At 55.2% G+C, this 57,671-nt stretch carries 57 protein-coding genes (1 of these 57 running past the window's edge); 22 read left to right on the top strand and 35 right to left on the bottom strand.

The genetic code is table 11. The features are described from left to right. The 3 genes in view from kaiC to LAO76_15765 are tightly spaced (at most 10 nt apart) and all read left to right on the top strand, a layout consistent with a single transcriptional unit that may run on beyond the window. Positions 1-739, top strand: partial view of a circadian clock protein KaiC gene (gene kaiC / locus LAO76_15775; protein ID MBZ5492387.1) — the 3' portion only. 722 nt of this gene lie to the left of the window's left edge; only the last 739 of its 1,461 coding nucleotides appear in the window; the start codon falls outside the window, past its left edge; its stop codon occupies positions 737-739. Beyond that, positions 726-1,097 (top strand): circadian clock protein KaiB, encoded by a 372-nt coding sequence (locus LAO76_15770; protein MBZ5492386.1) that lies wholly within the window; start codon positions 726-728, stop codon positions 1,095-1,097. Before kaiC ends, LAO76_15770 begins: the two co-directional genes overlap by 14 nt. A gap of 10 nt (positions 1,098-1,107) precedes the next feature. Then, complete coding sequence (locus LAO76_15765; GenBank protein ID MBZ5492385.1) at positions 1,108-1,467, top strand: hypothetical protein; 360 nt, start codon at positions 1,108-1,110, stop codon at positions 1,465-1,467. 16 nt (positions 1,468-1,483) lie between these two features. On the opposite strand, the gene LAO76_15760 is transcribed toward LAO76_15765, so the two are convergent. Beyond that, a complete protein-coding gene (locus LAO76_15760; GenBank protein ID MBZ5492384.1) occupies positions 1,484-2,107 on the bottom strand; it encodes a hypothetical protein in 624 nt (207 codons plus the stop codon). Next, on the bottom strand, positions 2,104-2,826 hold the full coding sequence (locus tag LAO76_15755) for a hypothetical protein (protein MBZ5492383.1): 723 nt from the start codon (positions 2,824-2,826) through the stop codon (positions 2,104-2,106). Before LAO76_15755 ends, LAO76_15760 begins: the two co-directional genes overlap by 4 nt. Before the next feature lie 520 nt (positions 2,827-3,346). Between LAO76_15755 and LAO76_15750 the strand changes: the two genes are divergently transcribed. The 5 genes from LAO76_15750 to LAO76_15730 are packed head-to-tail and all read left to right on the top strand — an operon-like array spanning position 3,347 to position 7,306. Next, a complete protein-coding gene (locus LAO76_15750; protein MBZ5492382.1) occupies positions 3,347-4,024 on the top strand; it encodes a hypothetical protein in 678 nt (225 codons plus the stop codon). A gap of 2 nt (positions 4,025-4,026) precedes the next feature. Beyond that, on the top strand, positions 4,027-4,647 hold the full coding sequence (gene pyrR, locus LAO76_15745) for a bifunctional pyr operon transcriptional regulator/uracil phosphoribosyltransferase PyrR (protein ID MBZ5492381.1): 621 nt from the start codon (positions 4,027-4,029) through the stop codon (positions 4,645-4,647). Between the two features lie 2 nt (positions 4,648-4,649). Next, the gene (locus LAO76_15740; GenBank protein MBZ5492380.1) at positions 4,650-5,555 is read left to right on the top strand and encodes an aspartate carbamoyltransferase catalytic subunit; all 906 of its coding nucleotides are present in this window, start codon (positions 4,650-4,652) and stop codon (positions 5,553-5,555) included. Between the two features lie 17 nt (positions 5,556-5,572). Then, on the top strand, positions 5,573-6,004 hold the full coding sequence (locus LAO76_15735) for a GxxExxY protein (protein ID MBZ5492379.1): 432 nt from the start codon (positions 5,573-5,575) through the stop codon (positions 6,002-6,004). Between the two features lie 9 nt (positions 6,005-6,013). Then, on the top strand, positions 6,014-7,306 hold the full coding sequence (locus tag LAO76_15730) for a dihydroorotase (protein ID MBZ5492378.1): 1,293 nt from the start codon (positions 6,014-6,016) through the stop codon (positions 7,304-7,306). A 213-nt stretch (positions 7,307-7,519) separates the two neighbouring features. Here LAO76_15730 and LAO76_15725 read toward each other — a convergent pair whose 3' ends face one another. Continuing rightward, positions 7,520-8,641 carry a fructose-1,6-bisphosphatase gene (locus LAO76_15725; protein MBZ5492377.1) on the bottom strand — a complete coding sequence of 374 codons (1,122 nt, stop codon included), beginning with the start codon at positions 8,639-8,641 and terminating at the stop codon, positions 7,520-7,522. A 51-nt stretch (positions 8,642-8,692) separates the two neighbouring features. Here LAO76_15725 and LAO76_15720 point away from each other — a divergent pair, with 51 nt between their 5' ends. Further along, positions 8,693-9,844 carry an energy transducer TonB gene (locus tag LAO76_15720; GenBank protein MBZ5492376.1) on the top strand — a complete coding sequence of 384 codons (1,152 nt, stop codon included), beginning with the start codon at positions 8,693-8,695 and terminating at the stop codon, positions 9,842-9,844. Positions 9,845-9,857: 13 nt separating this feature from the next. On the opposite strand, the gene LAO76_15715 is transcribed toward LAO76_15720, so the two are convergent. Both LAO76_15715 and tdh read right to left on the bottom strand, forming a co-directional pair. Next, positions 9,858-11,072 carry a glycine C-acetyltransferase gene (locus LAO76_15715; protein MBZ5492375.1) on the bottom strand — a complete coding sequence of 405 codons (1,215 nt, stop codon included), beginning with the start codon at positions 11,070-11,072 and terminating at the stop codon, positions 9,858-9,860. A 254-nt stretch (positions 11,073-11,326) separates the two neighbouring features. Next, entirely contained in the window at positions 11,327-12,385 is a 1,059-nt protein-coding gene (gene tdh, locus LAO76_15710; GenBank protein ID MBZ5492374.1) for an L-threonine 3-dehydrogenase, read from the bottom strand. A gap of 227 nt (positions 12,386-12,612) precedes the next feature. Between tdh and LAO76_15705 the strand changes: the two genes are divergently transcribed. From LAO76_15705 to LAO76_15685, 5 genes are read left to right on the top strand one after another with little or no spacing between them, the layout of a single operon-like run. Further along, the gene (locus LAO76_15705) at positions 12,613-13,299 is read left to right on the top strand and encodes a TetR/AcrR family transcriptional regulator (protein MBZ5492373.1); all 687 of its coding nucleotides are present in this window, start codon (positions 12,613-12,615) and stop codon (positions 13,297-13,299) included. Next, positions 13,296-14,360: an efflux RND transporter periplasmic adaptor subunit gene (locus LAO76_15700; protein MBZ5492372.1), complete on the top strand. Its 1,065-nt coding sequence runs from the start codon at positions 13,296-13,298 to the stop codon at positions 14,358-14,360. The genes LAO76_15705 and LAO76_15700 overlap by 4 nt, the downstream gene beginning before the upstream one ends. Beyond that, positions 14,361-15,356, top strand: coding sequence for an ATP-binding cassette domain-containing protein (locus LAO76_15695; protein ID MBZ5492371.1), 996 nt, complete (start codon positions 14,361-14,363; stop codon positions 15,354-15,356). A 2-nt stretch (positions 15,357-15,358) separates the two neighbouring features. Next, on the top strand, positions 15,359-16,489 hold the full coding sequence (locus LAO76_15690; GenBank protein MBZ5492370.1) for an ABC transporter permease: 1,131 nt from the start codon (positions 15,359-15,361) through the stop codon (positions 16,487-16,489). Positions 16,490-16,501: 12 nt separating this feature from the next. Further along, positions 16,502-16,981 (top strand): hypothetical protein, encoded by a 480-nt coding sequence (locus LAO76_15685; GenBank protein MBZ5492369.1) that lies wholly within the window; start codon positions 16,502-16,504, stop codon positions 16,979-16,981. Positions 16,982-17,005: 24 nt separating this feature from the next. Here the strand turns inward: LAO76_15685 and fabD are convergent, their stop codons facing one another. The 6 genes from fabD to LAO76_15655 all read right to left on the bottom strand — a co-directional run bounded on the left by fabD (position 17,006) and on the right by LAO76_15655 (position 21,140). Continuing rightward, positions 17,006-17,959 carry an ACP S-malonyltransferase gene (fabD, locus tag LAO76_15680; GenBank protein ID MBZ5492368.1) on the bottom strand — a complete coding sequence of 318 codons (954 nt, stop codon included), beginning with the start codon at positions 17,957-17,959 and terminating at the stop codon, positions 17,006-17,008. After that, entirely contained in the window at positions 17,956-19,029 is a 1,074-nt protein-coding gene (gene plsX, locus LAO76_15675; protein ID MBZ5492367.1) for a phosphate acyltransferase PlsX, read from the bottom strand. The genes fabD and plsX overlap by 4 nt, the downstream gene beginning before the upstream one ends. 12 nt (positions 19,030-19,041) lie before the next feature. After that, positions 19,042-19,227 (bottom strand): 50S ribosomal protein L32, encoded by a 186-nt coding sequence (rpmF, locus tag LAO76_15670; protein ID MBZ5492366.1) that lies wholly within the window; start codon positions 19,225-19,227, stop codon positions 19,042-19,044. Positions 19,228-19,278: 51 nt separating this feature from the next. Beyond that, complete coding sequence (locus LAO76_15665; protein MBZ5492365.1) at positions 19,279-19,830, bottom strand: DUF177 domain-containing protein; 552 nt, start codon at positions 19,828-19,830, stop codon at positions 19,279-19,281. A gap of 187 nt (positions 19,831-20,017) precedes the next feature. Beyond that, a complete protein-coding gene (locus LAO76_15660) occupies positions 20,018-20,263 on the bottom strand; it encodes a YtxH domain-containing protein (GenBank protein MBZ5492364.1) in 246 nt (81 codons plus the stop codon). Positions 20,264-20,423: 160 nt separating this feature from the next. Beyond that, the gene (locus LAO76_15655; protein MBZ5492363.1) at positions 20,424-21,140 is read right to left on the bottom strand and encodes a tetratricopeptide repeat protein; all 717 of its coding nucleotides are present in this window, start codon (positions 21,138-21,140) and stop codon (positions 20,424-20,426) included. A 541-nt stretch (positions 21,141-21,681) separates the two neighbouring features. On the opposite strand from LAO76_15655, the gene LAO76_15650 reads away from it, so the two are divergent. Next, positions 21,682-24,696, top strand: coding sequence for an AsmA family protein (locus tag LAO76_15650; GenBank protein MBZ5492362.1), 3,015 nt, complete (start codon positions 21,682-21,684; stop codon positions 24,694-24,696). A 118-nt stretch (positions 24,697-24,814) separates the two neighbouring features. Here the strand turns inward: LAO76_15650 and LAO76_15645 are convergent, their stop codons facing one another. The 6 genes from LAO76_15645 to LAO76_15620 all read right to left on the bottom strand — a co-directional run bounded on the left by LAO76_15645 (position 24,815) and on the right by LAO76_15620 (position 36,058). Further along, complete coding sequence (locus tag LAO76_15645; protein MBZ5492361.1) at positions 24,815-26,413, bottom strand: hydantoinase B/oxoprolinase family protein; 1,599 nt, start codon at positions 26,411-26,413, stop codon at positions 24,815-24,817. A 99-nt stretch (positions 26,414-26,512) separates the two neighbouring features. Then, a complete protein-coding gene (gene ubiA / locus LAO76_15640) occupies positions 26,513-27,367 on the bottom strand; it encodes a putative 4-hydroxybenzoate polyprenyltransferase (GenBank protein ID MBZ5492360.1) in 855 nt (284 codons plus the stop codon). A 194-nt stretch (positions 27,368-27,561) separates the two neighbouring features. Beyond that, positions 27,562-28,179, bottom strand: a complete 618-nt coding sequence (locus tag LAO76_15635; protein ID MBZ5492359.1) for a protein-L-isoaspartate(D-aspartate) O-methyltransferase — start codon at positions 28,177-28,179, stop codon at positions 27,562-27,564. Positions 28,180-28,227: 48 nt separating this feature from the next. Beyond that, positions 28,228-32,307 carry a translocation/assembly module TamB domain-containing protein gene (locus LAO76_15630; GenBank protein MBZ5492358.1) on the bottom strand — a complete coding sequence of 1,360 codons (4,080 nt, stop codon included), beginning with the start codon at positions 32,305-32,307 and terminating at the stop codon, positions 28,228-28,230. Then, positions 32,304-32,978, bottom strand: coding sequence for a SurA N-terminal domain-containing protein (locus LAO76_15625; protein ID MBZ5492357.1), 675 nt, complete (start codon positions 32,976-32,978; stop codon positions 32,304-32,306). The genes LAO76_15630 and LAO76_15625 overlap by 4 nt, the downstream gene beginning before the upstream one ends. Beyond that, positions 32,978-36,058: a BamA/TamA family outer membrane protein gene (locus tag LAO76_15620; GenBank protein ID MBZ5492356.1), complete on the bottom strand. Its 3,081-nt coding sequence runs from the start codon at positions 36,056-36,058 to the stop codon at positions 32,978-32,980. The genes LAO76_15625 and LAO76_15620 overlap by 1 nt, the downstream gene beginning before the upstream one ends. Positions 36,059-36,207: 149 nt before the next feature. Between LAO76_15620 and LAO76_15615 the strand changes: the two genes are divergently transcribed. Both LAO76_15615 and LAO76_15610 read left to right on the top strand, forming a co-directional pair. Beyond that, a complete protein-coding gene (locus LAO76_15615) occupies positions 36,208-37,224 on the top strand; it encodes a ThiF family adenylyltransferase (GenBank protein ID MBZ5492355.1) in 1,017 nt (338 codons plus the stop codon). Positions 37,225-37,322: 98 nt separating this feature from the next. Beyond that, positions 37,323-38,162, top strand: a complete 840-nt coding sequence (locus LAO76_15610; protein MBZ5492354.1) for a hypothetical protein — start codon at positions 37,323-37,325, stop codon at positions 38,160-38,162. A 34-nt stretch (positions 38,163-38,196) separates the two neighbouring features. Here the strand turns inward: LAO76_15610 and LAO76_15605 are convergent, their stop codons facing one another. The 15 genes from LAO76_15605 to LAO76_15535 all read right to left on the bottom strand — a co-directional run bounded on the left by LAO76_15605 (position 38,197) and on the right by LAO76_15535 (position 49,392). Continuing rightward, a complete protein-coding gene (locus tag LAO76_15605; protein MBZ5492353.1) occupies positions 38,197-38,532 on the bottom strand; it encodes an integration host factor subunit beta in 336 nt (111 codons plus the stop codon). 137 nt (positions 38,533-38,669) lie between these two features. After that, positions 38,670-39,512 (bottom strand): diacylglycerol kinase family lipid kinase, encoded by an 843-nt coding sequence (locus LAO76_15600; GenBank protein ID MBZ5492352.1) that lies wholly within the window; start codon positions 39,510-39,512, stop codon positions 38,670-38,672. After that, a complete protein-coding gene (locus tag LAO76_15595; protein ID MBZ5492351.1) occupies positions 39,509-40,018 on the bottom strand; it encodes a transposase in 510 nt (169 codons plus the stop codon). Before LAO76_15595 ends, LAO76_15600 begins: the two co-directional genes overlap by 4 nt. A 142-nt stretch (positions 40,019-40,160) precedes the next feature. Next, positions 40,161-41,426: a tyrosine--tRNA ligase gene (gene tyrS / locus LAO76_15590; protein MBZ5492350.1), complete on the bottom strand. Its 1,266-nt coding sequence runs from the start codon at positions 41,424-41,426 to the stop codon at positions 40,161-40,163. Between the two features lie 208 nt (positions 41,427-41,634). Further along, a complete protein-coding gene (dut, locus tag LAO76_15585; GenBank protein ID MBZ5492349.1) occupies positions 41,635-42,066 on the bottom strand; it encodes a dUTP diphosphatase in 432 nt (143 codons plus the stop codon). Further along, positions 42,067-42,696: a phosphoribosylglycinamide formyltransferase gene (purN, locus tag LAO76_15580; protein ID MBZ5492348.1), complete on the bottom strand. Its 630-nt coding sequence runs from the start codon at positions 42,694-42,696 to the stop codon at positions 42,067-42,069. It lies immediately after the preceding gene. A gap of 1 nt (position 42,697) precedes the next feature. Then, positions 42,698-43,735, bottom strand: coding sequence for a phosphoribosylformylglycinamidine cyclo-ligase (purM, locus tag LAO76_15575; protein ID MBZ5492347.1), 1,038 nt, complete (start codon positions 43,733-43,735; stop codon positions 42,698-42,700). Positions 43,736-43,929: 194 nt separating this feature from the next. Further along, a complete protein-coding gene (gene nusB, locus LAO76_15570; GenBank protein MBZ5492346.1) occupies positions 43,930-44,361 on the bottom strand; it encodes a transcription antitermination factor NusB in 432 nt (143 codons plus the stop codon). After that, positions 44,362-45,237 (bottom strand): 6,7-dimethyl-8-ribityllumazine synthase, encoded by an 876-nt coding sequence (gene ribH / locus LAO76_15565; protein ID MBZ5492345.1) that lies wholly within the window; start codon positions 45,235-45,237, stop codon positions 44,362-44,364. A 7-nt stretch (positions 45,238-45,244) separates the two neighbouring features. Continuing rightward, the gene (locus LAO76_15560; GenBank protein MBZ5492344.1) at positions 45,245-45,514 is read right to left on the bottom strand and encodes a DUF2007 domain-containing protein; all 270 of its coding nucleotides are present in this window, start codon (positions 45,512-45,514) and stop codon (positions 45,245-45,247) included. 2 nt (positions 45,515-45,516) lie between these two features. Next, positions 45,517-46,293 carry an enoyl-CoA hydratase/isomerase family protein gene (locus tag LAO76_15555; protein MBZ5492343.1) on the bottom strand — a complete coding sequence of 259 codons (777 nt, stop codon included), beginning with the start codon at positions 46,291-46,293 and terminating at the stop codon, positions 45,517-45,519. 2 nt (positions 46,294-46,295) lie between these two features. Beyond that, a complete protein-coding gene (locus LAO76_15550; protein ID MBZ5492342.1) occupies positions 46,296-46,679 on the bottom strand; it encodes a hypothetical protein in 384 nt (127 codons plus the stop codon). A gap of 18 nt (positions 46,680-46,697) precedes the next feature. After that, a complete protein-coding gene (locus tag LAO76_15545; GenBank protein ID MBZ5492341.1) occupies positions 46,698-47,588 on the bottom strand; it encodes a 3-hydroxybutyryl-CoA dehydrogenase in 891 nt (296 codons plus the stop codon). 148 nt (positions 47,589-47,736) lie between these two features. Next, positions 47,737-48,939, bottom strand: a complete 1,203-nt coding sequence (locus tag LAO76_15540) for an acetyl-CoA C-acetyltransferase (protein ID MBZ5492340.1) — start codon at positions 48,937-48,939, stop codon at positions 47,737-47,739. 90 nt (positions 48,940-49,029) lie between these two features. Continuing rightward, a complete protein-coding gene (locus tag LAO76_15535; GenBank protein ID MBZ5492339.1) occupies positions 49,030-49,392 on the bottom strand; it encodes a hypothetical protein in 363 nt (120 codons plus the stop codon). 77 nt (positions 49,393-49,469) lie between these two features. On the opposite strand from LAO76_15535, the gene LAO76_15530 reads away from it, so the two are divergent. Beyond that, the gene (locus LAO76_15530) at positions 49,470-49,685 is read left to right on the top strand and encodes a helix-turn-helix domain-containing protein (GenBank protein MBZ5492338.1); all 216 of its coding nucleotides are present in this window, start codon (positions 49,470-49,472) and stop codon (positions 49,683-49,685) included. A gap of 111 nt (positions 49,686-49,796) precedes the next feature. After that, complete coding sequence (locus LAO76_15525; GenBank protein MBZ5492337.1) at positions 49,797-50,219, top strand: hypothetical protein; 423 nt, start codon at positions 49,797-49,799, stop codon at positions 50,217-50,219. A 56-nt stretch (positions 50,220-50,275) separates the two neighbouring features. Here LAO76_15525 and LAO76_15520 read toward each other — a convergent pair whose 3' ends face one another. The 3 genes from LAO76_15520 to LAO76_15510 all read right to left on the bottom strand — a co-directional run bounded on the left by LAO76_15520 (position 50,276) and on the right by LAO76_15510 (position 54,430). Next, positions 50,276-51,043: an outer membrane beta-barrel protein gene (locus LAO76_15520; GenBank protein MBZ5492336.1), complete on the bottom strand. Its 768-nt coding sequence runs from the start codon at positions 51,041-51,043 to the stop codon at positions 50,276-50,278. Between the two features lie 176 nt (positions 51,044-51,219). Then, entirely contained in the window at positions 51,220-51,861 is a 642-nt protein-coding gene (locus LAO76_15515; GenBank protein ID MBZ5492335.1) for a superoxide dismutase, read from the bottom strand. Between the two features lie 82 nt (positions 51,862-51,943). Continuing rightward, entirely contained in the window at positions 51,944-54,430 is a 2,487-nt protein-coding gene (locus tag LAO76_15510; protein ID MBZ5492334.1) for a 2-oxoglutarate dehydrogenase E1 component, read from the bottom strand. Between the two features lie 296 nt (positions 54,431-54,726). Here LAO76_15510 and LAO76_15505 point away from each other — a divergent pair, with 296 nt between their 5' ends. The 3 genes from LAO76_15505 (at position 54,727) to LAO76_15495 (ending at position 57,275) form a co-directional block, all read left to right on the top strand. Further along, entirely contained in the window at positions 54,727-55,209 is a 483-nt protein-coding gene (locus tag LAO76_15505) for a hypothetical protein (protein ID MBZ5492333.1), read from the top strand. 348 nt (positions 55,210-55,557) lie between these two features. After that, a complete protein-coding gene (trxA, locus tag LAO76_15500; protein MBZ5492332.1) occupies positions 55,558-55,890 on the top strand; it encodes a thioredoxin in 333 nt (110 codons plus the stop codon). Positions 55,891-56,084: 194 nt separating this feature from the next. Next, positions 56,085-57,275, top strand: a complete 1,191-nt coding sequence (locus LAO76_15495) for a DUF2207 domain-containing protein (GenBank protein MBZ5492331.1) — start codon at positions 56,085-56,087, stop codon at positions 57,273-57,275. Positions 57,276-57,671: the final 396 nt, after the last annotated feature.

Genomic DNA, 57,671 nt, shown 5'->3' with positions numbered 1-57,671 from the left:
CGATAATCAGGGAATTTCCGTGGTCCCCATCACCTCCCTCGGACTTAACCACACCGCTTCCACAGAGCGAATTTCTTCCGGCGTACCGACTCTCGACGCCATGTTGGGCAAGAAAGGTTTCTTCCGCGGAAGCAGCGTGTTGATCACCGGCACGGCCGGAACGGGTAAGTCCTCCTTCGCCGCCGCTTTCGCGGGCGCAGCCTGTGCGCGCGGCGAACGCGCTCTTTACTTTGCTTATGAAGAATCTCCCAGCCAGATCCTTCGCAACATGAGTTCCGTTGGGCAGGACCTGGAAAAATGGATCAACCGCGGCCTTTTGCGTATTCATGCCACCCGGCCCACGGCTGCGGGATTGGAAAGCCATCTCGCCACCATCTATAACGAAATTCAGGAATTTAAGCCGACCTCGGTCATCATCGATCCCATCACCAATTTGGTCGCCGTCGGCGATCTGCATTCCGTCAAGGCCATGCTCACTCGTCTGATTGATTTCCTCAAGCTCAAACACGTTACAGCAATGTTCACGAATCTTGTGTTTGGCTCAGGCGTCATGGAAGAAACCGCCGTTGGCATCTCATCCTTGATGGACACATGGGTGGTCCTGGGTGATGTCGATCAGGGCGAGTCGGAGCGCATGCGCACACTGAATCTTTTGAAATCCCGCGGCATGTCCCATGACACGCGCATGCATCGTTTTACTTTGAGTGATAAAGGAATTGAGATTCATGGCAATAAGTAAAAAACTAGCCGGCAGGCTGGAGAAAAATGGTTCGGCGCATCGGAAGAAATCGAAGGCCAGTCCGTTCAAGCGCCCGGTATGGGAGCTGCGGCTTTACGTCGCCGGGATGACTCCTACTTCCATCCGCGCTTTTGAAAACCTCAAGCGCCTCTGTGAGGAGCACATGCACGGCGCCTATAAAATCCAGGTTGTCGATTTGCTGGAGCGTCCCATGCTGGCGCGTGGTGATCAGATCATTGCCGTTCCAACTCTGGTCCGGCGTCTGCCCACTCCGGTAAAGAAAATTATCGGGGACCTCTCAAACACTGAGCGCGTACTGGTAGGCCTTGATCTACGCCCAGCGGGGGGATGGCGCTAACTCTCCGTCTATGAAGGGCTCCCAAGTCACAATTGTGCTGCTTGCCGACCGCAGGCACAGCCAGACAGCAAAGGCCTTGAAGGGCCTGGGCTATCGGCTGGTGACAACGTTCACGCCGGACCACGCTGTTGCCATCTGCGTGAACAACCCCGTGGACGCGGTCATTCTGGACCAGGAACACTTTATCCAGACAGAAGGTTGGTCGGTGGCGCAGTCTCTCAAGATGATCCGGCGCAGCTTGTGCGTAGTACTGGTAGTGCGGGGAAAAATTGTTGGTTCTGAGCTGCCGGCCGGCGTGGACGCAGTAGTTCCAGACCACGACGCACTGGCGTTGACGGCAACGCTGAAGCATTTGCTCAAGGGATACTAGGCGGAGGACCTTCGGCTCAGGCTGCTACTGCCCACGCTCTCAGCAGTTCATCGCGAAACTCCGTGCCGTAGTGCCGGCCCAGTTCGGATACCGCGCGCGTGAGGTTTGAATACAGCTCAAAAAAGCGGAAGCTGCCCAGATGGTTGAGTTCAGCCAGGCTGGGTGGCGAAAGAGGCAGCCATGTCTGCGTGCGAAACACCAGCCACAAATTGATTTTGATAAGCGACAAAATCGCAAACAGCCTGAATTCAATGGCCGCTACGTGCAACTGGCGCGCGCAATCGCGGTAGCATTCGCCGTCTTCTTCACTCTGTCCCACAATCTGCCGTTTAAGTTCAGCGTTTGACCACTCCAAAAGAATGTGGGCATTGTGCGACATCCGCAACAGATGCTCGCGCATGAAATGGAGGCTCTTGCGCTGCTCCAGTCGCCACGCCACCCCGGTCATCGCCGAATGCAGATATTCTTCAGTTTGCGGGTTCAACAGCTCCATCATGCCGGCGGAATCTACCGGTTGCAGAAAAGCGGGAACGTCACGGATGGTGCGGCAGGGAAAGCTGGACAAGCGTCCCAGGAAGAAGTAAAGCGCGCTTGCGCTGATCAACGCCAATATAACGAGCAATAAAGCGTATACAGTCATGGCTTAAAAATGCCTCTTACGTCTTGCTTGTACCTCTGGAGCCGCCCCAAAAACAAATCTGGGGTAAACAGGTGCCGGAAGTCACGGAAAAGATCCTCTGGCTCAGGGCGAACAAAAGACACCAGCCAAACCGTTACCGCAATACAGTATGCCACAATTGGGACGTACTGAAAAAACATTAGAGATTTTAATCCAAGGCCTGTCCTTACCAAGGTACCCAATAAAATGCCGGCAGCGGCAATGCCGAAGCCGGCCGCAATCCCAAAGGCATATTGCCGGTAATCCAACTCGAATGTTCTGGCCAGAAAAAAAATGAGAAAAAACACTCCAATCTGCAGACAGCGGACCGCAATCTGCAAAGAATAAATCCCCTCCAGAAACGGCCCTGTTTCCACGGCCCTGTGCACAATTGAGATCAGAGCAGAAATGGCGAGCATGCCCAATCCCACCATGGGTAAGAGAAATTTGAACCAGGGGAGGCTTTTAAAATTCTCAAATACCCGGCGAAAAACCTCGTGGATGGCAAGAAAACCCAGCGTGGCATAAATGACCTCCGCTCCCCAGTAAAGATAGAAGTACCTCATGGGGTGCTGGGTATACCGGGCGACCGCGAATTTGCACACTTCTGCGGCTACTGCAAAGACAGTATAGGTAAAAAAAAAGGGAAAGCTCTTGTGCGCCCGGCGGCGCACAAGCAATAAGGCCAGCCATGTCTGCAAGACTGGCGGGAACAGTGCGAACGCAATATCTACGTACTTCACCTGTCCGACAGGTTAACCCAGGAATATGGACACGACAACCTCAGCGCTTTCCCATTGTCAGGGGCGTTCTGTTACTACCTGGCGATCGAACAGATAGTTCCGGGAAGGCAAGGCTTATTGCCGCCATCGGCCAGAACAGTGGTAGAACCAAGCGCCATTAAGGCAACAACTACCAATACACGAACGAGGGTCTTTTTCACGGTCTTTTCCTTCTCCCGGAAGACACGTTTTCTTCTGCGGTGCAGAATGGTTAAATTTTTTGGGTGCTTGTTGAAGTAGAGTCCGGTGTTTCCCGTTTTGATATAGCGAATGGAATGTTTTTGTGCTTTTTAGCGACCAAAAGCTCTCTTTTCCCCGCAGAGATGCAGGATGACACGCACTTCCTTGTACTACTGATTAGGAAAGAATTTGCAGCTTCTCTCAGTCGCGTCGGGATTCACATGCGTCCGGTTTGCCAAGCCAGAAAAGCTCTTGTAACGTGAAATATATGCAAAGCGATTGCCACCGCTGCGGACATTCCATTGAAGGGCAGCTCGCTTTTTGTCCGGCATGCGGTGCGCCGCAGATCAGAGTGTCACGACCTGAGCAGCCCCTTGACGTCCCTGAAAAGCAGTCGCAGGACTTACCACATGTATTCCCAGAACGGCCGTTTCCGCCATCTGGTGGCCTTGCTCTTTCAACTGGGATTGCCTGGAGGGATTTCATCCGCGCGGCCGCTCCCCTGGCCGCTGTCACCGGCATTCTCACGGTTCCCCTCGCCCCGCTGGGCCTCTTCGTTCTACTTCCCGCCAACTTGATCTGGGCCATTGCCCGTTATCGCCGGGACCACCCACCCCCTATTCGCGCCGGCCAAGGCGCCCGCATGGGAGCTGTAATGGGAGTGCTGAGCTTTGGATTCTTTCTGGCTTGCTTCCTTGCCACCATTAACCTTTGGCGGACTCAGTATCGCGAAATGATGATCGCCAGGATTCATGAGATTGCCGCCCAGAATCCTGATCCTCAAGCCCAGCAGATGACGCAATGGTTTGCGACCCCGCATGGACTGATTTTCTTGACCGCCATCGGCATGGGCACCATTCTTTTGGCTTTTCTGGTTATTGGCATGGGTAGCGGCACCCTGGCGGTAGCGCTGGGAAAGGCCAGAAATCGGCCTTAAGAATGCCGTTTGGCGCAGCGCGCTCCCTTCGGATATCATGCGGTGACATGAATCCTGCCTCCACTCGACTTCCCAACCTGCACGTGAAAGGGCGACTGATGTCCGGCTCTGAAATTGAGCGGACACTCGTCCGTTTGGCCCACCAGATCGTAGAAAAAAATAATGGCGTGGAAAACCTTGTGCTTGTTGGCATCAAGCGCCGTGGCGTTCCGCTGGCCACCCGCCTGGCCGCCCTGATTCAGCAGATTGAAAAGACGCCTGTGCCCGTAGGCACTCTGGATATCACCCTCTACCGCGACGATCTTTCCACCGTCGGCACCAGCCCGGTGATCAAAAAAGCCACGCCTCTGGGAACTGACATTGTGGATAAAAACGTGATCCTGCTGGATGACGTGCTTTATACCGGCCGCACAGTCCGAGCCGCCATGGACGCGCTTTTTGACCACGGGCGCCCTCGTCGCGTGCAACTCTGCGTTCTTATCGATCGCGGACACCGCGAATTGCCGATTGAAGCTGCTTTCGTCGGCCGCGCCGTCCAAACCAGTGATTCTGAAATTATTGAAGTCAAGCTGAATGAAATTGATAAGGAAGAGCAGGTCCTGCTGGTGGAACGCATTTCTTGAGCATGCCCCGCACACGCTCGTTACTCGAACTCGAGCACCTCTCGGCGGATGAAATCGCTTCTTTTCTCAAGCTGGCGCGGCGCATGCAGTCTGGCAAGCCTCAGCCCTTGCTCCGTGGCAAGCGCATTGCGCTTCTTTTCTACGAACCATCCACGCGGACCCGGGTCTCATTCGAGTTTGCCGCCAAACTGCTTGGCACCCACACTTCAATCATCAATGCAGTTTCCTCCAGCATCGAAAAAGGCGAGTCCCTGGTTGATACCGGAAAAACTCTTCAGGCTCTCGGCTCGGATTGCATTGTCGTTCGCCATCCCGCTTCCGGTGCGCCGCACGTGCTCGCGCGCAACCTCAAAGTTCCCATCATCAATGCCGGCGACGGCATGCATGAGCATCCTTCCCAGGCCCTGCTGGACGCCTACACAATTCTGCGCCACAAGCGCTCGTTGAAAGGCCTGCGCATCACCATGGTGGGCGATATCCAGCACAGCCGCGTGGTGCGCTCCAATGTTCACCTGCTCTCAAAATTCGGCACACAGATCATTCTCTGCGGCCCGCCGGAATTGCTGCCCGACTATGCAGCTTCGCTCGCTCCTGGCGTGAAAGTCAGCCGCCACATCGACGAAGCTGCACGAAAAGCCGACGTGATCATGATGCTGCGCGTGCAGAAAGAGCGCCTCGCCGGACTTAAACTTGACGTGCATAGTTATATCGCCCAATACCAACTGACCCCGGAACGCTTGAAGCTGGCCAAAAGTGACGCTATCGTGATGCATCCCGGCCCCATGGTGCGCGGCATGGAAATTCAAAGTGAAGTCGCCGACGGCGCCCAGTCCCTTATTGAAGAACAAGTCCACAACGGCGTGTATGTAAGGATGGCGATTCTGGCTAGCTGTCTGGGGGTCGCGTGAACCAGGATCAGCCGCGAATGAACGCGAATGAACACGAAAGAAAACATTGGGATTTGTGTCATCAAATCGTCGGTGTTTTTTATTCGGTGTATAACGAGTTGGGGTATGGATTTCTCGAAGCAGTGTACGAAGAAGCGCTGTACATAGGACTGACCGAGGCAGGATTGAGTGTCGCGCGGCAAATTGCCACGCCGATTTGGTTTCACGGCAGAGTAATCGGTGAATACAAGGCTGATCTCATGGTAAATAATGCAGTCCTACTGGAACTGAAAGCGGCCCGTGTACTTGATCCATCACACGAGGCCCAAATCCTGAATTATTTGCGCGCCACGGAAATTGAAGTAGGACTTCTGCTCAACTTCGGTCCCAAACCCCACTTTAAGCGCTTCATTTTCGAGAATAGCAAGAAAGGAATTCGTGTTCATTCGCGTGCATTCGCGGCTAAATAGGTTTTGCACTTGAACAATAAAAGATCTCTCGCAATTCGCAACGGTCTTCTCATCGACCCCGCTGAGCATCTTGAGGGCAAGTACGATCTTCTGCTCAAAGGAGGTCGCGTGGTTGAAGTCGCGCCTGCCGGGAAACTACGCGGCAAGGCCGATGACACTTTCAACGCGCGTGGACTCGTCGTCGCTCCCGGCTTTATCGATATTCATGTCCATCTGCGCGAGCCCGGCCAATCGCACAAAGAGACCATTGCCAGCGGCACCATGGCCGCCGCTGCCGGCGGATTCACCTCTGTCTGCACCATGCCGAATACAAGCCCTGTGAACGACTCGCCGGAGATCACTCGCTGGATGCTCGATCCTGCACGCGGCGCGCACGTCAATGTTTTTGCAGTCGCCGCTGCGACGGTCGGCAGCCGCGGCGAACAACTTACCGATTTCGCCGCGCTCAAGCGCGCTGGCGCCGTGGCTCTGAGCGACGACGGCAAGCCCATCCTCGACGACAAGATCATGCGCCAGACGCTGATCGCTGCATCCGCGCTCAACATGCCTGTGGTCCAGCACGCCGAAGATTGCCGCATGACGGAAGGCTCCGCAATGAATGCAGGCCCAACGGCTTTCCGCTTGGGCCTGCGCGGCTGGCCAGGCGAAGCCGAGAGCTCGATCGTCGAACGCGACATCCGGCTCACGGCAGAAACCAAAGGCCGCTACCACGTTGCCCATCTTTCCACCGCCGCTGCTCTGCGCGCCGTCCGCAAGGCCAAGCGTGACCACCTGCGCGTGACCTGCGAGATCACCCCGCACCACTTCACGCTGCTCGATGAGGAAGTAGGCCAGTACGACACCAATTACAAAATGAATCCGCCTCTGCGCTCGCGTGAAGACCGCGATGCCCTTCTCGCCGGCCTTGCCGATGGCGCTGTTGACTGCGTCGCCACAGACCATGCTCCGCACTCCGCGCATGAAAAAAACCAGGAATTTGATCGCGCGCCTTTCGGCATTACTGGCCTCGAGACTGCGCTCGGACTGTGCATCTCAGTCTTGCACTACCGTCACAATGTCCCGCTGCGGCGGATTGTTGAACTGCTCTCCGCTAATCCTGCACGCGTGATGAACCTGCAGGGCCGCGGCACACTGGCCGTGGGCGCCCGCGCAGACGTCACCATCTTCGATCCCGCAAAGAAATGGACGTACCACGTCGCGCAGTCGCATTCAAAATCAAGAAACTCGCCGTTCGATGGCCGTCAGATGCAGGGTAAAGTGATGGCGACGGTTGTGGGTGGGGCTTTAGTATTCCGGGCGTAGCTTTTCTGAAATCCCGACCCTGAGTTCTCGCTGAAGGGGAGGGATCCCTACCGCCACATCGTCTCGATTATGCGCAAAACAAATTTAGCCGCGAATCGACACGAATCGCTTCAAGCAAATTTCTCCGTACTCTGGTGTGATTCGTGTTAATTTGCGTTCATTCGCGGCCAAAGATTTTGATCTTATCTGCGAAATCTGCGGCCAGCTTGTCCCCTAAGCCGCCACAGTCGTCTTTTTCATCCGGACAGTAAACCGTTTGTCCATCTTGTCCAGCATCTCCATCACGCCGGTATATTCCAGCTCGGCCATCGGCAGCATGGCCGCTCCGCTGAATCCCTGGCGACGCATCTCAATCGCTTTTCGGCTCGCGTTGGCCCGCACCTCATCCCAGAAAGGATGGGCAAACGTGTCCGCCGGCTCGGTCAGCTTGGCGTTGTGCACGCAGAAAGCGGCGCACGATACCAGCGGCGGCCCGTCAAAATAGGACGTCCCTGTATTCATCGCCACCGGCATCAGCGGCATCTGGTGCGATCCGCGCATTCCGCCACCCACAAAATGTCCAATGGCATAGGGCGCCAGCACCTCACCGGTTGCAGGGAAGTTCATCTGCGTTCTCACTAGCATCACCGGATCGTCCTTGCCAGTGTATTTGCCGGCGATGTTGTGAAGACGAGATGTCGCAACTGCCACGCATTGCTCTCCCGTCGCGCGCGACCACACTGACTCCACCACGTAGCGCTGGTTGTCACGTAGCAAAGCCGCTAGGTCATAGATTTCTTCCGGTGTGTTCAGTTCGATGACCCGGTCGCCTTCGGTGTAATTTACATCCATCACCACCCAGCGAAATCCCTGGCTCAACTTGGGAGAGAGGATGAGGCCCGGCGTTGTCATCACGTCGGCAAAAGTCAGAAACAGCGGCAGGTTATAAGCTCCGGGATCTGTCTTGTCGGCGGCAAAAAACAGGAATGGATCGTTCGGACGCTCCTCCACTTCCATCTCTGCTACTGCCGGTCCCATACCGCGCACGTTGCCGGAGAACGAATCTTTCAAAAGGTCCTGGCCGGCTCCATAGAGACCTTCCTCTTTCGCCACCGCCGTGCCGGCGACAAATGCGTCCCACGCCATCTTGTGGACTTTTTCGTCGTTCACGCCGCGCCGGTGCGTCATCAGGATGGCCACATCATCACCGGTGTGACTGATAAAGTGGTCAGTGATGATCGATTTGCCGGATGTTTCCACCACTTCTTTCACCCGTTCCAGCAACCGTTTCGATGGCGCAATATGCCCACCAATAGAACCGATATCCGCCTTGATTACGCTCAACGTCGTTTTCATAGAGAGCCTCCACACCTACTAGAATTGTCAGGCCAAGAGCACGCACAAGCTGTGACAGAGGTCACGGGCGGGTGTGAGACCTTCAAGTCGCGGCCCCTCCGTGACCTGCCCAAGCCTTGGCGGCCGGGACATGCGCACGGTACACTCACGGGCATGCAAAAGGCCGTCACCTTACTTGTCTTCGCCTTGGCGATCAGCGCGGTTGCCACTTCCCTGGAGAATGATGCCGCCAACTCTAAGGCCCAAGCCGACCCGCTCTCGGTAAAGGTTCCTCGCGCCGCGGGTGACATGCTCAAACTGGCGTCCGCGATGAACGGTCTGGACGACACATCGAATAAGCGCTGGCATATTAAGTTGTCGTATGAACAATTCGACCAGGATGGCGACAACGTTCACAGCGGTATGGTGGAAGAATTTTTTGCCGGGCCCAAAAAGTACAAACGCATCATCCTAAGTGACAACCTGAAGCAAACGGACGTAGCCAATGACTCCGGGCTTTATCGCTCTGGCGATCAACGCTGGCCCGATGCCGCCATCATGGATGTGATGGATGCAACTTGGCGCCCTTTGCGTCAGGCAAGGTGGGGCGATCACTCGACCAGGCCTGAAAAGGTGGAGACCAAACTGGGCAGCACCAGGCTTCCTTGCGTTACTCTTCGCAAGACGGAGTCGCGCATCGTTTTCCTCGGCTTGCCGATGTTTTGCTTCAATCCCAATTCCGCGATGCTTCGCTTCGTCCAGGAGAACTTAGCCAAGACGACAACGTACGACAACATCGTCCCATTTCTCGGGCGCTATGTGGCAAAAGATATTTCTATCGCTCATGACAACAAGACTTTTCTCAAAATTCACGTCGAAGAACTTGGAGAGATCAGCGGAGTAAGCGAAGCATTCTTTGCGCCGCCGGCAGACAGCGCCGGGCCACTCGGAGGACGCATAGCCATCCCTCCCAATATTGTGATGGAATATTTGGTTTCCACCGCCGAGCCAAACTATCCGCGAGGGGCCGACGGCAAAGTAATGGTTCATTTTGTTGTTGGGAAAGATGGAAGCGTAGTTGAAGCCACTGCGTCCGACGGTCCTGAACCCCTGCGGAAAGCCATTCTGGAGGCCGTAAAAAAATATAAATTTCGCCCCTACCTGCTGCTTGACCAGCCGGTTGAGGTCGAATCCAACATTGCCTTCCAATACAACTCGAGATGATTCGCGCAGACTGCTAGCGGATAATCCCCATCCGCGTTCCCACTTTCTTCAGAATCTCCAGCGCCTTCGTCAGCTGATTCTGCGTGTGGGTGGCGGTCATAATGGTCCGCAGTCGCGCCTTGCCTTCCGCCACAGTCGGGAACGCGATGCCTGGCGTGAACACGCCCTCATTGAACAGCTCGCGGCTGAAATCCATCGTCAGGCGTCCATCGCCGATGATGATCGGCGTGATCGGCGTCTCGCTGGCCGGAGTAATGCTGCCACCGATGTTGAAACCGAGCAGTCCCAGCTCTTTCTTGAAGAAACGCGTATTCGCCCAGAGCTTGTCCATCAACTCGGGCTCCTGCTCCAGCACGTCAAAGGCGGCAATGCAGGTCGCCGCCACTGACGGCGGATGCGACGTGGAAAATAAAAATGGCCGCGCGCGGTGATAGAGAAAATCAATCAGGTCTTTTGATCCGCATACATAACCGCCCAGCGCCCCAATAGCTTTTGATAAAGTTCCCACCTGTATATCAACTCTGCCGTGGACTTTATAGTGGTCCACCGTCCCCCGGCCATTGCGCCCCAGCACTCCGGAAGAATGCGCGTCATCAATCATCATGATGGCGCCATATTTTTCCGCCAGGTCACACAGCGCGGGCAGCGGGCCAATGTCGCCATCCATGGAAAACACGCCGTCGGTAATGATCAGCTTATGCCCGGGCTCGCCGGCAACTTCTTTCAATAGCTCTTCCGCGTGCGCCGTGTCTTTGTGGCGAAAAACCTTGATCTTGGCCCGCGAGAGCCGCGCGCCATCGATAATGCTGGCATGGTTCAGTTCGTCGGAGATAATGAAATCGTCTTTGCCCAGAATGGCCGAAACCGTCCCCGCATTCGCCGCAAAGCCTGACTGAAAGACCACGCACGCCTCAGTGTTCTTGAATCGCGCAATCTTTTCTTCCAGCTCCATGTGGATTGACATGGTCCCGCTCACAGTGCGCACCGCGCCTGAGCCTACGCCATACTTCTTAATCGCTGCGATAGCGGCTTCGCGCAACTTGGGATGCGTCGTCAGCCCCAGATAATTGTTCGACGCCAGATTGATGACGTGTTTGCCATCTACCGTGCACTCCGGCGCTTGCTCATCCTGAAGCACACGCAGCTTAAAGTGCGTGCCCTTCTGCTTGAGTTCGTTCATCTGGTCGGCGAGGTATGAAAGCTGGGGGCGGGTCGTGGTGGTTGGCATGTCGCACTCCTGAAAAAAATTTCTTTGCCACTGATCTTCGCAGATGGGCGCAGATCAAAAAATCATTGGGCCGCGAATCAACGCGAATAGACGCGAATCAAATTTAAAGACGACTCACAATTTCTTTCTCCGCATTCGCGGTTTGCGAATCTCAAATTACTCAATTACCCAATTACAAAATTTCCTAATTCGCGTTTATTCGCGAAATTCGCGGCTAAGCTTTTTGATCTACGCCCATCTGCACAAATCTGCGGCTAACTCTTCTGTATTCCATTCGGATACAACAAAATTTTACTCGACTCGCCCGTACGCAGCCGGTCCATGCCTTTGCTGAAATCCGCCATTGGCATGCGGTCTGTAATCACCGGATCAAGATCGAGCTTGTTCGCCTTGAGCAGAGCGTTCATCTGGAACCAGGTCTTGTACATTTGCCGTCCATTAATGCCCTGCACCAGCGCGCCTTTAAAAATAATGTCGTTGGCCAGGTTCAACTCCATCGGCTTGGACGGAATTCCCAGCAGAGAAGCACGGCCACCGAGCCGCAGTATCTTGAATCCCAGGCGGATCGCGTCAGGATGTCCGGACATTTCCAGGATCACGTCCACGCCGGTGCCGCCCGTGGCCTCCATTACCTGCTCATAGACGTTATCTTTCGCCGGATTCAGCACGTGGTCGGCCTTCATCTTTTCCGCCAGCTTGCGCCGATGGTCGTTGATTTCCAGCGCATACACTTCACTGGCGCCACACGCACGCGCCACGGCAATACAGAACAGGCCAATGGGCCCGCAGCCGATGATCGCCACCGTCTTGGCGGCAATCTCGCCGGCCAGAACCGTGTGCACGGCGTTGCCCAGCGGATCAAGCACGCTGGCATAATCCGCCGGAATGCCCGGGTCAATCTTCCAGATATTCGATTCTGGGATCTTCACGAACTCGGCGAAAGCACCGTTGGCGTCCACGCCAATGATCTTCACATGCTGGCAAATGTGGGCTTCGCCGGTGCGGCACTGGTAGCACTTGCCGCAGGCCACATGCATCTCGGCGGAAACAAAGTCGCCTTCCTTCACTGCCGTTACGTTCTTGCCTGTAGCTACCACGTGCCCGCAGAACTCATGGCCGGGAATCAATGGCGGCTTGATCCGGTTTTGCGCCCACTGGTCCCAGTTGTATATGTGCAGATCGGTGCCGCAGACTGATGCTACTTTCACTTTCACCAGGACATCATCCGGGCCAAATTGTGGAACGGGCATCTGCCGGACGTCCGCTCCCGGCGCGGCCTCCGGTTTCACTACGGCAAGCATGGTTTCAGGCATTCAATTCCTAAGTATGGCAAGATCAAGAAGGCAAACTATTCATTTTAACAAATCCGGCAAAGAGCACCTGTCCCCAAAATTCATGGGCCGTGATCGCGCGATTCGATTATCGTATTAACCGTCCCCGCGAATTCGGCCCAACAGCTGATGTACCACTCCTTCCGCGTAGAACAAGGATTTGCGCATCGCCGTAGATTATCTGATAATCTAACTAACCAGTTAATTAAATGTCTTCAGCCATCAAATCCGGCAAATCTGGCTCGCGCGGCGAACCTGAAAAGACCCGCGCCGCCATCCTTAAAGCCGCTTTGGAAGAGTTTGCCCATGAAGGCGTGACCGGAGCGCGCACAGATGAGATTGCGCGCCGCGCCGGCGTCAACAAAGCCTTACTCTATTACTACTTCAAGGATAAAGAAGGCCTCTACGCCGCCGCGCTGGACCAGGTTTTTTCCGGTCTGCATGAGCGAGTCGCGAGCGTTCTTGAGCGTCCTGATCTTCCTCCGCGTGAAAGATTGCTGCTCTATGCGCAAACCCACTTTGACTACATTGCCAGCGCGCCAGTTTATCCGCGACTGGTGCAGCGCGAATTTATGCGCAGCGCGGGACGCGCGCTCTCACCCGCTGCCAGCCGCATTATGGAGCGCCACGGCAAGCCCTTGTATAGCCGCCTGGAAAAGCTTATTGAAGAAGGCATTAGCGCCGGCGATTTCCGCAAGGTTGATGCCATCCAGACAGTGACATCCATCATCGGCACTATCGTTTTTTATTTCATCAGCATGCCCGCACAACACTTTATGCACGCCGGCGATCCTGCTTCTCCGGAGCGAATCGCCGCTCGACGAGCCGCCGTGCTTGATTTCATTTGCGCCGCCGTCTTCACTCCAGCCGCGGCGCAGAAGGTCTGCAAATCATGAGCACGCGCAACAGCTTTTTCGCCTTTCTCGGACTGCTGCTGGTCATTGCCACCATCTATTATTTTTTTTCCGTCGACCACTCGTCTGACCTTGTGCTGATCGGCACCGTTGATGCCAATCAGGTGGTCGTCAGTCCAAAAATCAGCGGACGAATTGAGCGCCTGGCCATTGACGAAGGCACTGAAGTAAAAGCCGGGGACACCATCGCAGTGCTCGACTCGCAGGAACTCAACGCAGATCGCCAGGCTGCAGAAGCTATGCTGGCCAGCCTTCGCCACCAGGTTTCACAGACACGCGCCACGGAAGAGCAGACCGCCGGCGAAACATCCAGCGGCGTGATCAACGCCGAGGCTCGTTTGCGCGCTGCCCAGGCAACATTGCTTCAGGCACAGGCTGATTTGCAGCGCATCCAGGGAGATACGCGACGCTCTGTCGAGTTGGCAAAGCAGGGTGTTGCTTCACAACAGCAGGCAGACCAGGCAGAAGCGCAACTCAAGGCGCAGCAGGCTTTGGTCCGTGCCGCGGAGGACCAGTCTCGCGCCGCGCAAGCAGACCTGGTAACGGCGCAGGCCCACACACGCCAGACCCAGGCTGCGCAGAGCAACGTCGCCTCCACGCGCGCACAGCAGTTGAATGCCAAGGCCCAATTGGAAGCCGCTGAAGCCCGCCTTGGCTATACCAAAGTCACCGCGCCCGTAAGTGGAATTGTCACCGTTCGCGCGGCCCGCGAAGGCGAGGTCGTGAATCTCGGCCAGGCCATCGCCATCATCACAGACCTGAGCGACACCTGGGTTCGCGCCGCCATTCCTGAAACTGAAGCAGTGCACATTGCAATTGGTGACAAGTTGAATGTCCGCCTGCCCTCAGGCGATATCGTCTCCGGCAAAGTTATTTTCAAGGCGCCGGAAGCTGATTTCGCCACACAACGTGACGTGAACCGCCGCAAGCGCGATATCAAAGCCATCTCGCTCAAGTTGCAATTGGATAACAGCAAGAAGAACCTTGTTCCCGGAATGACGGCGGAAGTCCTTGTTCCCAAAGCCAAAATAGAAGGCCGCTAAATGCCTGCCCCCGCGATCCAAGTCGTCGACATCGTGAAGCGCTTCGGGAACTTCACAGCGGTTGACGGTGTCTCTTTCGCGGTGGAAGAAGGCGAAATTTTTGGCCTGCTCGGCCCCAATGGCGCGGGAAAGTCAACGCTGATCCGGATGATGACCACCTTGCTCGACATCACTTCCGGCACCGCCATTATTGAAGGTGCTGACGTGCGCAAAAATCCAAACACCGCGCGGCGATCCATGGGCGTGATTCCCCAGGCCATGACCAGTGACGGCGACCTCACCGTATGGGAGAACCTGAGCATTTATTCCAAGCTCTACGGTATTCCAGCTGCCGACCGCGACAAGTCCATAGACGAGTTGCTTACTCTGGTCGATCTCAATCAGTGGCGAGACGCTCCAGCACGAAATCTTTCCGGCGGCATGCGCCGGCGCCTGGAGATAGCGCGCGGCCTGGTACATCGCCCGCGAATCTTTTTTCTCGATGAGCCTACCACCGGCCTTGATCCTGTGTCCCGCGTCGCTGTTTGGGAAATGATTACCAACATCAAGCAGCAGCGGAACCTCACGGTCCTGATCACCACGCATTACATGGATGAAGCCGACCGTCTCTGTGATCGCATTGCTATTGTCGACCACGGCAAGCTGGTGGCGCTGGACACGCCGCGCAATCTCAAAAACAGCATTCCCGGGTCCAGCGTGATTGAAGCGCAATTTCTTCAGCCTCCTGCCAACTGGCATAGGACTCTGGAAGGCCTTGCGGGCGTGAAATCCGTGCAGCCGGAAGGCGCGGACATGTATCGCATCCTCACTGAAGATGGTTCGCGCACCACCACAGCTCTTGTGGAAACAGCAGTTCACTCCAATGTTGTAGTGAAAACCTTAACGGTGCAGAGCACCACGCTGGACGACGTTTTTGTTCACTTCACCGGAAGACAGTTGCGCGATCAGATTGTGGATTCGCCGCTTTACCAATCTCCCGTAGCGTGGGGCAAGTAAGCATGCGCACCTTCTTCAAGAGCGGGCGCATGATGGCAATCGTGGAACGCGATCTGCGCAAGTTCTTCCGCTCACCTGCCCTCATGGTTGCCGCCATGGTCTTTCCGCTTGTCCAACTTATCGTGCTGGGCAACGCCTTTGGCGGCAAGATCAAAGACGCTAAGATTGGAATCGTTTCACACGATACCGGCCCACAAGCCATTCGCGTAATGGAAGCGCTACGCGCAGTCCAGAGCAACGCGCGCACCTTTCAGCCGATCATGTATCCAGACGAGCAAGTCATGATTGCCGCCGTCCGTCGCGGCGATCTGAATGCCGGGCTGGTGATTCCGCCGCAGTTCTCACGCAATGTGTACGAGCAGACCAGGCCCCACATCGGCCTGGTACTCGATAACACTGACAACTTCATGACTGCCACCTTTGAAGATGAAATGACCCAACTGGTGGCGGCGCTCAATCAGCCGGAGGTCCAGCCCCGCGTGGTCCAGCAGATTGAGCTTCAGGTTGTGGAGCTCTATCCCTATATCGAATATATGAAATACCTGCTGCCCGGTTCCATTACGCTGGCGATGTTCGTCAGCGTCATGATTGGCGGCGGCATTGTTTATATTGACGACAAAGCCCGCGGAGTGCACGAAGGCTATCTGGTTACGCCCATTACAAAGCTGGAACTCGTTGCCGGATTGAATGTGGCCGGCGCGCTCAAGGCCATGGGCGCAGGCATTGTGCTTACGCTTCTTGGATCGTTAATTGCCGGCGTGGGCTCCACGTTTCAACCCGCAAACTTTATCTGGCTGCTATTGCTGATCGGCGCCACTTCATTCGCATTTATCTCCATGATGTTTGTCATGATGGTGCGGGTCAACGATCCCCTGATTCCGCGCGCCGTGTTCGGCATTCTAAACACCCTGTTGTATTTTCCCAGCGGCGCAATTTATCCGGTGCAGGCTTTTCCCCGCTGGCTGCAATGGATCGCCTGGGTCGATCCGTTTACTTATTCGGTTCGCGGCTTCAAGGCCATCCTGCTCAAAGGGGTAGGGCTGGCTGCAATCTGGCCTGACCTGCTGTATCTTGGTGGGTTCGCCTTAGCCGCATTCGCGTTTTCTACATTGCTCTTTAAACGCACTCTGTAAAGGAAACATCGCATGGCATTGATGGATGCAAAAGAATACGATCCGCGACCGGCAGAGCGCCGCCGGAAAATCATTGCGACCATTGTTGTGGCGGTAATCGCCATCTCGGCTTATCTTTACATCACGCGCTACGATTCCGAGAAGAAGGTCATCAACAATTTTTTTCAGGCAATCGAGCAGAAAAATTTTGACAAGGCCTACGGAATCTATGAAGGCGATCCAGACTGGAAGCAGCATCCTGAAAAGTTCGCCAACTACTCAGTGAACCAGTTCAGGATGGATTGGGGACCGCAGGGCGAGTACGGCGCGATCACCAGTCATCGGATTGATTGTGCGCTGGAACCGCCGAAGAAAGAATTTGTCTCTCCCAGCGGCGTTGTCGTGGTAGTGATCATCAACAACCGCGCAGAACCCAGGTCCATGTGGGTGGAAAAGAAGAGCAAGACCATCAGTGACTCGCCGGTTTCTGTGGCGTGCCACGGCCCACAGTAGAAGTTCGATCTTCTCTGTGGCAGGTTATTCTTTCGCCGATGCCGCGAATAGATTGCTCACCTTCTGGACCGACGCTTCATCCTCGGCATTCAGGCAAGTCTGTGACCGATCAATCTGGCGCATCAAGCCTGTGAGCACCTTACCGGGTCCGACCTCAATAAATATTTGCACGCCGAGGCCAATCAGCGTCTGCATGCATTTGGACCACTGCACAGCGCCTGTTACCTGACGCACCAGCGCTTGGCGTGAGCCTTCAGCGGTAGCCTTTGGCGTTGCATCAATGTTCGCGATCACCGGCAATTCGGGATTGTTGAAATGAAGCTTTTGTAAATCTGCTTCCAGCCGGTCTTGCGCCGGCCTCATCAACTCGCAATGAAAAGGTGCGCTCACCACCAGCATCACGGCCTTCTTAGCTCCGCGTTGTTTAGCCAGATCGGCGGCGCGTTCTACCGCTTTTTGATGTCCTGAAATTACGATTTGATCCGGTGAATTGATGTTTGCCGGAGAAACAATTTCACCCTGCGCAGCGTCGGCGCAAACTTGTTGCAACTCGTCCAGCGTCATTCCCAGGATTGCCGCCATTCCGCCTTCACCCGCCGGCACAGCTTCCTGCATGTAGCGTCCCCGATTGTGCACGGTACGGACGGCCTCAGCAAAAGAAAGTGTTCCGGCAGCCACGTGAGCGGAGTATTCGCCTAAGCTGTGACCAGCGGCAAACTGGGGAACAATTCCTTTTTCTTGCAGCACACGCGCGACTGCGGTGCTCATCGTCAGGATGGCAGGCTGAGTATTTTCAGTGAGCTTAAGCTGATCGTTCGGCCCTTCAAAACAGACTTGAGAGATAGAAAATCCCAGAGCGTCGTCAGCTTCCTGAAACGTGTGCCTCGCGACGGGGTAGAGCGATGCCAGCTCTTTTCCCATTCCTGCTGCTTGTGATCCCTGTCCGGGGAAGAGGAAAGCAATCGGGCCGTGGCTCATGCGGATTCTTCCGCCTTGTCAGGGCCAAGGTATGAGTCCGGCCGCATGGATTGTGATTCTGACCGCGCCGCGCCGAGTTCTTTTTCGATATTGGTATTTATGCCTGACTCGTAAAATTCTTTGGCCACACGGATGGCATTCTTCATGGCATTAGCATTTGAGCGTCCATGGCCTACGATAGCGACGCCTTTCAGCCCGAGCAGCGGCGCTCCGCCGTATTCGGCATAGTCAAGCTTGCGGCCGAAGTTGGCGAATGCCTTGCGCGCCAGCAGCGCGCCTACCTGGGAAGTAATTGTTGAGGTGAGGGATTCTTTCAGCAGATAGCGTACCGCTTCCACCAGCCCTTCAGAAATCTTGAGCGCCACGTTGCCGACGAAGCCGTCACAGACAATAACATCCACTTTGCCGTTGTATAAATCGCGGCCTTCAACATTGCCCAGAAAATTGATCGGCAAGTCCTTGATCAGCGAGTGGGCTTTGCGCGTGAGTTCGTTGCCTTTGCCTTCTTCTTCACCAATGGAAAGGATGCCCACCGTCGGCTTGGTATTCTTGAAGATCGCGCGATAGTACATTGCGCCCATCAGCGCAAACTGCGCCAGGTTGTGCGGCTTGGAATCCACGTTGGCGCCCACGTCAATCAGGATGGAAGGCTTGTCCTTGCCCGCTTGAGTAGGAAATACGCTGGCCAGTGCGGGACGGTCGACTCCGGGCAGAGCGCCCAGAACCATCTTGGCCGCGGCCATTGCAGCGCCGGTATTGCCGGCAGTCACAAACCCCACGGCTTTCTTTTCTTTTACCAGCCGCAGGCCCACGTGCATGCTGGAGTCTTTCTTGGTCCGCACCGCCTGCACGGCTTTTTCTTCCATTTCAATGACTTGCGTGGCGTTTACCACGTCAATCGGCAGGTTTTGCGCGGTGGGATGGCCTGCAAGCTCGCGCCGCAGCAGCTCTTCAGGCCCCACCAGCATCACTCGTACGCCATAATGGCGAGCGGCCAGCAGCGCACCCTCGATCTCGGGCCTGGGATGCCGGTCTGAACCCATTGCATCGACGGCTATGACAGTTTCCACTGGCGTTTGCACTTAGGCGTTTTCTTTTACCTGCGCTACTTCACGGCCTTTGTAGTAGCCGCACTTTGGACATACGCGATGCGGCATCTTTTTCTCATGGCAGTTGGGACATTCCGAAGCGGAATGCGCGGTAAGGAAGTCATGTGCGCGGCGACTCGAGGTGCGTGCTTTTGAGTGCCGCCGTTTTGGATTTGGCATTGTTTCCCTTTCTCCTGGCGCCGGCACAAGCCTGCGCGCTGATCTTACTTTTTATCGTTCCAACTTCTTGCGAATATCTTCCAGCGCCGACCATCGCGGATCGGGCATCGCCGTCACGCAATCGCAGCTTTCCACGTTCAGGTTCTTGCCGCACTGCGGGCAGAGCCCTTTGCAGTTGGTGCGGCAAAGCTGCTTCACTGGCAGGGCCAGAAGGATCTGCTCCTTCAAAACGTCTTCCAGCAGCAATCCCTCACCCTGATAATAACCAATCTCTGTGTCGGCTTCGGTGATCGCGACTTCATCCCGTCCCGCATCCACGCCCAAAGGCCGGTATAGCAAATCAAATTTTTCCGCCAGCGCATTATGCACCGGATCAAGGCAGCGGGCGCATTTGACTTCAACTTCTGTCGAAAAGCTGCCTACCAGCCTGATGTCTTCAACAACATTTCGGCCACCGCGGTTCTCGCGAATCAGTTCCGCTCGACCTGCCGACTTCAAAGGCGCAGTCTGAATCTGATCTTCCAGCAAGTCGATTGCGCCAGGCGCAAAAGTCTCGTCAAATTCAAGATTTCGGAGCTCAAGATCCTTTACTTTTATAAACATAAGGGGCGCTCCGGAAAATTCAAGTGGCTCTAGTTTGTCGGGGGAACGCTGGGACGATCGGCGACCGATGCCTCACGATCGTTGACAATACCTTAAGGATAAAGGGGGTATGGAGAGAGTGTCAAGGAAAGTAGCGTGGCGGCGGACTTTCTCCGCCGCCTCATCACGCACTTTGTAGATTGATGGGTTAGAGGTTACGGGTTTCCGTCCCGGTGGCTTCCTGAACGTTGCTTGCAAAACGGTCAGCCTGTCCGCGAATTGCAGAAACCGTGGTGCGGACCTTGTCGCGACCCTGGTTCGCCAGGTCACGTGCTGAGTCTGCCAGATCGCTGGCCCGTTGTGTAAGATTTTCGCGTGTTTCTTCGCCGCTCATCGGGGCAAAAAGAATCCCCAAACCAATACCAATTCCCAACCCTGCCAAAAAGGATTTCATGCTTAAACTCCTGGTGAATTTGGCAGCCAGAATTGAGTGCCGCCTGCTTAATAGAGATTGCGGATTCACCGCGAAGGTTGCCGCATAATTCCACTCGGGCGAGCAGAACCTCGTTTGTGCTCTGGTCAGCTTTGGATTCTGAACTTTTACTTGGACTGGGTTATTTGGCCTTGGTAAGTTTCTGCCCGGCCACCTGGGCTGCAGGACTTCGCGGATCCTCTTTTTGCAATTGCTGGTAAATCAGAGTTGCCTGCTGCGGATCTGTGCTTTCATACATCTCAGCCAGTTCCAGTTGCGCCTGCGGCTTCGATACTGTCACCGTTGGGTGTTCGGAAAGATCTTTGTAAATGGCAATGGCTTCCGGCGCGCGGTTTGTCCCGCGATATATGGACGCCAGGGCCATCTTGGCCAGGGCAGCCACGTCCTTGTCCCTAAAATCGGACGCCGTCTTCAACTCTTTCTCCGCGCCTGTCTTGTCGCCCGCCTGCATCAATGCGATTCCGCTCATATAACGGGCAATCCTGCCCGGAGAAACGGTGGAATATTTATCGGCAATGGCCTGAAACTGCTTTTGCGCGGCTTTTGCGCGATCGGCAATTGTGGGAAACGTGGGACCCGAATCTTCAGCCGGGGGCGGTGAGCCGGCCGGCAAAATCTGCGCGTCCAGAGTGCGCATGGCTGCCGACAATTGGGTATTGGCCTCATCGGACTGGCGGCTGCGCCACGTGATTACACCGGTGGTCAACAAGACGGCAACCAGCGCAAGGCCAACTGTCCAAATAACAGTCTGGCGGTGACCTGTGGCCCATTGCGCTGCGCCCTGGGCAGTTGCGGCGAACTTATCTTCTTTCAATTGACGACGGGTATAACCTGGCACTTGGAAAACCTTTTCGGTGGGATAAGTGGCAATGAAACCTTGAGTTTAGCAAGAAATCGGCAGCGTCGTCAAACAAACCTGGTAGTAATGGTACAGTTTGCGTCCCATAAATCTTCGTCATCCCAACGGCCGAAAGGGGAACGCGCGCAGGTCGGGTTTCCCATTCGCGCCCGGTTTTGGCGGGAATGGGCAAATCAGCGCGCGAGTAGGTCGGAGGGACCTTGTGCTTGCTTTTTGAAGTTCCACGCTATCTAAAGACCGCTTAATGTTTACCAATATTCATCAATTGTAAGTATTGCCTTCCGATCATGGGCGATCACCCGATCAACGGATCACCCGATCTGGCGCCCTTGATCCGGTGTAAATCAGTGTTATCAGTGTTATCAGCGGTGAGGTTTGGGGTTTTGTTCTCATCCTCTTTGCCTGTTTCTGAGGTGTCTGCAACCATACCATTGCACCGGGCTTCAAACTTTGTAGGGAAACCCTGGCATCAAAATCGAATAAGCGCCTTTCCAAATAACTGGCGCTCTGTGGGGCAGCAATGCGCAAACTTGGTATCGCAATCGCCGTCATTGTCGTTGTATTGATCGCAGCGGTCCTTATCGTGCCGCACCTGATCAACGTGAATCAATATCACGGACAAATTCAGTCGCAGCTGGAGAAACGGCTGGGACGACAGGTGACGCTGGGCAATATGAGCTTGCGTCTGTTCCCGCCGGCGTTCGATGTCGAGAACACGACGATTGCTGAAGACCCTCAATTCGCCACGAATCGTCCGTTCGCTACGGCAGATAAGTTGGCTGTAAGCGTCAAATTCTGGCCACTATTGCGCAAGCAGCTTGAAGTGAATTCGCTGGAACTGGTGCATCCCCACATTGGATTGGTGCGCAACGCCCAGGGCGTCTGGAACTTTGCAACCTTGGGGCAGGAATCCAAACCGACTGCCGCGCAGAAAACGCCTTCGCAACCTGCGCAAGGTCCAACGCCTACCACGACAACGGGACCACCAGGATCGCAATCTCCTGCTGGCAAGCAGCCCGCCGGCCAACTCACGCTGGCTAACCTCTTCATCAATGATGGACAGGTGGCGATTACCGATCTGCAGAAACATCAATCCCGCGCGGTGTACGACCACATTGATCTCAATGTGAACGACTTTGCGCCGGACCAGCAATTCAGCATGAAGCTCACGGCGCATCTGCCCGGCGAAGGCAAGCAGGCCATCTGGCTGGAAGGCAAAGGCGGCCCGATCAAAGAAGCTGACATGCTGAATACGCCCTTTGATGGCGTGTTGCGGCTGGACCAGGTATCTACCGGCGCGGCGCAAAAATTCCTGAACTCACAGTCGCTCAATGGAATTGACGCGGTGCTCACCGGTAGCGCCAAAGTGAAAAACTCCGGCGGCAAGCTGTCTTCCAATGGAACGATCAAAGTGGAGAACGCGCGCATTCACACCGTGAATGTCGGCTATCCCATTACGCTGGATTATGACGTTGCCGACGATCTGACCAACGACGTCATCCAGGTTCACAAGGGTGATCTTAAGCTGGGCGCGACGCCAATCTCTCTGGCAGGCACCGTCAATACCAAACCAACCCCCTCGCAGATCGACCTCAAACTCACGGCGTCGAATGCTTCCATCGCGGAAATGGCGAGGCTGGCCTCGGCATTCGGAGTCGCATTCGGCAAGGACGTGGACGTAAAAGGCCAGGTCAATGCCGATATCCAGGCGCGCGGAGCCATGGACAAGCCGGCATTGAACGGCCAGCTTTCGGCACGCAATCTTGATATCAGCGGTAAAGAAATTCCTCAACCGGTCAAAGTCAATGACATTACTTTGGCTCTCACGCCGGAAACCGTGCGCTCTAATGAATTTGCGGCGACGACCGGCTCAACCACCGTCAACGTCAGCTTTGCGCTATCGCAATACAGCGCGCCCAACAGTTCCATCAGCGCCACCTTGCGCGCCCCGAATGCACGCATCGGCGAGCTGATCAACATCGCCAAAGCTGCGGGCGTATCGGCGGTAGATGGCGTTTCCGGCGATGGAGCACTCTCGCTCGACGTGAAGGCGCAAGGCTCCACCAAGAACATGTCCGCGCTGAACTTTGATGGGACCGGCAAGATCAGCAATGCCACGCTGAAAATGCCTTCGCTGACCAAGCCGCTGCAGATCAAGAACTCCGATATCCGCTTCAGCCAGAACTCGGCCTCGCTACAGAACATTGCCCTCACGCTCGGCAGTACCAACGCCGGCGGCACAATCACGCTCAAGAACTTTGAAGCGCCTCAAGTCCAGTTTGCCTTGAACGCGGACAAAGTGAACGTGGCAGAGCTTCAGCAGATCTTTGCCGCCACTCCGGCGCAGCCCGCCAAACGTGCAAGCTTCTGGCGCGTTGTGCCTGAAGCCAACGCGCAGACCAAAGCTGAGCCCAGCATGCTCACCAAGATGACCGGCGGCGGCACGGTTGCCATCGGCGTTATTCAGTATGACGATCTGCTTTTGAACAATGCGCATGCCAACGTGACACTGGATCACGGCCTGATCAAGATGAATCCCGTCACGGCAGACGTTTACGGCGGAAAAGAAACCGGCGCCATCACGATCGACATGCGCCCGGCGCAGCCCGTGTACAACGTGAATTTGAAGACCGAGAAAGTCGATGCCAATAAACTGATCTCATCGGTTTCCGATGTGAAGCAGACTATCTACGGGCTGCTGGCTTCGAACGTGAATGCAAGCTTCAGCTCTTCTTCTGCCAATATCGCGCGCAGCCTGAACGGCAACATGGCCATTAATCTTACAAACGGCAAACTCATGAATCTTGATCTGCTGCATGAGTTGGCCTCTGTGGGGAAATTTCTGGGCAATGGGTTTGGGGCACCCAAAGGCTTTACTGACCTCGTTCAAGTTACCGGAAACTTCGATGTGAAAAATGGCCTTGCCCAGACAAATAATCTCAAAGCGGTGATTGATGGCGGCACCATGGCCGCCGCCGGCTTGATCAATCTGGCCGATCAGTCTCTGAATTTGCATGTAACGGCTGTGCTCAACAAAGCCATCAGCCAACAGGTAGGCGGCACACAAGTCGGTGGATTCATGAACACCGCGCTTGCCAATAATCAGGGCGAGCTGGTGCTGCCGGTGATCGTGACCGGTACATTTCAGCATCCGCAGGTTGCACCCGACGTACAACAGATTGCCAAGATGAAATTAGACAATCTACTGCCCAGCAGCAAAAATCCGGGCCAGCTAACGACGGGGATTCTGGGCGCGATTCTTGGGAACAAGAACCAGGGAGGCGCGAACGGACAGCAGCCCGCAGGCCAGCAGCAGAAGGGCGGCATTGGCGGGATTCTGGACGCAATCGGCGGTAAGCAGCAACAGCAACAAAACCAACAGCAGCCTGCAAGTCCAGCCGTCGGCAGCAATCAGGGACAACAGCCCCAAGCTACGCCCACTCCTGCCGCTCCGAACTTGGGCGATGTGCTGGGCCAGGTGCTGAACAGGAAGAAGAAAGATCAGGCTACGCCGACTCCGACGCCACAGCAGTAGCAATTAGCAGTTAGCTGCAGTAGCAATTGGCACTTAGCAGATCAAGGTTTGCACTCGTGGTCTTGACCAGTAAGCTGGTCTGCCCCAGGGCAGATCACCAGATCAACTGATCACCGATCTATGGCCTGCCCCAGCCGCCGCCTGCGGGGGATTCAATTCTGACCTTGTCGCCTTTTTTCAGGCGTACGCTGGTTTTGCCGGGAAGGGTTTCGCTCATGCTGTTCTGATGGACAACCTGGGTTCGTCCTGCCGCACCGTCCGCGCCGCCCTGCAATCCATATGGACCGCGGCTGCGGCGATCGGTCAGCAGCGTCACTTCAGAATCGGCGAGCAGTTCGACTTCGCGCACAATGCCGTCACCGCCACGGAACTTCCCCGCTCCGCCGCTGTTTTTCCGCAAAGAATATTCCGTCACGCGCAAAGGATACGCATACTCCAGCGCCTCTGCCGGAGTATTCAGCGAGTTCGTCATGTGTGTATGCACGCCGCTCACTCCCGCCCGGTCAGGACGCGCTCCCATGCCGCCCGCAATCGTTTCGTAGTAGGCAAAGGGCTCGCCGGTGCGTTCGTCGATGCCGCCGATGGTCAGGTTATTCATGGTGCCGGAAGAGCCGGCAGGCACGCGGTCCGGCATGGCCTTGGCCAGCGCGCGCAGCAACACATCGACGATGCGCTGTGAAGTCTCAACGTTTCCACCCGCGACGGCCGCCGGCGGCCGCGCATTCACCACCGTTCCCTTAGGCGCAATCATCCGCACGGGGCGCATCAGTCCCGCTGCTGCTGGAACATCTTCCTGCAACAGGCAGCGGAAGACGTAGAAGCACGCTGAGAAAGCAATGGCATCCACGGCGTTGATGCTGCCTGCGACTTGCGGCGAACTGCCGGTGAAATCAACAGTTACCAGCGGCTTGCCTCCTGCCGCCTTTTGAAACGTAAGTGTCACCGCAATGCGGACCGGCCCTGAACCCGCGCCATCGTCATCCAGAAAATCTTCAGCTTCATAGCGGCCATGCGGGACCTTGCCGAGAAACGCCCGCATCAGCTTTTCAGAATATTCCTGCAACTCGTCCATCACCTGCTGCACGCGCGCAAGGCCATAACGCTGCGTGATCTCCAGCAATCGCGCTTCACCAGTGTGGCAGGCCGCAATCTGCGCATTAAGATCGCCTTCGCGTTCTTCCGGAGTGCGCACATTGTTGAGCAGTAGGCGAAACACATCATCCTGCAACTTGCCTCCCGCAATGAGCTTGATGGGAGGAATGCGGATGCCTTCCTGATATATTTCGCGACAGATTCCCATGGATCCGGCATACGTTCCTCCGACGTCGGCATGGTGGGCTCGCGATGCCACATAAAATGCAGGCTTCGTAATGCGCCGGTCCTTGCTTTTACCGCCGATGAAAACCGGCGCAACCAGCGTAATGTCCGGCAGGTGAGTGCCGCCGCAGAAGGGATCATTCAAGATCGCCACGTCGCCAGGACTGAGCGTGAGCGTCTCCACAGCGGCTCTGACGGACATGGGCATCGACCCCAGATGCACCGGCATATGATCGCCCATGGCGACTACTTCTCCCGCGCCGTCAAATACTGCGCAGGAATAATCGCGACGTTCTTTGATGTTGGGAGAAAACGCCGTGCGGCGCAAGGCAGCGCCCATCTCTTCCGCAATGGAGTGGAAAAGACTCTTAAAGATTTCCAGTTCAACCGGATCGCGCATGGAAGATTAGTGTAAACAAACCTTGCTACTAATGACACTGATCGAACTGGATCAGATCAGTGAAAATCAGTTTGATCAGTGTCATCAGCGGTAAGGTTTTTACGAATGAGAGTTTCTTATTAGTAGGTCGGCTGCCACAAAGACGAAAAACACCACGGCAATCACGCCATTCATGGTGAAAAACGCAGCGTTCAATTTGCTGAGATCGTCTGAAGCGACCAGCGAGTGTTCATAAGCCAGAAGCGCCGCCACCACAATAACTCCGATGATCGCCAGCTTGCCGAGTCCGAATACTACGACCAACGCAATGAGCAGGCCAAGCATGAGCATATGCAAAGTCCGGGCCACGATGAGAGCCTTGGGAACGCCCATGGCTTGTGGAATCGAGTTGAGCGAGTTGGCGCGATCGAATTCAATATCCTGGCAGGCATAAAGGACATCAAAGCCACCGACCCAGAAAGTCACAGCCGCCGTAAGCAACAAAATGCGCGGATCGAGCGAGCCCCGCACCGCGATCCAGGCCGCGGCAGGAGCAATGCCCAGCGCGAATCCCAGCACAAGGTGCGACCAGCGCGTGAATCGCTTGGTATAGGAATAAAACAGCACCACCGCCAGCGCCACCGGAGACAGCAGCAGCGTTACGCGATTGAGTTTGGCCGCCCCAAAGATAAACAGCAGGCAAGCGACCACGACAAAGACAGTCGCAAATTTCTGTGAAAGCGTGCCGGCAGGAATCGCGCGCATGGCCGTGCGAGGATTGGCCGCGTCAATTCTCGCATCAGCAATTCGATTGAATGCCATAGCAGCAGAGCGAGCGGAGATCATGCATAAAACGATCCACCCCAGCTTGGCCGCGGTGGGCATTCCTCCGGCGGCAAGCATGGCAGCGCAGAGAGCAAATGGCAGGGCAAAGATGGAATGCTCCCACTTGATCATCTCCAGCGTGGTTTTGATGTTGGTGAGGAGAGGCACAGAGTATTTTATTCTGAAATCCCGAGCGGAGCGAGGGATCACTATAGCCACAGGAATTTAACCGGCAAACACGACGCCGTCTCGACGGAATCAATGGAAATTCAAGCGAGCAGATCTATAGCCCTCGCATACCTGGATAAGCATAGTGATCCCTCGCTCCGCTCGGGATTTCAGAATCAAACCACAAACCCCTGTTCCCCGATCAACGGCACAAAGCGGCAGCCTTCCAGCGTCCGCACCGTGGTACTGCCATCCGCGTGCCGCTGGACGAGTTGCAAAACTTGTTCTTCGGCATCTCCTACAGGAATCAGCAGACGTCCGCCGACAGCGAGCTGGTCCATGAGGGCCTGCGGGATGCGCGGAGCTGCGGCCGATACGATGATGGCATCGTAGGGCGCGGCTTCCAACAGCCCCAGCGACCCATCACCAGTAATGATCTTGGCATTGCGATAGCCCAGCCGTTCCAGTGTCTTCTGCGCCGTCTCCGCCAGCGACGCATACCTCTCCACGGCAAAAACCTGGCTTGCCAGTTCCGCAAGCAGTGCGGTCTGGTATCCCGAACCTGCGCCAATTTCCAGGACGCGGTCTTCCGGCTTGATCTCCGCCGCCTGAATCATGGCGGCAATCATGTAAGGTTGTGAGGTTGTCTGCTTTTCTGCGATCGGAACAGGATGGTCGGCATACGCTTCATTCCAGTTTTGCTGGCTCACAAATTCATGCCGAGGCACTTTGCTCATGGCCGCGAGCAAGCGCTCATCGTGGATGCCACGCTGGCGCAACTGGCTTTCCACCATGGTGAAGCGCTCAGTTGCGAACGGCTGTGTGCCATTCCCGCTCATGCGTCACTTTTTCCGCCTGCGTATGTGGATGTCAAATCCCAGTACCCCGTTCTGGTCTCGAACAGCTACGATCGATACGTTCTTATCGAAATTGTATTCCACCTGAATCACCGTCTCGGCTGATTGCGTGAGGCTGGTGACGTAAGTAAACGTAATGTTATTGCTGATCTGCTGTTCAATCGTCACGCGCGCGCTGGGATTGTTTTCCGAGCCAATAAACTGAGGATCGATTTTTACCCGGCTGGCGCCGAAGAGCCGCTGCACGCGATCACTGAAGGTGGCATTGAGCGCTTCACCCAGGATCGCGTTGGAAGCTGAAGCCGTGTCATTCGTGTTCACACCTGGCGTGTTCACACCTGGCTGGCTCGCGGTATAAACATTTTGTCCGCGAGTACGGCCAAAGGCCAGCAGCGCGATGATGTCAGAATTTGCCAGCGGCGGATCAGAGCGGTACGTCATGCTGATTCCCTTGCCGCCTATCGCCTGTCCATGCAGTCCGATCGTTACGTCATAGCCCTGCACTCGGGTAGACATATCAAGGTTGATGACAGGCTCGATAGTGAGCGGGTTGCTTAAGGTAATGTCACCACGCTCCAGCTTATACTTTGTGCCGTTGAAGAAAACATCGCCTTCAGCAATGTTTACCCTGCCCACAATGGCCGGGCGTGCCGCGGTCCCACGGACACGCAGATCAAGATCGCCGGAAAGCTTGGCCAGGGACGTTTCCACCTGCAACTCCGGCGTGGAAGTAATGTGCATGTCCAGACGCATGTTGTCCAGAAATGGATTCAGCGTGGAGATGATCGGCGCTTTTTTGCTCTGCGCCAGATAGTTGGCAAAATCAAAATGCGGATTCATGCCAAACCGGGTAATCAGAATATCTCCGGAGAGCAATGAACTTTTTGCCGACCCAGTGTAACGCAGCGTCGCATCGGCGGACGAGCTTACGCCCGGCGGATAGCGCAGCCGGACGTCACTACCTTTCGCGGTGAGATCAAAATAGATTCCATTGCGGTAAGCCAAAAATCCGCCGACATCCAACTCCCCGCCACCGGTGTGCGCCGTAAGCTTTTCAATCTGCATGCGGTCCTGCGCAAATACCAGCGAACCAGTGATGTGGCTGAGCCCATTCGGCAGATCAAGCAGCGAGGCGGACGCATCTTTCAGCTCAAGTCTTCCACTCAGTTGCGGGCGCGCTGAAGGCCCATTGACATTCACTGTAAAAGTCGCCGGACCATTCGCTACCAGGTTCGGATTAAATGCCTGCAATAGTTTCAGGTTGAACCGTCCGCGCGAACGCAGGTCAAGCATGTGTTCGCCCGTGAGTTGCACAGCGCCTTTTGCGGAGAGGTCTGTTTCTGTTCCCGTCAGGTGAAACTCATCTACCTTCAGCGATTGATTTTCCAGCCCGAAATGAATCGGGCCATCATTTTGCAGCTTCACGTTCTCAACATCGGCGGAGAGCTGAGTCACATTGCCGGTGATCACCAGGCTGCCCGGCCGCTTCATGGGTCCATGGATGTCAATTTCACCGGCAATGGATGAGTGGCCCGTGATCTGACCCTGGAAATAAGCGCGAATCAAAGGGTCAAAGTCGAGATGCGAGAACTTTAAAGCGATCTGTCCCGGCCATTGATCACGAAGGTGGACTGAACCATCCAGGTTCAACTCTGCGTTTTCAAAATTCGAGCGTCCGCGCAGCTGCACATTTTCGCCGTGTGTCTCCGCCAGAATCGTGAGGCTGCCCACCGTTTCACGGTTCAACACAATATTGCGGAGATCGATTTGGCCATTGATGACCGGCGCATCCTCAGTGCCGGAACCGGTCAGATGAAATCCAGTCTGTCCTTGAACCGAAAGGCGCGGCAGATCAAAACGCTTAAAATTCGCAAGCTCTATGTTGCCGCCGGTGAGATCGAAACGATAATTTTGATTTCCAAGATCGTAGGCCACAAACCCGGTAAACCGCGCGCCATTGTGGGCAAGCTGAATATTTTCCAGCCGCGCCTCGCTTCCGCTCAGGCGCAAGTCGCTGGAAAAAGTCTTGAAAGGTTCTCCATAGATCGTTAATTTGGCGATTTGCAGCTTGCCGCTACCCTGCAAGTTCCGCAAAGTGCCGGCGGCTTGCAGGTCGGCATTCGCAATGCCCGTGATTGCATAGCTTGTCCCGCCAAGGGCCTGCATGTCTGCCACATTTTCATTCAGGATATGTAGCGTGACATTGAGCTGGCTTGTGTTTTCGTCAAAGTCGCCCTGACGCAACGTTGTGGTCGCGGAAAATCCCAGTTGGGCCGTGCCACGACGCAGTGTTCCACGCTGAAGAGACAGCATCGAGGGTGAGTATGCGACTTCAGCAGAGAGTGCGTCCCAATGGATTCGCGCAGGCTTGGTTCGCGCGCCTTTAGGCTGGCTGGCTAGATGGAATTCCGTGTCAAATTTTTCCAGTTCAAGATGGCCGCGCGTTGAGAGCGCGTCGAGCCTGCCGAAAATTACTCCATTGAATGATGATCGCCCCTCCAGCGTGACAGGAATACGTGTTCCCGGTTCAAGTGCGTCGAGCGCCGGCTGTAATTCGCGCAAGTCAGTCGCATTGAGGGAAACATGCGCCTGCGCTTTTTCCGATCCCAAGGACCCGGTGGCGTTTACGCGAATGGCACGCGTTGCCAGAGTCAGACCGGCCACGTCGAGCGTGCGGACATCGCCATGATAGGTGGCTTGCAGTTGTGCGGTGATTGGAACTTCTTTGGGCGAAGGCGATGCAGGCGGGGAGACATCCAATTTCAATGAAGAGACTGCTCGTTCCAGAGGTCCTGTCCAGGCGGAATTGACGTCACCGGAAATGCTCCCAGCCAATTCAATCTTGTCCAACGGCATCTTAGCCGAGGAAATTGCAGCCGCAACCTTGCTGGCTTGAACGCCGGATAAATGAAGCCGCGTTGTTCCCTGTTGCGGCAACGTTTTCTTGCCTGCTGTCACAGAGGAATTCCAGTTCGAAATCTGTACGTCGCCCTGCACAGTGCCGCCGAATGCATGCGCGATCAGGCGGGAGAGAACGATTTTGTCTTGTGTTACTGAATACGGTGAGGATGCGTCAACCGAGGAGATGCGCGCCGTCGCATCATGCCATTCCAGATCGCGAACAGTGAGGTTTCCTTGCGAAGAGTAGCGATTGTTTTGATATGAGCCCTTGCCCTTCAATTCGGCCCGGCCGGCACGAAGCTGCCGCCACTTTGCCGTATTCCCTACCTGAGCCAGGTCCAGCGAAGCCTGGTATTGCAGCGTGAGTTCCGGATTGCTGTAATTGCGCAGCGTTCCACTGGCTTCAACGTTTGAGCTGCCCGCTGCGAGACGGAGCGATTTGATTTCGGTTTCGCCCGAATGCAGGGTGAAATTGGCATGCATTTCCGCCTGCATTGGCGGCGCATTTCTGTAAGCAATCGTCAGCGGCGCGAAATCAAGGTGGCCGTCATAGGCTTTCTGGCTGGGAACATAGTTCATGCCGGCGGAAATATCCTTGCCGTCAAGATCAAACGGGATCCTCTCCTGGTCGAGCATGAGCGTGCCTTGCCGCACCGCAATCTGTTTTATCGCAAGATCGAACAGGTTCTGGGTTGGTTCTCCATCGGAGGCCGCGCCCGCCTGTGGTGAAGGCTGGTTGGTGGTGCCGTCCGGATAAATCAACAAATGAAGCACAACGCGATCAATGGCCACCTTCTCGAGGGAAATCTTGCGGGTGAAGAATGAAATGATCTTTACATCGACTCCGATACGATCAGCATGGGCATAAGGGACTTCGCCTACCGCCTCACGCCCATGGATCGTCACATTGCGGGCTTCAAAATGAAGCGTGGAAAGATTCCAGGTAAATGATTCCACTTCAACCGTGCCACCCGTCATCTGCCGCAGTTCGGTGATCACTCTTTGCCGGACAGTCTCGCGGAAGGAGCCGCTGTTCAGATAGATCAAGAGGCCGGCCACGGTAACGGCCAGTGCCACACAGGTAAAGAGAATGAACCGTCTGAGTTTGCGCTTCTTCGCTGGCGTAGGGGGCGGCGCAATGTCTACATCGGTTTTGCTGCTCATGGGGTCCCAGCGTTCGTCGCGGCCGGCGGCAACATGCGCTCAATGTGGGCCTGGGCGCGCAAAGTCTTCAGCCAGTTATTCAAAAGCTCGTCAATGCGCTGCTCCGCAAGTATCTGCTCAATCTTGTCTGACACCTCTGAGAGTTGAGGCTCGGAAGCGTTGCGCTTGCGCACCTCAGGTAGAAAACGGTCTCGATAGTAGACGGCAATCGCTTCTTTATCGATGCGCACCAACCCGCGAAAGCGCAGATCGATAAAGCGAAGAATTCGGAATTGCGATGTCAGTTGTTCTTCCACGTCCTGCTGCGTCAGGCCGTAGCCGGCAAGGATGGTTTTCCAGTTTTCATTCGTCGAGACGCCAGGAATGCCTTGCCGCAGCTCTTCAATCTTTGACTTCAGCTCTTCCGGCGCAGGATCCAGCATGGCCGGATTCACAATCTGCTGGTCAAGTAGGGAGCGGTCGATCAGACGCTCCAGGACCGCCGTTCGATCAACAGAGGTCACACGTTCAATCGGTTTGGATTGCAGCAGAAATTCCACCCGCGTGGCTTGATCAAGCTCGCTTTCCAGAATCACGTGCTTGTTGACGACCGCCACCATACGATCTACCACCTGGGCCTGCGCGATTCCGGCAAGCAGCAGAACGATTACGAAATGGCGGCGCGCTCTCATCAGAAAGTCTGTCCAATATTGAAAAAGAAATTGAAATGCTTCAGCACCTGTGAAGAAGGGACTGCAGGAGCAGCAGGCGCAGAAATGGGAAATGCCGGCGGGTTGAGGTTATAACCAACATCAAAACTCACCGGGCCGATTGGGGTACGATACCGTGCACCCGCGCCCACCGCGTGCGACACATAATTGAAGTTGCAGGTTGCCGCGGCTGGATGCAAGCAGAGGCTCCGGTCAGGCTGAGAAAACTTAAGGATGCTGTTGGCCATATCGCCGGCCGTGGAAAAAACATTCCCCATATCATGAAACACTACCGCGCTTAAATTGTTGCCAACATAAGGAAGCGGCAGCGGCGGGGTACGCAATTCAAGGTTGTTCAAAAACAGTGCCTCGCCGCCCAGAGGAAAGCCGCTGGTAAGGTCACGTGGACCCGCTTGGTTGATACCGAATCCGCGATGCGACGTGCTGCCACCGGCGAAGAAGCGTTCAGGAAGCGGAGCAAAGTCAGTGGAAGCGAACGGTTCTTCCACACCTATGCGCGTGGACCGGGCAAACACCCAGCGGCGCTTATGAAATTGGTAGTAGCTGGAGTTCTGCACCACCACGCGCGTGAAGTTTGCCTGAGAACCGAATATCCCGGAGGCGACGCCCAGATCAAGCGAGTTGAATGTTCCCTTGAGCGACTCGATAGGGTTATCGCGAGTATCGCGGACGTAGCTAAAATCCGGCATGCCAACGCGCACCGCCTGTGAAAACAGCGGCACCAGGTGGGGATCGATGACCAAATTGCTCGTGCTGACGCGCCGGTAAATGAGGCGATACAGAAGCGTTGTGGCGCGGTTCATCTCATGCTTGATGGAAGCCGATCCTTCCAACCGCTTAGAGGTGAATGTGCTCACGTCATTGGTCTCCTGGTAGAAGGCCGTAAAATCGAGCGTAAGTTTTTGCGAATCGAACAGCCGTGGAGCGCCGTAGCCCACGAGCGCCAGCTTTTCCAGGTTACCGTAACGGGTCTTGAGAGTGACCGTGTGATCGCGTCCGCGAAAGTTAAGGCGCGTGACATCGAATGACACGCGGCCGCTGACGCCAGTGTTTCCCTGGGGATTAGTGGTGCCGCTGGGCTGTCCTGTCTGCACTTCGAGCCCAAGACCGTAATTAAATGTATATCGCCGCGCTTCAGAGAGCTGGAAGTTTATTTTTTTATTAGTGGCGTCGCCTTCAGGGTTCTGCACCGCCACGCCTACTTCATTGAAGATACCCATGTCGTACAAGCGGCGCTGGGAATCGAGCATCTGACTCTGGCTCAGCCGGTCGCCGGCGCCAATCTTGATTTCACGGTCCACAATAAACGGCCGCGTATAGTTCAGGCCGGAAATCAGGACCTTATCTACAAAAACCTGCGCGCCTTCATTGATGGTATACATCACGTCAATCCTATTGGGATTATCCGCTTCGGGCTGCGTGGTGTAATCGAATTTCACTTTGGGAAACCCCAGATTGTAGTATTGCTCCAGAATCGCTGACTGGTCTGTGATCACCATGGAATCAGAATAGGGTTGACCTTCTGAAGCCGTGATCAGGCCGCGAATCTGGCCCTCCGGAAGGGCCTCATTACCCTCAATCTTCAATTTTCCCACGAGCGTCTGCGGGCCTTCTACCACAACCATGTTTACGCGGATGTGGCCTTGCTTGCCATAATTATCTTGCACTTCTGGCGTGACTTTGGCCTGAAGAAAACCGTTATTGCGATAAAGGTTTTCAATTGATTGCACGTCGCGAGCCAGGATGGACTGACTGAATAAGCCGTATAGCAGTAAACCGCCGGCCGGCTGCATGACCATCTGCTCGCGCAAGTCTTCGCGTTGGAAGTAATGGTTGCCCTGTATCGCCAGCTCCACCAGCTTGTGCCGTTCGTTCCTTTCGATGTGAAAAATTATGGTGCGCCTTTCGGTAGTCGAATCCTGCGCTTGCTCATACGTAACCTTCACGTCAAAAAAGCCCTTCGATTGAAAATAGTCGCGTATGTTGCGCGCCCCTTCATTCAGCAGATCATCGTCAACCGCGCTTTCTTCAAAAACCGGGACCAATTTCTTGACCTGCCCGCGGCGCATTTTTGCGCCTTCCACTTTAACGTCCACCACCGGGCCACGGTTGATCTCAAAGGTGTAATCCAGCCGATTGGTCTCCGGGTGGTAGGTTCGCTGTGTCATGGTGACCTGGGCTTCCAGCCGGTCCTGCTTCTGGTAGAGTTTGCGCAGCCGCTGCAAGGCCCGTGTGCGGCGACCGGCGGAAACCACGTCCCCCGAATGCAGCTTGGCGATGTTTGTGATTTCTTCCGCGCTATAACCGGATGACCCTCCAACGTTGATCACTCCTACGCGCGCAAGCTTCCCCCGGTCCACCATAAACTCCACCTTGACCTGCTGATTGCGCGAATCCCACTCATAGTATGGCTTGATTGTGGCCTGGTAAAACCCATTCTCCTGCAGCGTTCGCTGCATTCCCTCGATTCCTGCGGCGATCTTTTCGTCAGTGTATTGCTCACCCAGATTGAGTTTGCTGGCATTGACCAATTGGTTGTCAGTTGGGTGGACAGGCGAACCCTCTGCCAGAATGGACCCAAAGAAATAGTTTTCGCGAGCATCGAACGCCAGAACCACTTCCCCGGCGGGATTGCGCTGGGCTTCCACCTGGATTTCCGCGAAACGGCCAGTGTTGTAAAGCGCCTGTACGGACTGCCTGATCTTGTATCGATCCAGCGGCTCATTTACCTTCTGCGGCAGTATTGTCAGCAGGCTCTCCACATCGTCGATTCCCGGACCGTTTACTTGAATCATTGCAACTTTAAGCCCCTGCAAGCTGTTGAGTCCGCTAGAGAGTTGCACCGCCGGAGACGCGCTGGCAGGAGAAGAAGCAGGCTCAGGGGCTGGCGGGACCTGCGTGTTGGGGATCGGGGTAGGAGCGCTTTGGGGCGATGGGGTGGCTTTTTGGGTGCTTTGAGGCGCAAAAGCTTCCTGCTCCTGGGCAAAGGACACGCTCAGGCAGAGCACGACCATCAGGCACACTGATCGGCAGCGCGGCAATAGAAGCCCCTTAATTGGAGGTCGCTTTGTAGAGTTCGATGGCAGCAGATTGGACCTAAGTTGCACGCAAGCTTTTCAGAGCATTGTAAGCTTGGCTGCGACGAAACGCATAAACCCCTTAACCTTCAAACACCTATAATAAATGTGGCATGAAGTTTGAGGATCGATACTCACGGCAGGTGCTTTTTCCGGGCATCGGAGCAGAAGGGCAGCACCGTCTGGCCAAAGGCCGGGTTGCGATTGTGGGCTGTGGCGCGACGGGCGCCTGCGTTTCCGGTTTGCTGGCCCGGGCCGGGGTGGGACATTTAACTATTATCGATCGGGATTACGTTGAACCAAGCAATCTCCAACGCCAATCGTTGTTTGATGAAGCCGATGCCGCTGAATCGCTACCCAAGGCAGTAGCGGCGGCGCGCAAGATCGCAGCTTTTAATTCCGAGGTTCAAGCCACTCCCGTGGTGGCTGATCTGACGCCGGAAAACATTGAGCAACTTCTTGCGAACGCCGATTTGATTCTGGACGCAACCGATAACTTTGAGACCCGCTATCTCATCAACGATTTTGCCGTAAAACATGGCAAATCCTGGATTTATGCCGCCGCCGTTGCCTCTTACGCCGTGACCATGAATGTGATCCCCGGCGAAACGGCTTGCCTGGCCTGTGTGTTCCCTGCGCCGCCGCAGGGTACAGTGGAAACGTGTGACACGGCGGGAATCCTGAACAGCGCAGTCAATTTGATTGGATCAATCGAAGCGACTGAGGCAATTAAATTTCTGGTAGGAGCAAAGGATAAGCTACGCCGCACATTGCTCTCTTTCGATGTATGGAGCAATGAGCAGGCCGAGATCGCGGCTGCTCGGCCGCGTTCCGGCTGCCAGACCTGTGACAAGCGTGAGTTTGTTCATCTGGCAGGAGAGCGCCGACCACAAATCACATTGTGCGGCAGGAACTCTGTTCAGATCCATGAACGCAACCGCCCTGTGGACTTTGCTGAGATGTCAGCCCGTCTGGGCGCGCACGGCACGGTGAAGCACAATGCATTCGTGTTGAAATTCTGGCGTGAGCCATTTGAAATGACCCTCTTTCCCGATGGCCGGGCCATCATCAAAGGGACGAACGATGCTTCCGTGGCGCGCAGCCTGTACGCCCGTTTTGTAGGTAGCTGAAATTGTGAGTAGCTGAAATCGCCGGACGAGTAAGTACTCTGGCATCCCCTCTTTACCTTTGGGTAATCCAATAATCAGGTACACGTCAGGGGTGATCTATGCCGCGCGGAATTTTGCTTATTACCGGGCTCGCAGTATTTTCAGCTGTCTTGGGACAAGGCCAAACATCCAATCCGTCCACAACAACCACGCCCGTTAACGGACCGTTTGGTGGTCCCATACTGGTCACCCCCTCCGCAGGCTTCCCAAATCCGGTTCCTACCGCCGGCATCAGTGATGCGGGCCGAGCAGGTATCAGCAACGCGACGAATGGAATTGAAACCACGAGCGTTCCTTCTAGTCCAGCGACGATTGTGAGCACACCGAGCGCTTCCCTTTCAGAATCAACAAACCTTTCCGAATCAGCAAATCAGACAGCCGTGACTGATCTGGGAAGTTCGACTTTTGTGGGTGGATCTGCCGAAGCGTCCGCGCCGGGCACGATCAGCCTGGCGGAAGTTTCAAGCCGTTACAAAGCGGAAAAAGGCACTCGGAACGCGCGAGTCCTGAGTAATGAAGACGTGCAGACGATGTTGAACAACAAGAGCGGCGTGACCATGGCAAAGAACATGCCTCCGCTGGAACAAAGCGGCCAGGGCACGGGAACTCAGAACGCAACGCAGAGCGCGCAGTCAACCCAGCAGGCGAATGCTTTGACGAGCCAGCAGGGACAAGTTGCCAACGGCCAGACCGGAACGCCGCCGCCTGCGGGTCAGTCTGCTAATAACTCCGCCAGTGCGGAAAATTCCACCACACCACAGATCAACCAGAATCAGCAATCGAACGATGCGCAAGGCAGCCGCCGTCTACCCGCGACAGCAACGTTCTTGCCGCTCTTAGGTTTGTTGGGACTGGTAAGCGGAGGAATTGGGCTCTGGTTCCGGAAGTTCCGGAGTTAAGAGAGTGCTGAAAGAGACTTGCCGGGTTCAGAAGTTAAGAAGTTGGACCTTCGGCCGCCGGTGCGGCGGAGGGAGCTGCTGCTTCTCCCGGCTTTCCGTGATTGATTACGTCCTTAAGTTCTTTGCTGGGCTTGAAATAAGGGATTTTCTTTGCCGGCACTTCCACCCGCGCGCCGGTTTTCGGGTTGCGGCCCACGCGAGGCTTGCGCTGCCGGGTGCGGAAACTGCCAAAGCCACGGATCTCAATCTTGTCGCCGGAGCGCAGAGAGCGAACCACGCTGTCAAAAATGGTTTCCACAATAATTTCGCTGTCTTTGCGTGTCAGCTCTGCCAGGCGTGAAACCTCTTCAATCAAATCGGCTTTGGTCATGGCTTTTATTCCACCTGAAATAGGCTTCGGCGTCAAGAACCGTTTTGCTTACAGCGAGATACACACTTTTGGGAGCGATTGATGTCCCAGACCGGCCCGCAACGTGAAAATCTCCTAAGTTTCAGCCCGGTTGAGGCCTAAGCGGGAACGATCACGCGCATCCCGTGCCGGATAAGCCCAATCTCCACAGGGGTTTGCCCAGCATAATCACCATCAGCGTAGAGATCCAGCTTGCGCTCAGTCTCGATCTTTATCTGACTGGCCTGAAAGTATTCCACTTGCTTGAGCCGCAGGTGTTGGCCGAAAAAAATGGTTGGCACCCAGCAAAGCAGTTTGAGTTTGTTCATTTTGCTGACCAGACAGACGTCCAGCAATCCGTCATCGAGCGTGGCCTGCGGTGTTACTTTCATCCCGCCGCCATAGCTAAGAGCATTTCCCACAGCAATAAAGAACGCGGACCGCCGGATTTCTCGTCCTTCAGCCGATATGTTCATTTCAGCAGGGCTGAACGCGATGAGAGATTGCAAGGCCGCCAAGACATATCCACCTCTGCTTTTTAGCCATGCCGGCATTCGATTAGCGCGGGCGTTGGCCTCTGCGTCCATTCCCACTCCGGTCACGCAACAAAAGAGCGTTTCATTGCTGCTGGCACGGATCACACCTAAGTCGATCTCTCTTACATTCTTTCCGTTCGAGCAAAACTGCTTCCATGATTGCAATGCGGTTTCTACACTGCGGATTCCCAACCCTTTGGCAAAATCATTGCCGCTGCCGGTGGGTACCACCAGCGTGGGAGTTTTGTAGTGATAAAGTTGAGGGAGATGGCGATGGACAGTGCCGTCGCCGCCGAAGATGAGAGCGGCAGAATAGTTTTCAGGCTGTTCCAGATGGTCCAGCATTTTTATCTCAACGCCGCTGCTTCTGAAGCGATCAACAACTTTGGGCGACACGTCCGGGTGAAGGAGCGCGGCGGCGATCATGAGGAAGAAGAGACGTTCGGGGTAGATCTTTGTGGCACAGGCACTCCTTCCTGTGGGATCTTCTGTACCCAAACCCATTTATATTGGCCGGGCCGCTTAGCGAGTCCAGCACTAATTGGATTGGCAATGATGTAATCCAGCTTGTCCTGAAACTCTCCAGCACGCATGATTCGGTCAAAGGATTCATCCTGCCAGAGCTGACCACGTCTTTTCAGCAGTTTATTTATATTGCGCGCTGAAACGCCTTTTATCCCTTTCATGATCTCAGCAAGAGAAAATGGATAACCACGCTCGTCTTCCAGAGCAGTAAACAAGAGATGAACGTGGGTTGGCATGATGACACAGGCATGAAGCTCGATTCTTCGTCCATCTTCAAAGAGACAATGCCGCAGCGCAATGAACCGAGCAATCGGAGGAAGATAGGGATACTTCCAGACACGAAAGGTCACAAAATAAGTCGCGTCGAACTCTTGGATATGTGGCAGATTTCTCCGATAAAAATGCATTGCTGAGACCTTGTCTCTTTCGATCTTCCATGGCCCAGACCTGTGTGGCACAGACACTCCTGTCTGTGCCTGCGTCCTTCTTATTTTCACTCAAGCACAGGCAAGAGTGCCTGTGCCACAAAAAACTTTAGATCGATGCTCCTTAGATGAACTTAATGCGTTTCATTTTTCTGCCTACCTTCAAAATGAATTCATCGCTTAATGGTCGATTCCAGATTAGTGCATGGTCATCAACTATTTTTTCATCGATCTTTACTGCGTTCTGCTTTCTCTTTCGTTGAGCATCGGTCGCTGAATCTGCAAGACCAGCCTTCACAATCAATTTATCCATTTTGACAATGCCCGGATACGGAGACTGATCAGCCTCCGAACCGGAACGCACCTCGGCGAAGGCAATAGTCTGGCTTTCCACATTCTCCGGCACCTCGTCCTTCTGAAACTGTTTTGCCCAGTTCTCATCCGCTGCGGCCGCAGCTTGTTCTCCATGGAAGTCCTGAACAATCCTGCGTGCCAGCGCTTTCTTCAGCTGCATCGGATGTTGCTTGCCTGAAGCCGCGTCGGCTTTCATCTGCTCAATCTCAGACACCTTAACATCTGTAAGCAGCTCGTAATATCTCCACATCAGATCGTCAGAAATCGACATTACTTTGCCGTAGATCTCCTGCGGAGGTTCGCTGATGCCGATGTAGTTGCCATAACTCTTCGACATCTTCTGTACCCCATCGGTGCCTTCAAGCAACGGCATGGTGAGAACGATTTGCGATGGCTGGCCGTAGTCGCGCTGGAGATTGCGCCCCATGAGCAGGTTGAACTTCTGGTCCGTGCCGCCAAGTTCCACGTCGGCTTCCAGCGCCACGGAATCATAGCCCTGGCAAATGCAATACATCATTTCATGCATGTGGATGGGCTTTTCTTCATGAAATCGTTTGTGAAACTCTTCGCGCTCCAGCATCTGGGACAAGGTGAACCTGGCGCACAGTCGGAGAAAATCTTCCACCGCCATTTTGGAAAACCAGCGGGAGTTGAAATCGATGACCGTCTTCTCGCGGTCAAGAATTTTGAAGACCTGTGTTTTGTAGGTCTCTGCATTGCGGTCCACATCTTCGCGCGTCAAAGGCGGCCGCGTGACGGAGCGCCCGGTCGGGTCGCCGATCATTGCCGTGAAGTCCCCGATGAGAAAGATCACCGTATGTCCCAGGTCCTGGAAGTGCTTCAGCTTGCGCATGAGCACTGTGTGGCCAACGTGCAGGTCAGGCGCCGTGGGATCAAAACCGGCTTTTACCCGCATCGGCTTGCCGGTCTTGAGAGATTGCTCAAGGCGCTCGCGCAGTTCGCGCTCATGAATGATCTCCGACGCGCCCTTCTTGATGTATGCCAGTTGTTCTTCTACAGGAGGAAAGTTTGCCATTTTTTGTGAAATCCCGAGCGTAGCGAGGGAACCCTATAGCTGAATTTGGTAATTGGGTAAATCGGTAATTTAGTAAATTCGAAAGCACACTTGGCTATTGCCAAATCGCACAGGTCGAAGTTTCTAATTTACCAAATTACTCAATTACCAAATTATAGCGATCCCTCGCTACGCTTCGGGATTTCAGAAAAGGCCCGGCGACTATCTCCTACCGTCCCGAAGACCCAAAGCCACCCGCCTTGCGGCTCGATTCATTCAGATCATCGACGACTTTGACCTCGCCTGTCAGCACTGGATAAGGAATCAGGTTGGCGATCTTATCGCCAGCGCGGATGGTCGCGGGCAAGTCACTCAGATTTTCCATCAGGACTTTGATCTCGCCGCGATAGCCCGAATCAATCACGCCGCCGGTCAGCACCAAGCGCCGCGCAGCCATGGATGATTTATCCCGAAGCAGCGCGCCCATTGGCTCACCGGTCGGAGACGTGCATTCAATAGCAATCCCGGTGGAGACGATGGCATGGCTGCGGCCTTCCAGTGTTACGGTTTCAGCGGAGTAAATGTCATAGCCCAGGTCTTCTCCCGGATGTGCAACTGTGGGCGCCTTGGCAGCGGCAGACAGCAACTTCACACTAAGCACCTACTTGCCCTCCGCACGGACTTGGCGTCGCACAACCGCTCTGCCCTGAATCTCGAATTCGCCGGAGAGCAACAGCCCAATGGCCTCTGAATACGCCGCGTGCTCCTGCTCCAGAATTCTGGCCGAGAGCGCATTTACATCATCGCCATCCAGCACAGGCACGGTCTTCTGCAAGATGATTGGGCCGTTGTCCAAATGCTCATCGACAAAATGCACGGTACAGCCGGTCACCTTCACGCCATATTCCAGCGCCTGCTTCTGCGCGTCCATGCCGGGGAACGCCGGTAACAATGACGGATGAATGTTGACGATGCGATCGGGAAAAGCCTGTATGAAGTGAGGTGAAAGCAGGCGCATATAGCCGGCCAGGCAGATCAAATCCACTTGCGCATGATGCAGCGCCGCTATAACGTCCGCGTCATGCTCCTCACGGACACGGCCTTTGGAAGCTATCAACACGGCGTTCAAACCGCGCCGCTTTGCCGACTCAAGGCCAGGAGCGTCTGCGCGATTGGAAATTACAATTGCGATTTCGGCGTGAAGCCTTCCGGCTTTTATGAAATCCGCAATGGCCTCAAAATTCGAGCCACGGCCGGAAAGCAGGATTCCCAATTTTTTCAGGGTAGCCATGTTATGCGTAGTGGACTTTGCGGTCGCCCTTGACGATCCGCCCGATGAGATAAGCTTTCTCGCCCATCTTTTCAATCATGGATTGCACACGCTTGAACTTTTTTGCCGGCACCACCAGCACCATGCCGATCCCCATGTTGAAGGTCCGCATCATGTCTTCCTGCGGCACGTTGCCAATGTGCTGCATGTGGGTAAACACCGGCAGAATAGGCCATGTGCCCATTTCCACCACCGCTCCGGTGCCTTTGGGCAGCACGCGCGGCAGATTGTCCGTAATACCGCCGCCGGTGATGTGCGCCATGGCATGCACCAGCTCAGCCGCAATCAGCTTCTTCAGCACCGGCCAGTAACTCTTGTGCGTATGCATGAGCTCGGCGCCGGCTTTGGCTTTCATTTCGTTCACGTAGGTATCGGGCGTGTATTTGGCGACATCGAAAAACAATTTGCGGGCCAGGGAGTATCCGTTGGTATGCAAGCCGTTGGAAGGCAATCCCACCAGCACGTCTCCGACTTCAACGTTCTCGCCGGTGATGATTTTACTTTTTTCCACCACACCAACAATAAAACCAGCCAGATCGTATTCGCCTTTGTGGTAGAAACCCGGCATCTCAGCCGTTTCACCACCGATCAGCGCGCAGCCGTTGTGCCGGCAGGCGTCGGCCATGCCTTCAACAATCTTTTCCGCAATCTCCGGATCAAGCGAGCCGGTGGCAAGGTAATCCATGAAGAAAAGAGGCGTTGCCCCCTGCACGGCAATGTCATTCACGCAGTGGTTTACCAGGTCGCCGCCCACGGTGTGATGCAGGTTCATCATGAAAGCGACTTTGAGCTTGGTGCCGACGCCGTCAACGCTGGAAACCAGCACGGGGTCGCGAAACTTTTTCTTGTCAATGGCGAACATGCCGCCGAAGCCGCCGATCTCGCTCACTACTCCCGGCGTGAACGTGCGATGAGCCAGGTACTTAATGCGCTGCTTGGCGCGGTCGGCGCGGTCAATGTCAACGCCGCTGTCGGCGTATGTGATCGAAGTCTTTTTCAATGCGAAAGTCCGTCAGTATTTATGTATTGCGGTACCAGAGGCGATGAAGTGCTTTATTTTAGCATTGCTGCTTCTGAAATCCCGAATCCCGCACAGCGGGGTGAGGGAGCCCTATTGCCACAGAGTTCTTGATGTCTAACAAGCTGCAACTTGCATGCGGAGAAGCAGAATATTCTTGAGGGGAAAGGGATCCCTCAGCTTCGCTTCGGGATTACAGAAGATGAGAGCTCTTTCCCCACCGAATCCAGCACGCCATTGATGAACTGCACGGACTCAGGGGCGGAAAACTTGCGCGCGATTTCCAGCGCTTCATTGATCACCACCGGGCGGGGCGTGTGATATGGGCCCAGGAACTCGGCCACGCCCGTGCGCAGGACGTTGCGGTCCACCGCTGCCATGCGCTCCATGCGCCAGTGCTGAGCGTGCTTCTGGATCAGGTCATCTATTTCCTGCTGGCGGTCAACGGCGATCTGGAAGATGTCATCGGCAAAGTTGCGCGTCTCTTCATCCACTTCTCCGCGCTCCGACCAGAAAGTCTTTTTCACGTGCTCCGGCGCTTGCTTTCCCATGTCCCACTGAAAGAGCATTTGCAGGCAGAGTTCTCGAGATTTACGTCGGGTCCCCATTTAGCGACCTTTGCTCTTCGTCTTTTTTCTAGACGTGGCTTTCGCCTTCGCACGGCTTTGCGTCTTCCGCTGCAGGCTCACCATCTCAATGGCGGAAACGGCTGCTTCAAAACCCTTGTTGCCGGCCTTCAGCCCTGCGCGATCCAGCGCTTGCTCAAGGTTCTCACAGGTCAGCACACCATAAGTGTGCGGCACGCCGGTTTCCTGTGCCGACTGCCCGATGCCCCGCGTGACTTCAGTGGAGATGTGCTCGTAATGCGTGGTTTCGCCGCGGATCAAACAACCCAGAGTGACGATGGCATCGTATTTTCCACTCTCAGCCAGCGTGCGCGCCTGCGATGGAATTTCAAATGCTCCCGGCACTCGGACGACTGTAATATCTTCTGTGCGAGCGCCGCTGCGGCGCAGCCCGTCGAGCGCGCCTTGAAGAAGTCGCTCCGTGATGAGCGAGTTCCATCGGCTCACCACCACGCCAAAGCGCATGCCGTGAGCGTTGAGTTCACCTTCAATCGCTTCCTGACTGGGACGGTTTTTCTGCCAGAAAAGGATTTTCGATCCTTTGGCGGGTTCAGCTACCAGAAACCGTGAATCCCATGCCGTCTGCTGGATTTTGTCCGCGCCCTTGACGTTTTCTTTTGCCAGCACGTCGCGAATCGAATCTAGGTCTGTAACCTCAATCCAGATATCGGCATGGATGGTTTCAAGGCCTTCAACGAACTCAACCTGCCCGAGCGGCACTTTGAACGGTGCGCCCTGGCCGCGCGCGGTCTTCCACGGAGTTCCGCGCTCGAATCCCATGGCGTCAAATAGTTTGCTGAGCGCCTTGAACTCTTTGCTGCCGGCGACGTGGCGGATTGTGGTAATGCCCTTAATCATCAATCAGTCATTCTATCCGCCCGGGGCCTGAGGGATCCTCGGGTGGTATGTATTCCTTGAGCAGCTCTTTGGCCAACTCAATATCCTGTTGCGCAACCTGAAGCCGCACGCCGCCAATGATTTCACTGGTCAGCGGATGAACGCGGTGCATGTGTTCATCGCACAGGAAACAGTCTACCCCACAGGAGTCCAGCAGGCCCTTGGCGATGTCCGCTTCATGCAGGTTATAGAAAATGGCGGCGGTGGCAAGCTTGTCCGGTTCCCAGTCTGGATGCATGGTTACTTGCCCTGGAAATTCGCGGCGCGCTTTTCAAGAAAGGCCGTGGTGCCTTCTCGCTTGTCTTCGGTGGCGCAGCACATGCCGAAGAGAGTCGCTTCAAGAAAGAGGCCCTCAGGCAACGTCATGTTCATGCCCTGGTTCACTGCTTCCATGCAGTACTGGATGGCCAGCGGAGCCATGCCGATGATCTTCTGCGCAATCTCTTCAGCGCGCGGAATGAGCCGGTCAGCCGGAACAACTTCATTCAACAGGCCGATGCGATGCGCTTCCTGTGCTGTAATCATCTCTCCGGTGAGAAGAATCTGCATGGCAAGTCCCGTGCCGACCAGTCGTGGCAGCCTCTGCGTTCCTCCATAACCGGGAATGAGGCCGAGTTTAACTTCGGGCTGGCCGAGCTTTGCGTTCTCGCTGGCCAAGCGCATAGTGCAGGCCATGGCGATCTCGCATCCGCCGCCCAGGGCGAAGCCATTGATGCAGCCGATCACCGGCTTGCCAAGGTTCTCGATCAGGTCAAGCGTGGCCTGTCCCTTGTGCGTGTATGCCTTGGCCACAACGGGATCGTTCTTCGCCAATTCGTTGATGTCGGCGCCGGCAACAAAAGCTTTCTCTCCGCTACCGGTGAGGATGACGACACGAATCTGCTTGTCATCTTTCAGATCGGTGAAGACCTGCCACAGTTCCTGCATGGTCGCCATGTTCAGGGCATTGAGCACCTTGGGACGGTCGATGGTGACGTAAGCGATAGTGTTTTTCTTTTCGAGTTTAAGGTTTTCCATGGTTATGACTCTTTGAACACACGCGCTTCGTTTCGGCCAAAAAAGAAACTGCGAGCCTGCGGCAGGAGCAACAATGCAAGCAACACCACGAAAAGGACAATAAAGACCAATTCGTCGACGTCAGGCCAGACGTGGCGCTCAACCGGATCCCATAAGAAAATAACTGCGCCGAGCAGGTCGATGATCAAGGCCAGCCACCAGCCCCACCGTTTGCCTTTCCAAAGGGCAACAGCAGTGGCGAGCACGAGCACAATCAGCCCAATCTCCAGCACCGTTCCCATGACAGGAAAATACCCAGTGCCTTTTGCGCCACGAATCAGATCGGCAAGCACCAAGACAAAAGCCACTGCGGCGATGCTCTCACCAACTGCAACGGTCGTGACCAATCCGGGGCGCGGCATGAATTAGAATTTCTGCGCTACAGGATTATTTGGATCTGCGTAATCGTAAAACCCTTTGCCTGTCTTGCGGCCGTACCAGCCGGCCATTACCAGCCGCTTGAGCAATGGCGGCGAGGCAAAGCGACGTTCGCGAAACTCGTCAAACATCACGTGGGTAATGTAATAAGTCGTGTCGAGTCCCACAAAATCCAGCAGCGTGAACGGGCCCATGGGGTAACCGCAGCCCATCTTCATGGCGTTGTCGATATCCGGAATCGAGCCCACGCCTTCTTCATAGGCACGGATCGCGTCAAGCATGTATGGCACCAGCAGCCGGTTTACGATGAAACCAGTCTTGTCACTGGTGCGGACAGGAATTTTTCCCAGGCTCTTGCCGAATTCATAGGCTGTTTCAAACGCGGCGTTGTCCGTAGCGATGGTGCGCACCACTTCCACCAGCTTCATCAGTGGGACAGGATTGAAGAAGTGCAGGCCCACAAATCGGTCAGCGCGCCTGGTGGCAGCAGCAACCTCAGTAATGGAAATAGAAGAGGTGTTGCTGGCGAAGATGGCCTCTTTTTTTACGATGGCATCGAGCTCCGCAAATGTCTTCTTCTTCACATCCACGTTCTCAATAATGGCTTCAATGATGATGTCGCAATCGGCGAGGTCCTTCTGGCTAGTCGTTCCCTTGATGCGTGCGCGGGATTCCTTGGCCTTCTCCGGAGTGATACCGGTCTTCTCCGGCTTCTCGGCAAACTTGGCCAGCGACTTTTCGATGCCGGCAAAGCCTTTATCGAGAAACTTCTGTTCCTGCTCCAGCACGGTAACGTCATAACCGGCAACAGCGCTGACCTGGGCAATGCCTGAGCCCATCAGACCGCAACCGAGAACACCAACTTTTTTAATCGTCATGATTTTCCTTTTTAACCACAGAGGACACAGAGGATCACGGAGGTCTTATCCTGAGATTCAAACCCGAAAAACTCGGCGAAGCAAACACTGCCAGAAGCAAAGAAGAAACTCCTCAGTGTTCCTCTGCGGCCTCTGTGGTAAAGATTTTTTACCGCTGCAAATTCTCCACAATCATCGCAATTCCCTGTCCGCCGCCGATGCATGCCGTCGCCAGGCCATACTGGGCTTTGCGACGCCGCAACTCGTGCAACAGCGTAATCACCAGCCGCGTGCCTGTGGCTCCCAGCGGATGACCAAGGGCAATCGCGCCGCCGTTGACGTTCACTTTGTTGCGATCAAGGCCAAGCTCTTTTTCGACGGCAAGATACTGTCCGGCAAACGCCTCGTTGACTTCGATCAGGTCAATTTCATCCAGCTTTAGCCCGGCTTTCTTGAGCGCCGCGCGCGTACTCGGCACGGGGCCGCTGCCCATGATCTTGGGATCGACGCCGGCAATACCCCAGCTCACGATGCGGCCCATGGGCTTAAGACCGCGTTTTTCAGCCTGAGCAAGAGTCATCATCACCACGGCTGCGCCGCCATCCACGATGCCGCTGGCATTGCCCGCCGTGACAGTCCCATTTTTGCCGAAAGCAGCCTTCAGTTTGGCCAGACCTTCCATCGTTGTCTCAGGACGCAGGTGGTCGTCTTTCTCAAACATCTCGCCTGTGGGTTCGCCTTTGCGGTTCTTGAGCGCCACCGGAACAATCTCTTCCGCCAGGCGGCAGGCCTTCTGCGCCGCGCCGGCTTTCTGCTGCGACTGAAGAGAAAATTCGTCCATGTGCTGGCGCGTGATGCCCTGCTGCTCGGCATAAAGTTCAGCGGTGTTCGCCATGTAAAGTCCGCAATACGTGTCCAGCAGCGCCACCATGAGCGAGTCTTCCAGTTTGCCTTCACCCAGGCCAAGGCCCCAGCGCGCGCCCCGGACCACATGAGGCGCCTGCGACATGGATTCCATTCCGCCGGCCAGCACTGTGTTGGCTTCACCCAGTTGGATCATCTGCGCGGCGTTCACCAGCGACTGCATGCCCGATCCGCAAAGGCGGTTCACGGTAAGCGCGGGCGTTTCAATGGGCAGCCCGGCCTTGAGCGCAACATGCCGCGCGCCATAGAGCGAGTCGCCTGATGTTTGTTGCGCATTGCCAAAGACGGCATGGTCAAATTCTTTGGGATCGACGCCGGAACGCCGGATTGCTTCCTGGCTGGCGACCGCGGCCAGGTCCATAGCGGTAAAGTCGCGCAATTTGCCGCAATAGCGGCCCATGGGCGTGCGCGCGCCGCTTACGATTGCAATGTCTGTAGCTTGTGCCATATGAGAAACCTACTATATGAAGAGTCTGATCGAGCAGGGCAAACTCTTAAGTTTACCATTTGGCTGTCATTGCGAGAAGAAAGACGGCTTCTAGCCAACTCGCTTTTTGCCCCTTGGCTTTTTCTTGCGCTGTCTGGCGAGTTCCTTTCTGCGTTCTTTGGCATGGATGAAAACATCATCAGGGTCGCGCAATTCCTTGTCACGCGCGTCTCTTACCTTTCCAAAACGGTACTGGTCGTCCGATTCGATGCCTTGCAAAATGCCGAGCACCTCTTCATTTATCTCCGCCTGCAGCTCTTGCGCGAACGCCTGGTGCAGCCGGGTAAATTTAGTCCTGAAGACACCGGTCTCCTGCAGTTCACGGCAGGAGTCCACAATCCGCGCGAAGGAAAAGTTCAGGCGGTACAGAATGCGATAAATCTGGGCCTTTTGGGCAGCATCAAGGGCAGCCATTGCGTCTCCATGTTCAATTTCGTTAATATGATCTATCAGTTATATGTCCGGAAGATCATAGAGCCGACACTGGAGGCATGTCCAGAGATATTGTTGTGAGATTCGGCAGGCGGGTCCGGCAAATACGAAACGCGAAGGGCCTCAGCCAAACTGTATACGCCGAGCGGGTGGGAACCGACCAGGCGACCGTTTCACGGATTGAGAATGGCAAACAGGAGCCTTGCCTGAAGTTTATTGAATTGCTGGCAATGGGCCTGAAGACGCCATTAGGAGAACTGTTTGAGGATTTATGAATAAGAAGATTTGAGAATAAAAGGGCAGCAGCAGATAAAACGGTCGACCCTCCAGAAGAATCAGGTACACTGATTCACCCGAAAAACCTGTGCAGCAGGATTGGAGCGCCCATGACCACTACGTTGCTATACCGCATCTCCGCATTCGTCCTGGTACTGTTTGCCGTCGGCCACACGCTTGGATTTTTGAAGTTCAAAGCACCTACGCCGGAGGGCGTTGCGGTGCAACAAGCCATGGACAATGTGCGCTTCAGCGTGGGTGGAAAAAGCCTTACGTACGGCGATTTCTATCGCGGCTTTGGGCTGTTCTGCACGGCCTATCTGCTGTTCTGCGCGTTTCTGGCCTGGCACCTGGGCACAATGGCGCGAAACACGCCGCAGGCGATCGGTCCGCTGGGCTGGGTCTTCTTCGGATTGCAAGTGGTAGGCATCGCGCTGAGCTGGAGATATTTTGTGCTGCCGCCTACAATATTTTCCGCTGTGCTGGCGATCCTGACCGGCTGGGCGGCGTGGCTGGTAAACGCCAAGCCGTAAAAAGCCGCTCAATAAAAAGCCGCCCCGAAGGGCGGCCCGTATCGTGCTATTAGCAGTTAGAAGCGGAAGTTAACACCGGCACGGACGACATCCAAGTTGACGTCAACGCTGTGGGTGAAAACATTGCTCGGAAATGCAATGGCGGGAGTAAAAGCCGTAAGGTTTTGGCTCAGCGTCTGATCTCCAAAACCCAGGCGCAGGTATTCTCCCTTGACCGATAAATGCTTAGCGATCTTGAACTCACTGCCGGCGCCAACGGCCCAGCCGAGCGTGCTGGCATCAAAGCTGGCGCTTTCGTGCGCGGTAGCAAACGTGTCAGTAAACAGAGCGCTGTACTTGATGTGGCTGAAGGCGGGGCCGGCCGTACCATAGAGAAAGACTTTTCCGAAGGCAACGCCAAAACGCGGGCGCAGCGTAAACAACTTGCTAGTTTCCGTGGCCTGGGTAATGGTGAAAGCCGTAGGCGAGCAGCAGGGATAGGTTACCGTGGTACTGCTGGTCTTGCTGGAACTCAAAGTGCCAAAGTCGGCCTCAATGCCAAAAACAAAGGAGTCCCACTGATGGGTGAAACCCACCTGTCCCCCGGCGGTCAAACGGTCTGGATCAAAGTGCTGCGCCGCGCTGGCAGTGGCAATGGCCGGTGTGCTCGTCGAAGCAAAATAACCGGTCGGGCTGAAAATGGGAGTGGTCTGAGGGCTGATGCGCCCGGACACCACGCCGGCATTTCCACCCACGTAAAAACCATTGAATTCCTGCGCATACGCAGAACCAAACGCAAAAAAGGCAAACACAAACACACAAGTTCCCGCTAAGAATCTGTTCAAAACACACCTCATCCTTCGTCGCTAGATTTGAGTTTTAATTTGGGGGTTCGCACCCACCTTATAGCACACTTATCTTGCTGTTTCGTGCGCGAAGGTAGTGCTACTTGAGGTGTGATCGTTACATGAGTTGATAAAAAAAGCCGCTCGGAATGAGCGGCTTAACAAAAGCAAAGAATTTATTTGAAAAAGCTGTCGGCCTGGGCCAGACGCTTGTTGACCTCGTCCCAGTTCACCACGTTCCACCAGGCTTTCAGGTAGTCGGGGCGACGGTTTTGATATTTGAGGTAGTAAGCGTGCTCCCAGACATCGTTGCCAAGAACCGGAAATTCGCCGTTGGAAATGGGATTGTCCTGGTTCGGGGTGGAAGTAATTTTGAATTCGCCGGACTTGGTTTTTACCAGCCAGGCCCAGCCGCTGCCGAACTGATTTGCTCCGGCGGCTTCAAACTTTTCTTTGAAGGCGTCAAAGCTGCCGAAGGTTTTATTGATGGCGTCGGCAACCGCGCCGGTAGGATTGCCGCCTTTTTTCGGTCCCATGATTTGCCAGAACATGGTGTGGTTCACGTGCCCGCCGCCGTTATTGCGGACCGCGCCGCGCACGTCTTCAGGCAGCGCACTCAGGTTGCGCAAAAGATCTTCAGGGCTCTTGCTTCCCAGTTCAGGATGTTTCTCAATTGCACCGTTCAGCTTGGTTACGTATGCCGCATGGTGCTTGTCATGGTGCAGATGCATGGTTTGCTCGTCAATGTGCGGCTCCAGCGCGTTGTACGCATATGGCAGCGCCGGGACCTCATGTGCGGTTACTGTTCCTTGTGCCATTTCAACCACCTTTCATTTCGTTTATAAGTACCCCGATTTTTGATGACCCATGGCTCACTTGCGATGCTGCATTGTTGCCGTGCTAAAAGGCCTTAAACGCCAGCTCCAACAGTGTCTTCTGCTCCATCTCATGCGCCGTGTGCGACCCTGTTGATGGACTCGATGACGGCGAACGTTTTACAGAGCGGAACGGCACGCCTCGGGCCAGACGCTCCAGTTGCGGCGCCAGGAAATTGAGCGCGCCCATGTTAGCTGGCTCTTCCTGCACCCACAGAAACTCGCGCGCGTTTGTGTGCTGCGCGAATGCCGCTTCCAGTTCGGCTTCAGGCAGCGGGAAAAGTTGCTCCAGAAAAATGATGGCCGTCTTTGCATCCTTGCGGCGCTTGCGCTCACGCCGCAGTTCGTGCCCGACCTTGCCGCTGCATACGATGATCCGCTCGGCGTTGGTTATTTCACTGTCCTGGATTACAGTTTGAAAATTTCCGCCGGTAAATTCGCTCAACGGACTGGCAGCGTCAGGATGCCGCAGCATGCCTTTGGGCGTAAACACGATTAACGGCTTGCGCCAGCTGCGCAACGCCTGACGCCGCAACAAATGGAAGTATTGCGCTGCGGTCGATGGCTGAGCGACCTGGATGTTGTCTTTGGCGGCGAGTTGCAGATAGCGCTCAATGCGTCCGCTGGAGTGTTCCGGCCCCTGGCCTTCATAGCCATGCGGCAGCAGCATCACCAAGCCGGAGAGCAGTCCCCATTTGTCTTCACCAGCAACAATGAACTGATCAATGATGACCTGCGCGCCATTGGCAAAGTCGCCAAACTGCGCTTCCCACAAAGTGAGCCCGTCAGGATAGTCGCGGCTGAAGCCATATTCAAAGCCCAGCACCGCGGCTTCAGAAAGAATCGAGTTGTAGGCTTCAAACCATGCCTGGTTGGGACGTATATGGCAAAGCGGGACGTATTCTTTTTCAGTTTCCGTATCGATCAGGCAAGAGTGGCGATGGTTGAAAGTTCCGCGCCGCGCATCCTGTCCGGAAAGCCGCACTGGAATACCTTCGACCAAAAGCGATCCAAAAGCCAGCGCCTCAGCCATACCGTAGTCCACCGGCAGCTTGCCCGTGCCCATTTTCTCGCGCTGCTCCAACAGCTTCTTGACCTTGGGATGAATAGCAAAACCTTCGGGATACGTCGTCAGCTTTTCAGTGATCTCTTGCAGTTTGCCGGCGTCCACCGCAGTGGCGACTTCATATTCTTTCTTGTAACGGCCACCGCGATATTTGTCCCAATAATGCGGCAGCTTGCGCAGCACGGGAGACTTCTGCATCTGCGCCGCGTGGTCGTAGGCTGCGTCCACCTTGGCGCGGAATTTCTGCGCCATCTCCGTGGTATCAATCTTGTTCTGCTCGGCATAAATCTCAAACAGCGGACGATGCGAATTAATCTTCTTGTAAAGCAGCGGCTGCGTGATGGTGGGATCGTCCACCTCGCTGTGTCCGTGGCGGCGATATCCGATGAGATCGATGACAACGTCGCTGCCGAACTGGTAGCGATACTCGGTCGCCATGCGCGCGACGCGCAGCACCGCTTCAGGATCTTCCGCATTCACGTGGAAGATGGGAATGGGCTGGCGCTTGGCCAGATCAGACGAGAAGCGCGACGTATGCAGTTCGCGTGGATTCGTGGTGAAGCCTATCAGGTTATTTATGATCACCTGGATCGCTCCGCCCACGGAATAGCCTTTCAGTCCGGCAAAGTTCAGCGTTTCCGCCCAGATGCCCTGTCCGGCAAAAGCAGCGTCACCATGCATGATGATGGGAACAATTTCCTTCACGCCGTTTTCGCCAACATGTTTTTGCTTGGCCAGCGTGCGTCCCAGGGCAACGGGATCAACCGCCTCAAGATGGCTGGGATTGGAAACCAGGTGCATGCGAATCACTTTGCCTTTGCGCGTGTGGAATTCGCCGGTCGCGCCCTGGTGATATTTCACGTCGCCACCGCCTAGCACGCTGCGGGGATCAACATCTTCAAATCCGGCAAAAATATTGTCTGCCGGAATGCCAACGGTCAAGGTCATCACCGTAAGGCGTCCGCGGTGGCTCATGGCCATAACAGTGGTCGTGGCGCCAAGTTCTGATGCGGTTTCCAGGACCATGTCCAAGAGAGGAATCTGCGCCGTTGCGCCTTCACCGGAATAACGCTTGGTTCCCAGGTAACGGGTCTGCAAGATCTGCTCGAAGAGATCCGCCTGGAGCAGGCGCTCGGCCAGCCAGCGACGGTCTACCTTTTGCGTACCGGGATTTTCCATCCGCTTCTGGATCCATTCGCGGCGATCGCGCTGCGGCAGATGCATGAACTCCGCGCCGATGGTCCCGCAATAAATCCGCCGGGCCTCTTCCACACCCTCGCCGTCGGAGGGCAGATCGGGATAGCCTCCGCCAATTGGACCGCCAAACGGATTCAGGTTGGCGTCGAGGTAGCCCCAGCGGCGGAAGGTGTCAAACACCTGCTCACGAGCCTGATCAGACCCGAGGGAAATTTCACTTGTCGATAACTGTGCGCTTTTGCTGCTCATCTCGTGTGTGTTCCAGACTGAAAGGGAACTGCTCCAGCGGGTAGTTCCTGAGGAGTCCTAACCTTTGAGGATAACACTTTGCGCGGAGGAAATTTAAGTGCCTGGCCCACAGTGGAGTTTCTATGTTCACCAACATTTGTTGCGCCAGAACCAGACAGCAACTCTGCTTAGGTTGCCCAATTTTTACCGTTAAATTTTGTTTAGCCTCTCTGAGGCGCGTTCAGCCGTGAGTCGTGCCACTTACATCTAATTCTCTAAACAGCACTATGCACGGGGACAAGGAGGAAACAGGTTTCATGCGCCTATTTTCAGGACTTTTAATTTCAACTCTGGCTCTGGGGACAATCGTGACGACCGGATGCGCGGAACACCGGTATCGAGGAAATGACCCTTATTACGGCTCCGGAGGCTACTACGGATACAACGACCCGTATTATCGCCAATGGCTGGCTGAGCGGCGCTATAACTATGTCGAGTACAACCGGCTGAACCGTGAGCGCCAGCGGGAATATTGGGAATGGAGACGCCAGAATGAAGCGCGTTTCCGCAACGATCCGCGCTTCCGCGATCATGCAGTCAGGAACGACCATGACGCTGATGACCGGCGCAGAAATGACCACGATGCTGATGACCGGCGGTGGAATGGCGGCAGGCAGGTGGCTCGGGAGCGAGATGGAGACCGCGATCGCCACAAGGCAGACAGGAATCGCCACGATGTGCGGAAAGATCGCGACAAAGACCGCGATCACGATCACGACCGGGATCACGACCGACGCTAACTAGCCTAGAAAATAAGACGATAGGGGCGGGCGTTCCTTTGATATAAGGGCGACCGCTCTCTTCGTTTCTCGCCAAAAAAACAAGCGTCCCGCGACGAATCGCAGGACGCCCGGCAGCCCTCCCCCAGAACTGCCTTACCACCGAGGGAAAGTCTAGAACCACCCTGTCCCTTCGTCCACGTCACTTTGGTAACTTTGGCTGCGCTGACTATATCTCTTTGCTCCACAGTTATTTAGGTGATTTTCGCAACCTAAATGGAGCAGCTTCATCTAATACATTTGCTAGGATAGAAGGTCGCAAAGCCGGTTTCTGGGCGTGACAAATTTTTAATCGAAGGTAGGCACTTCATGGAGAGCGTGGGAATTCTTGAAATTACAGATGGCAATTTTGACCAGGAGGTGCTCAAGAGCGATCAACCAGTGATGATCGATTTTTGGGCAGCCTGGTGTGGCCCTTGCAAAATGCTGGCGCCCGTGGTGGACGAAGTGGCAGCCGCATATCAGGGCAAAGTAAAGGTGGGCAAAATGGATGTGGACAGCAGCCCGGCAACTCCGCAGCGTTACGGGGTGCGCGGCATTCCCACGCTGCTCATCTTCAAGAGTGGCCAGGTGCAGGAGCAGATAGTGGGCTATGTGAGCCGCGACGTGATTGAAAAAGCCCTGAAAAAGCACGTCAGCTAATTTCATTTCCCAGTCATTAGCCAAGCCCGGTCCAGCCGGGCTTTGTTTTTCTGCCCTGCGTTTTTGAAGCTGGTTTTTTTTAGACCATTTTTTCTGACTTTTTGGACCGTCTTTTCTGACTAAAGATCGTAGAAACCAAGTAGAATCTCGCCCAAGCTGCTGCTGATTAGGGTATTGCGTTTAACTCATCTCTTATGGCGACTCTCTTTGCGATCTCTGACTTTTACCGTCTCGCTTTCCCCGGGTTATTGCTTGTTTTTTACCTAGTCTGCTGGCTGGCGGTGGGGCGCGATCCCAAGATCGGAAATGTGGCTCCCCGCTATGAGCCGCCGGCGGGAATTTCTCCCGGCGTAGCGCGCTATGTCCTTACCGGCGGCAGTGACGGCACAACGCTGGCAGCGGTGCTGGCCGGACTTGCGGCCAAAGGCGTCGTCGCAATCCAGCCGCAGGCCGGGTCCTATGCTGTCTCTCTGCTCAATTCTTCGGGCATCCTGCTGCCGGATGAAGCTTCTTTGATAAAAACTCTCTTCAACGCCGTCTCCATAGTGCAGCCGTATGCTGATTCCAACACTGCGATTCTTGGCGCGGCGTCATTGCCTGCTTCGAGCCAGCAAAATTCAAGCAGTCAGGCGAGCAGTATTTCGCGCAGTCCTGTGGCCGCATCAATGCGGGGCACCAGCGCTGTGAGTACCGGTTCCGGCGCGGCTGTTGGGCGATCGCTCTCACCGGAGAGCCAGGTGGTCATCGATCCATTGGCTGGGCCGACCCTTAAGGGCTATATTGACGCCCTGCAGGAAACCTACAGCAAAAATCTCCAAGGCGTTTACTTCCGCCAGAACTTCCGATATGCCGGCATTGGCGCGGTTGCCACACTCGCATGGGCCCTGTACACGGCGGCGACCCTGGAAGCATCTTCCTCAATGTTTATAACCTTCTGGCTGTTCATGTTCACGTCGATTGCCAGCATGGTGATTGGTGGAATATGGACTTCAAAGCCAACGCGTCCCTCGATGAGGCAACGTGTAACGCGCTTTATTGTTCCCGTGCTTTTCTTTGGCCTGCCCGGAGCAGTGATTTATTTTGGCGCCTTGCCGCAATCCCACGGTTTTGTGCTGGCGCTATTGCTCTCCGTAGTGCTTAACAGCATCTTTTTTGTGATCATGCGCGCTCCCACGCCGCGAGGTCTTCTGATATTGCAGCAGCTTGCCGGGTTCCGCGAATTTCTTATGCGCGTGGAGCAGGACCCGCTGGACCGGGTAAACACTCCGGAGCAGCGCGCGGAGCTGATGAACCGCTTCCTCCCTTATGCTATTGCGTTGAATGTGCGTGAGGGCTGGGGCGACAAAATGGCATCGGCTTTTTCTGACGCCATTGTGGAGCGATAGAGCCTTTCTGAGTTGCTGTATCCACTACACACATCGCGGTCAGCGATTCCATCTCGCCCCCGCGACCCGCTATCCTGAGGCAAGCCATGTGAACTGCAAAGATTTTCGACACGGTTTTCGCGAAGCCGAAGGATCGGCTCCGCTGGACCGTAGGGCTATCCAAGACTGCTTGGATTTATCGGCTGCCCTGAAGAGCAGCAGAGCAGATCCTTCGCCTCGCATCCGAAGCATGGAAAAGGGGCAGAGCATCGGTGCTTGGCTTGATTTCATAACAACGACGGCTCCTAACGAGTGCCGAGTAAACTTGAGTTGACGAAAACCAAGACTCGGAACGAAAGGAGCCGCCAATGAAGATTATAGGCTGTGATTTTCATCCGAGTTTCCAGCAAATTGCCA

This window comes from Terriglobia bacterium (assembly GCA_020072645.1).
Lineage (GTDB): Bacteria > Acidobacteriota > Terriglobia > Terriglobales > Acidobacteriaceae > Angelobacter.
The sequence above is the reverse complement of the archived record's forward strand: the minus strand, read 5'-3'. Positions and strand labels throughout refer to the sequence as shown.

Bases quoted from the DNA above. Each gene is read 5' to 3' on its own strand.
- LAO76_15770 (MBZ5492386.1), top strand. From the start codon at position 726: ATGGCAATAAGTAAAAAACTAGCCGGCAGGCTGGAGAAAAATGGTTCG.
- LAO76_15765 (MBZ5492385.1), top strand. From the start codon at position 1,108: ATGAAGGGCTCCCAAGTCACAATTGTGCTGCTTGCCGACCGCAGGCAC.
- LAO76_15760 (MBZ5492384.1), bottom strand. From the start codon at position 2,107: ATGACTGTATACGCTTTATTGCTCGTTATATTGGCGTTGATCAGCGCA.
- pyrR (MBZ5492381.1), top strand. From the start codon at position 4,027: ATGCCGTTTGGCGCAGCGCGCTCCCTTCGGATATCATGCGGTGACATG.
- LAO76_15740 (MBZ5492380.1), top strand. From the start codon at position 4,650: ATGCCCCGCACACGCTCGTTACTCGAACTCGAGCACCTCTCGGCGGAT.
- LAO76_15735 (MBZ5492379.1), top strand. From the start codon at position 5,573: ATGAACGCGAATGAACACGAAAGAAAACATTGGGATTTGTGTCATCAA.
- LAO76_15725 (MBZ5492377.1), bottom strand. From the start codon at position 8,641: ATGAAAACGACGTTGAGCGTAATCAAGGCGGATATCGGTTCTATTGGT.
- LAO76_15715 (MBZ5492375.1), bottom strand. From the start codon at position 11,072: ATGCCAACCACCACGACCCGCCCCCAGCTTTCATACCTCGCCGACCAG.
- tdh (MBZ5492374.1), bottom strand. From the start codon at position 12,385: ATGCCTGAAACCATGCTTGCCGTAGTGAAACCGGAGGCCGCGCCGGGA.
- LAO76_15705 (MBZ5492373.1), top strand. From the start codon at position 12,613: ATGTCTTCAGCCATCAAATCCGGCAAATCTGGCTCGCGCGGCGAACCT.
- LAO76_15700 (MBZ5492372.1), top strand. From the start codon at position 13,296: ATGAGCACGCGCAACAGCTTTTTCGCCTTTCTCGGACTGCTGCTGGTC.
- LAO76_15695 (MBZ5492371.1), top strand. From the start codon at position 14,361: ATGCCTGCCCCCGCGATCCAAGTCGTCGACATCGTGAAGCGCTTCGGG.
- LAO76_15690 (MBZ5492370.1), top strand. From the start codon at position 15,359: ATGCGCACCTTCTTCAAGAGCGGGCGCATGATGGCAATCGTGGAACGC.
- LAO76_15685 (MBZ5492369.1), top strand. From the start codon at position 16,502: ATGGCATTGATGGATGCAAAAGAATACGATCCGCGACCGGCAGAGCGC.
- fabD (MBZ5492368.1), bottom strand. From the start codon at position 17,959: ATGAGCCACGGCCCGATTGCTTTCCTCTTCCCCGGACAGGGATCACAA.
- rpmF (MBZ5492366.1), bottom strand. From the start codon at position 19,227: ATGCCAAATCCAAAACGGCGGCACTCAAAAGCACGCACCTCGAGTCGC.
- LAO76_15665 (MBZ5492365.1), bottom strand. From the start codon at position 19,830: ATGTTTATAAAAGTAAAGGATCTTGAGCTCCGAAATCTTGAATTTGAC.
- LAO76_15660 (MBZ5492364.1), bottom strand. From the start codon at position 20,263: ATGAAATCCTTTTTGGCAGGGTTGGGAATTGGTATTGGTTTGGGGATT.
- LAO76_15650 (MBZ5492362.1), top strand. From the start codon at position 21,682: ATGCGCAAACTTGGTATCGCAATCGCCGTCATTGTCGTTGTATTGATC.
- LAO76_15645 (MBZ5492361.1), bottom strand. From the start codon at position 26,413: ATGCGCGATCCGGTTGAACTGGAAATCTTTAAGAGTCTTTTCCACTCC.
- LAO76_15635 (MBZ5492359.1), bottom strand. From the start codon at position 28,179: ATGGTGGAAAGCCAGTTGCGCCAGCGTGGCATCCACGATGAGCGCTTG.
- LAO76_15630 (MBZ5492358.1), bottom strand. From the start codon at position 32,307: ATGAGCAGCAAAACCGATGTAGACATTGCGCCGCCCCCTACGCCAGCG.
- LAO76_15625 (MBZ5492357.1), bottom strand. From the start codon at position 32,978: ATGAGAGCGCGCCGCCATTTCGTAATCGTTCTGCTGCTTGCCGGAATC.
- LAO76_15615 (MBZ5492355.1), top strand. From the start codon at position 36,208: ATGAAGTTTGAGGATCGATACTCACGGCAGGTGCTTTTTCCGGGCATC.
- LAO76_15610 (MBZ5492354.1), top strand. From the start codon at position 37,323: ATGCCGCGCGGAATTTTGCTTATTACCGGGCTCGCAGTATTTTCAGCT.
- LAO76_15605 (MBZ5492353.1), bottom strand. From the start codon at position 38,532: ATGACCAAAGCCGATTTGATTGAAGAGGTTTCACGCCTGGCAGAGCTG.
- LAO76_15600 (MBZ5492352.1), bottom strand. From the start codon at position 39,512: ATGATCGCCGCCGCGCTCCTTCACCCGGACGTGTCGCCCAAAGTTGTT.
- LAO76_15595 (MBZ5492351.1), bottom strand. From the start codon at position 40,018: ATGCATTTTTATCGGAGAAATCTGCCACATATCCAAGAGTTCGACGCG.
- tyrS (MBZ5492350.1), bottom strand. From the start codon at position 41,426: ATGGCAAACTTTCCTCCTGTAGAAGAACAACTGGCATACATCAAGAAG.
- purN (MBZ5492348.1), bottom strand. From the start codon at position 42,696: ATGGCTACCCTGAAAAAATTGGGAATCCTGCTTTCCGGCCGTGGCTCG.
- nusB (MBZ5492346.1), bottom strand. From the start codon at position 44,361: ATGGGGACCCGACGTAAATCTCGAGAACTCTGCCTGCAAATGCTCTTT.
- ribH (MBZ5492345.1), bottom strand. From the start codon at position 45,237: ATGATTAAGGGCATTACCACAATCCGCCACGTCGCCGGCAGCAAAGAG.
- LAO76_15560 (MBZ5492344.1), bottom strand. From the start codon at position 45,514: ATGCATCCAGACTGGGAACCGGACAAGCTTGCCACCGCCGCCATTTTC.
- LAO76_15555 (MBZ5492343.1), bottom strand. From the start codon at position 46,293: ATGGAAAACCTTAAACTCGAAAAGAAAAACACTATCGCTTACGTCACC.
- LAO76_15545 (MBZ5492341.1), bottom strand. From the start codon at position 47,588: ATGACGATTAAAAAAGTTGGTGTTCTCGGTTGCGGTCTGATGGGCTCA.
- LAO76_15540 (MBZ5492340.1), bottom strand. From the start codon at position 48,939: ATGGCACAAGCTACAGACATTGCAATCGTAAGCGGCGCGCGCACGCCC.
- LAO76_15535 (MBZ5492339.1), bottom strand. From the start codon at position 49,392: ATGGCTGCCCTTGATGCTGCCCAAAAGGCCCAGATTTATCGCATTCTG.
- LAO76_15530 (MBZ5492338.1), top strand. From the start codon at position 49,470: ATGTCCAGAGATATTGTTGTGAGATTCGGCAGGCGGGTCCGGCAAATA.
- LAO76_15525 (MBZ5492337.1), top strand. From the start codon at position 49,797: ATGACCACTACGTTGCTATACCGCATCTCCGCATTCGTCCTGGTACTG.
- LAO76_15515 (MBZ5492335.1), bottom strand. From the start codon at position 51,861: ATGGCACAAGGAACAGTAACCGCACATGAGGTCCCGGCGCTGCCATAT.
- LAO76_15510 (MBZ5492334.1), bottom strand. From the start codon at position 54,430: ATGAGCAGCAAAAGCGCACAGTTATCGACAAGTGAAATTTCCCTCGGG.
- LAO76_15505 (MBZ5492333.1), top strand. From the start codon at position 54,727: ATGCGCCTATTTTCAGGACTTTTAATTTCAACTCTGGCTCTGGGGACA.
- trxA (MBZ5492332.1), top strand. From the start codon at position 55,558: ATGGAGAGCGTGGGAATTCTTGAAATTACAGATGGCAATTTTGACCAG.
- LAO76_15495 (MBZ5492331.1), top strand. From the start codon at position 56,085: ATGGCGACTCTCTTTGCGATCTCTGACTTTTACCGTCTCGCTTTCCCC.